The sequence below is a fragment of the Shinella sp. BE166 genome (assembly GCF_051201095.1).
GTDB lineage: Bacteria > Pseudomonadota > Alphaproteobacteria > Rhizobiales > Rhizobiaceae > Shinella > Shinella lacus.
Map to the genome: position 1 here is coordinate 1 of NZ_JBPEHL010000007.1, position 54815 is coordinate 54815.

At 65.2% G+C, this 54815-nt stretch carries 57 protein-coding genes (1 of these 57 running past the window's edge); 29 read left to right on the forward strand and 28 right to left on the reverse strand.

All coding sequences use genetic code 11. The features are described 5' to 3' along the window. Positions 1-515 precede the first annotated feature (515 nt). Positions 516-2042: an ABC-F family ATP-binding cassette domain-containing protein gene (locus J2Y63_RS18015; protein WP_435267213.1), complete on the forward strand. Its 1527-nt coding sequence runs from the start codon at positions 516-518 to the stop codon at positions 2040-2042. Here J2Y63_RS18015 and J2Y63_RS18020 read toward each other — a convergent pair. The 4 genes from J2Y63_RS18020 to J2Y63_RS18035 form a co-directional block, all read right to left on the reverse strand. Then, the gene (locus tag J2Y63_RS18020) at positions 2031-2789 is read right to left on the reverse strand and encodes an RES family NAD+ phosphorylase (RefSeq protein WP_435267214.1); all 759 of its coding nucleotides are present in this window, start codon (positions 2787-2789) and stop codon (positions 2031-2033) included. The two genes, J2Y63_RS18015 and J2Y63_RS18020, sit on opposite strands and share 12 nt — an antisense overlap. Next, on the reverse strand, positions 2749-3126 hold the full coding sequence (locus J2Y63_RS18025; RefSeq protein WP_435267215.1) for an antitoxin Xre/MbcA/ParS toxin-binding domain-containing protein: 378 nt from the start codon (positions 3124-3126) through the stop codon (positions 2749-2751). Before J2Y63_RS18025 ends, J2Y63_RS18020 begins: the two co-directional genes overlap by 41 nt. Positions 3127-3246: 120 nt before the next feature. Next, positions 3247-3423 carry a hypothetical protein gene (locus J2Y63_RS18030; protein ID WP_256121560.1) on the reverse strand — a complete coding sequence of 59 codons (177 nt, stop codon included), beginning with the start codon at positions 3421-3423 and terminating at the stop codon, positions 3247-3249. A gap of 191 nt (positions 3424-3614) precedes the next feature. Continuing rightward, a complete protein-coding gene (locus tag J2Y63_RS18035) occupies positions 3615-4037 on the reverse strand; it encodes an organic hydroperoxide resistance protein (protein WP_256118732.1) in 423 nt (140 codons plus the stop codon). Positions 4038-4152: 115 nt separating this feature from the next. Here J2Y63_RS18035 and J2Y63_RS18040 point away from each other — a divergent pair, with 115 nt between their 5' ends. The 6 genes from J2Y63_RS18040 to rnd all read left to right on the forward strand — a co-directional run bounded on the left by J2Y63_RS18040 (position 4153) and on the right by rnd (position 11424). Beyond that, positions 4153-4644, forward strand: coding sequence for a MarR family winged helix-turn-helix transcriptional regulator (locus tag J2Y63_RS18040; RefSeq protein WP_435267216.1), 492 nt, complete (start codon positions 4153-4155; stop codon positions 4642-4644). A 102-nt stretch (positions 4645-4746) separates the two neighbouring features. Continuing rightward, positions 4747-6699, forward strand: a complete 1953-nt coding sequence (locus J2Y63_RS18045) for a sensor histidine kinase (protein ID WP_435267217.1) — start codon at positions 4747-4749, stop codon at positions 6697-6699. Continuing rightward, positions 6668-7045, forward strand: a complete 378-nt coding sequence (locus J2Y63_RS18050; RefSeq protein ID WP_256118729.1) for a response regulator — start codon at positions 6668-6670, stop codon at positions 7043-7045. Before J2Y63_RS18045 ends, J2Y63_RS18050 begins: the two co-directional genes overlap by 32 nt. 297 nt (positions 7046-7342) lie before the next feature. Beyond that, complete coding sequence (locus J2Y63_RS18055; protein ID WP_435267218.1) at positions 7343-8578, forward strand: MFS transporter; 1236 nt, start codon at positions 7343-7345, stop codon at positions 8576-8578. 77 nt (positions 8579-8655) lie between these two features. Then, on the forward strand, positions 8656-10047 hold the full coding sequence (locus J2Y63_RS18060) for a multicopper oxidase family protein (RefSeq protein ID WP_435267488.1): 1392 nt from the start codon (positions 8656-8658) through the stop codon (positions 10045-10047). 231 nt (positions 10048-10278) lie between these two features. Then, a complete protein-coding gene (rnd, locus tag J2Y63_RS18065) occupies positions 10279-11424 on the forward strand; it encodes a ribonuclease D (RefSeq protein WP_256118751.1) in 1146 nt (381 codons plus the stop codon). Positions 11425-11429: 5 nt separating this feature from the next. Here rnd and J2Y63_RS18070 read toward each other — a convergent pair whose 3' ends face one another. Further along, the gene (locus tag J2Y63_RS18070) at positions 11430-11837 is read right to left on the reverse strand and encodes a DUF2000 family protein (protein WP_327510044.1); all 408 of its coding nucleotides are present in this window, start codon (positions 11835-11837) and stop codon (positions 11430-11432) included. Between J2Y63_RS18070 and J2Y63_RS18075 the strand changes: the two genes are divergently transcribed. Both J2Y63_RS18075 and J2Y63_RS18080 read left to right on the forward strand, forming a co-directional pair. Beyond that, a complete protein-coding gene (locus J2Y63_RS18075; RefSeq protein WP_435267219.1) occupies positions 11836-12729 on the forward strand; it encodes an AraC family transcriptional regulator in 894 nt (297 codons plus the stop codon). The two genes, J2Y63_RS18070 and J2Y63_RS18075, sit on opposite strands and share 2 nt — an antisense overlap. A 94-nt stretch (positions 12730-12823) precedes the next feature. Then, complete coding sequence (locus tag J2Y63_RS18080; RefSeq protein ID WP_435267220.1) at positions 12824-14182, forward strand: esterase-like activity of phytase family protein; 1359 nt, start codon at positions 12824-12826, stop codon at positions 14180-14182. A 216-nt stretch (positions 14183-14398) separates the two neighbouring features. Here the strand turns inward: J2Y63_RS18080 and J2Y63_RS18085 are convergent, their stop codons facing one another. From J2Y63_RS18085 to J2Y63_RS18110, 6 genes are all read right to left on the reverse strand, one after another. Next, a complete protein-coding gene (locus J2Y63_RS18085; RefSeq protein ID WP_435267221.1) occupies positions 14399-15223 on the reverse strand; it encodes a calcium-binding protein in 825 nt (274 codons plus the stop codon). 75 nt (positions 15224-15298) lie between these two features. Further along, positions 15299-15883, reverse strand: coding sequence for a DUF922 domain-containing Zn-dependent protease (locus J2Y63_RS18090; RefSeq protein WP_435267222.1), 585 nt, complete (start codon positions 15881-15883; stop codon positions 15299-15301). An 8-nt stretch (positions 15884-15891) separates the two neighbouring features. Next, on the reverse strand, positions 15892-17412 hold the full coding sequence (gene ppx, locus J2Y63_RS18095; protein ID WP_256118721.1) for an exopolyphosphatase: 1521 nt from the start codon (positions 17410-17412) through the stop codon (positions 15892-15894). 11 nt (positions 17413-17423) lie between these two features. Then, complete coding sequence (locus tag J2Y63_RS18100) at positions 17424-19586, reverse strand: RNA degradosome polyphosphate kinase (protein ID WP_435267489.1); 2163 nt, start codon at positions 19584-19586, stop codon at positions 17424-17426. Positions 19587-19801: 215 nt separating this feature from the next. Beyond that, complete coding sequence (gene hdaA, locus J2Y63_RS18105) at positions 19802-20497, reverse strand: DnaA regulatory inactivator HdaA (RefSeq protein ID WP_435267223.1); 696 nt, start codon at positions 20495-20497, stop codon at positions 19802-19804. Between the two features lie 15 nt (positions 20498-20512). After that, positions 20513-21670 carry an AI-2E family transporter gene (locus J2Y63_RS18110; RefSeq protein WP_435267490.1) on the reverse strand — a complete coding sequence of 386 codons (1158 nt, stop codon included), beginning with the start codon at positions 21668-21670 and terminating at the stop codon, positions 20513-20515. A gap of 196 nt (positions 21671-21866) precedes the next feature. Here J2Y63_RS18110 and purM point away from each other — a divergent pair, with 196 nt between their 5' ends. Together purM and purN are read left to right on the forward strand one after the other, a co-directional pair. Further along, positions 21867-22940 (forward strand): phosphoribosylformylglycinamidine cyclo-ligase, encoded by a 1074-nt coding sequence (gene purM / locus J2Y63_RS18115; RefSeq protein ID WP_435267224.1) that lies wholly within the window; start codon positions 21867-21869, stop codon positions 22938-22940. Further along, on the forward strand, positions 22937-23605 hold the full coding sequence (gene purN / locus J2Y63_RS18120; RefSeq protein ID WP_435267225.1) for a phosphoribosylglycinamide formyltransferase: 669 nt from the start codon (positions 22937-22939) through the stop codon (positions 23603-23605). The genes purM and purN overlap by 4 nt, the downstream gene beginning before the upstream one ends. A gap of 144 nt (positions 23606-23749) precedes the next feature. Here purN and J2Y63_RS18125 read toward each other — a convergent pair whose 3' ends face one another. Continuing rightward, on the reverse strand, positions 23750-24526 hold the full coding sequence (locus tag J2Y63_RS18125) for a L,D-transpeptidase (protein ID WP_256118717.1): 777 nt from the start codon (positions 24524-24526) through the stop codon (positions 23750-23752). Positions 24527-24864: 338 nt separating this feature from the next. On the opposite strand from J2Y63_RS18125, the gene J2Y63_RS18130 reads away from it, so the two are divergent. The 4 genes from J2Y63_RS18130 to J2Y63_RS18145 all read left to right on the forward strand — a co-directional run bounded on the left by J2Y63_RS18130 (position 24865) and on the right by J2Y63_RS18145 (position 29962). Then, positions 24865-26253, forward strand: coding sequence for a methylmalonyl-CoA mutase family protein (locus J2Y63_RS18130; protein WP_435267226.1), 1389 nt, complete (start codon positions 24865-24867; stop codon positions 26251-26253). Positions 26254-26482: 229 nt separating this feature from the next. After that, on the forward strand, positions 26483-28615 hold the full coding sequence (gene scpA, locus J2Y63_RS18135; protein ID WP_435267227.1) for a methylmalonyl-CoA mutase: 2133 nt from the start codon (positions 26483-26485) through the stop codon (positions 28613-28615). A 92-nt stretch (positions 28616-28707) separates the two neighbouring features. Next, positions 28708-29667, forward strand: a complete 960-nt coding sequence (locus J2Y63_RS18140) for a glutathione S-transferase family protein (protein ID WP_435267228.1) — start codon at positions 28708-28710, stop codon at positions 29665-29667. Between the two features lie 70 nt (positions 29668-29737). Further along, positions 29738-29962, forward strand: a complete 225-nt coding sequence (locus J2Y63_RS18145; protein ID WP_435267229.1) for a hypothetical protein — start codon at positions 29738-29740, stop codon at positions 29960-29962. Position 29963: 1 nt separating this feature from the next. On the opposite strand, the gene J2Y63_RS18150 is transcribed toward J2Y63_RS18145, so the two are convergent. Next, positions 29964-31589 (reverse strand): cisplatin damage response ATP-dependent DNA ligase, encoded by a 1626-nt coding sequence (locus tag J2Y63_RS18150; protein WP_435267230.1) that lies wholly within the window; start codon positions 31587-31589, stop codon positions 29964-29966. A gap of 50 nt (positions 31590-31639) precedes the next feature. On the opposite strand from J2Y63_RS18150, the gene J2Y63_RS18155 reads away from it, so the two are divergent. Continuing rightward, the gene (locus J2Y63_RS18155) at positions 31640-31816 is read left to right on the forward strand and encodes a hypothetical protein (RefSeq protein ID WP_435267231.1); all 177 of its coding nucleotides are present in this window, start codon (positions 31640-31642) and stop codon (positions 31814-31816) included. A gap of 26 nt (positions 31817-31842) precedes the next feature. Here J2Y63_RS18155 and J2Y63_RS18160 read toward each other — a convergent pair whose 3' ends face one another. The 3 genes from J2Y63_RS18160 to J2Y63_RS18170 all read right to left on the reverse strand — a co-directional run bounded on the left by J2Y63_RS18160 (position 31843) and on the right by J2Y63_RS18170 (position 35884). After that, positions 31843-32853: a ligase-associated DNA damage response exonuclease gene (locus J2Y63_RS18160; RefSeq protein WP_435267491.1), complete on the reverse strand. Its 1011-nt coding sequence runs from the start codon at positions 32851-32853 to the stop codon at positions 31843-31845. A gap of 220 nt (positions 32854-33073) precedes the next feature. Continuing rightward, entirely contained in the window at positions 33074-33520 is a 447-nt protein-coding gene (locus tag J2Y63_RS18165) for a MarR family winged helix-turn-helix transcriptional regulator (protein WP_435267232.1), read from the reverse strand. A 63-nt stretch (positions 33521-33583) separates the two neighbouring features. Then, complete coding sequence (locus J2Y63_RS18170) at positions 33584-35884, reverse strand: putative bifunctional diguanylate cyclase/phosphodiesterase (RefSeq protein WP_435267233.1); 2301 nt, start codon at positions 35882-35884, stop codon at positions 33584-33586. A 237-nt stretch (positions 35885-36121) separates the two neighbouring features. Here J2Y63_RS18170 and J2Y63_RS18175 point away from each other — a divergent pair, with 237 nt between their 5' ends. From J2Y63_RS18175 to J2Y63_RS18185, 3 genes are all read left to right on the forward strand, one after another. Then, positions 36122-37486 (forward strand): TIGR03808 family TAT-translocated repetitive protein, encoded by a 1365-nt coding sequence (locus J2Y63_RS18175; RefSeq protein ID WP_435267234.1) that lies wholly within the window; start codon positions 36122-36124, stop codon positions 37484-37486. 156 nt (positions 37487-37642) lie between these two features. Next, positions 37643-37897, forward strand: a complete 255-nt coding sequence (locus J2Y63_RS18180; protein ID WP_435267235.1) for a type II toxin-antitoxin system Phd/YefM family antitoxin — start codon at positions 37643-37645, stop codon at positions 37895-37897. Continuing rightward, positions 37897-38298, forward strand: coding sequence for a type II toxin-antitoxin system VapC family toxin (locus tag J2Y63_RS18185; RefSeq protein ID WP_435267236.1), 402 nt, complete (start codon positions 37897-37899; stop codon positions 38296-38298). The genes J2Y63_RS18180 and J2Y63_RS18185 overlap by 1 nt, the downstream gene beginning before the upstream one ends. A 5-nt stretch (positions 38299-38303) precedes the next feature. Here the strand turns inward: J2Y63_RS18185 and J2Y63_RS18190 are convergent, their stop codons facing one another. The 3 genes from J2Y63_RS18190 to J2Y63_RS18200 form a co-directional block, all read right to left on the reverse strand. Continuing rightward, positions 38304-38804 carry a copper chaperone PCu(A)C gene (locus J2Y63_RS18190; protein ID WP_256118706.1) on the reverse strand — a complete coding sequence of 167 codons (501 nt, stop codon included), beginning with the start codon at positions 38802-38804 and terminating at the stop codon, positions 38304-38306. Positions 38805-38922: 118 nt separating this feature from the next. Further along, complete coding sequence (locus J2Y63_RS18195) at positions 38923-40302, reverse strand: PepSY-associated TM helix domain-containing protein (RefSeq protein WP_435267492.1); 1380 nt, start codon at positions 40300-40302, stop codon at positions 38923-38925. 72 nt (positions 40303-40374) lie between these two features. Then, entirely contained in the window at positions 40375-40758 is a 384-nt protein-coding gene (locus J2Y63_RS18200; protein ID WP_435267237.1) for a hypothetical protein, read from the reverse strand. A 180-nt stretch (positions 40759-40938) separates the two neighbouring features. Here J2Y63_RS18200 and J2Y63_RS18205 point away from each other — a divergent pair, with 180 nt between their 5' ends. After that, positions 40939-41598, forward strand: coding sequence for a glutathione S-transferase family protein (locus tag J2Y63_RS18205; RefSeq protein ID WP_435267238.1), 660 nt, complete (start codon positions 40939-40941; stop codon positions 41596-41598). Here J2Y63_RS18205 and J2Y63_RS18210 read toward each other — a convergent pair. Beyond that, positions 41582-42502, reverse strand: coding sequence for a LysR substrate-binding domain-containing protein (locus J2Y63_RS18210; RefSeq protein ID WP_435267239.1), 921 nt, complete (start codon positions 42500-42502; stop codon positions 41582-41584). The genes J2Y63_RS18205 and J2Y63_RS18210 overlap by 17 nt on opposite strands. A gap of 103 nt (positions 42503-42605) precedes the next feature. Here J2Y63_RS18210 and J2Y63_RS18215 point away from each other — a divergent pair, with 103 nt between their 5' ends. The 3 genes from J2Y63_RS18215 (at position 42606) to J2Y63_RS18225 (ending at position 44035) form a co-directional block, all read left to right on the forward strand. Next, positions 42606-42785 (forward strand): hypothetical protein, encoded by a 180-nt coding sequence (locus tag J2Y63_RS18215; RefSeq protein ID WP_435267240.1) that lies wholly within the window; start codon positions 42606-42608, stop codon positions 42783-42785. A gap of 68 nt (positions 42786-42853) precedes the next feature. Further along, positions 42854-43201: an MmcQ/YjbR family DNA-binding protein gene (locus J2Y63_RS18220; protein ID WP_435267241.1), complete on the forward strand. Its 348-nt coding sequence runs from the start codon at positions 42854-42856 to the stop codon at positions 43199-43201. A 96-nt stretch (positions 43202-43297) separates the two neighbouring features. Beyond that, positions 43298-44035 carry a DUF4198 domain-containing protein gene (locus J2Y63_RS18225; RefSeq protein WP_435267242.1) on the forward strand — a complete coding sequence of 246 codons (738 nt, stop codon included), beginning with the start codon at positions 43298-43300 and terminating at the stop codon, positions 44033-44035. Between the two features lie 39 nt (positions 44036-44074). On the opposite strand, the gene J2Y63_RS18230 is transcribed toward J2Y63_RS18225, so the two are convergent. After that, entirely contained in the window at positions 44075-44482 is a 408-nt protein-coding gene (locus J2Y63_RS18230; RefSeq protein WP_256118697.1) for a VOC family protein, read from the reverse strand. A 109-nt stretch (positions 44483-44591) separates the two neighbouring features. Further along, positions 44592-44954, reverse strand: coding sequence for a DUF4406 domain-containing protein (locus tag J2Y63_RS18235; protein WP_435267243.1), 363 nt, complete (start codon positions 44952-44954; stop codon positions 44592-44594). A gap of 102 nt (positions 44955-45056) precedes the next feature. Between J2Y63_RS18235 and J2Y63_RS18240 the strand changes: the two genes are divergently transcribed. After that, complete coding sequence (locus J2Y63_RS18240) at positions 45057-45812, forward strand: DeoR/GlpR family DNA-binding transcription regulator (protein ID WP_435267244.1); 756 nt, start codon at positions 45057-45059, stop codon at positions 45810-45812. Here the strand turns inward: J2Y63_RS18240 and J2Y63_RS18245 are convergent, their stop codons facing one another. From J2Y63_RS18245 to J2Y63_RS18255, 3 genes are read right to left on the reverse strand one after another with little or no spacing between them, the layout of a single operon-like run. Continuing rightward, a complete protein-coding gene (locus tag J2Y63_RS18245; protein WP_435267245.1) occupies positions 45813-46133 on the reverse strand; it encodes a HigA family addiction module antitoxin in 321 nt (106 codons plus the stop codon). It abuts the gene before it with no gap. Continuing rightward, positions 46105-46389, reverse strand: a complete 285-nt coding sequence (locus J2Y63_RS18250) for a type II toxin-antitoxin system RelE/ParE family toxin (RefSeq protein ID WP_435267246.1) — start codon at positions 46387-46389, stop codon at positions 46105-46107. The genes J2Y63_RS18245 and J2Y63_RS18250 overlap by 29 nt, the downstream gene beginning before the upstream one ends. 37 nt (positions 46390-46426) lie before the next feature. Further along, entirely contained in the window at positions 46427-47434 is a 1008-nt protein-coding gene (locus J2Y63_RS18255; RefSeq protein ID WP_435267247.1) for an asparaginase, read from the reverse strand. Between the two features lie 83 nt (positions 47435-47517). Between J2Y63_RS18255 and J2Y63_RS18260 the strand changes: the two genes are divergently transcribed. After that, positions 47518-48255 carry a DUF3750 domain-containing protein gene (locus tag J2Y63_RS18260; protein ID WP_435267248.1) on the forward strand — a complete coding sequence of 246 codons (738 nt, stop codon included), beginning with the start codon at positions 47518-47520 and terminating at the stop codon, positions 48253-48255. 124 nt (positions 48256-48379) lie between these two features. Here J2Y63_RS18260 and J2Y63_RS18265 read toward each other — a convergent pair whose 3' ends face one another. Continuing rightward, entirely contained in the window at positions 48380-49246 is an 867-nt protein-coding gene (locus J2Y63_RS18265) for a sigma-70 family RNA polymerase sigma factor (RefSeq protein ID WP_435267249.1), read from the reverse strand. Between the two features lie 108 nt (positions 49247-49354). Here J2Y63_RS18265 and J2Y63_RS18270 point away from each other — a divergent pair, with 108 nt between their 5' ends. The 3 genes from J2Y63_RS18270 to J2Y63_RS18280 all read left to right on the forward strand — a co-directional run bounded on the left by J2Y63_RS18270 (position 49355) and on the right by J2Y63_RS18280 (position 52556). Then, positions 49355-49813 carry a carboxymuconolactone decarboxylase family protein gene (locus tag J2Y63_RS18270; RefSeq protein ID WP_435267250.1) on the forward strand — a complete coding sequence of 153 codons (459 nt, stop codon included), beginning with the start codon at positions 49355-49357 and terminating at the stop codon, positions 49811-49813. A 217-nt stretch (positions 49814-50030) separates the two neighbouring features. Beyond that, positions 50031-51467, forward strand: coding sequence for an MFS transporter (locus J2Y63_RS18275; protein WP_435267251.1), 1437 nt, complete (start codon positions 50031-50033; stop codon positions 51465-51467). A gap of 114 nt (positions 51468-51581) precedes the next feature. Continuing rightward, positions 51582-52556 (forward strand): diguanylate cyclase, encoded by a 975-nt coding sequence (locus J2Y63_RS18280; protein ID WP_435267252.1) that lies wholly within the window; start codon positions 51582-51584, stop codon positions 52554-52556. A 35-nt stretch (positions 52557-52591) separates the two neighbouring features. On the opposite strand, the gene J2Y63_RS18285 is transcribed toward J2Y63_RS18280, so the two are convergent. Next, positions 52592-53614 carry an NAD(P)H-quinone oxidoreductase gene (locus tag J2Y63_RS18285; RefSeq protein WP_435267253.1) on the reverse strand — a complete coding sequence of 341 codons (1023 nt, stop codon included), beginning with the start codon at positions 53612-53614 and terminating at the stop codon, positions 52592-52594. 329 nt (positions 53615-53943) lie between these two features. Here J2Y63_RS18285 and J2Y63_RS18290 point away from each other — a divergent pair, with 329 nt between their 5' ends. Further along, the gene (locus J2Y63_RS18290; RefSeq protein ID WP_256118685.1) at positions 53944-54201 is read left to right on the forward strand and encodes a DUF1344 domain-containing protein; all 258 of its coding nucleotides are present in this window, start codon (positions 53944-53946) and stop codon (positions 54199-54201) included. Between the two features lie 70 nt (positions 54202-54271). Here J2Y63_RS18290 and J2Y63_RS18295 read toward each other — a convergent pair whose 3' ends face one another. After that, positions 54272-54815 carry the end of an EAL domain-containing protein gene (locus J2Y63_RS18295; RefSeq protein ID WP_435267254.1) on the reverse strand. The gene runs 1271 nt beyond the window's last position, so 544 of the gene's 1815 nt are visible here — the last part of the coding sequence; the start codon falls outside the window, past its right edge; the stop codon is at positions 54272-54274.

The following is a 54815-nucleotide window of genomic DNA, read 5'->3' on the forward strand; positions in this document are numbered from 1 at the left end:
AAGCGCGCCTCAAAGACACTCGAAATGCTCCAGATCACACTCGACATCTTCCTCGCAAGAAAACGCCTCGCGAGTCCAACATGAACACTCCCCCCACAAGGGGGGGGGGAGATTGAATCGTGGCTGCGTCCGGCCTCTCGCTACCGTTGCAGATTGAGCGATGCCCGCGCCCCCAGCCGATCTCCCCCCTTGTCGGGGAGATGTCCGGCAGGACAGAGGGGGGTATCTCCACCCGCCCCCGTTGCCAATTCCCCCCTCTAATGCTACCCATAAAACCAGTTCGCAACACGTAAGAGAGGGGCTGCGCGTGAAGATCGACTTCCTGCCTAATCGCACGCATGGCCCTGGTCATGCCCTGCAGATGCGTTTGCAGGGCTGATCGGAACGAACACTTTTTCCTTCTGGTCTGCCTTTCCGGCGACGCGGTTTGCCGCGTCTTTTTCCCTTGAGCCTTTGTGCGTGACTGACGGCTGAATGCCGCGCCGCCCGAGGCCCTGAAAGACCAGAGAACTCCCATGTCGCTCATCACCATCCGTGCGCTCGGCGTCACGCTGTCCACCCCCCTCTTTGCCAACCTCACCCTCTCCGTCGCTGCGGGCGACCGTATCGGGCTCGTCGCCGCCAATGGGCGAGGCAAATCCACGCTTTTGAAATGCATCACCGGCGATTTCGAGCCGACGACGGGCGAGATTTTTCGCGCCCGCGGGCTGACGCTCGGCCATATGGAGCAGAACCTGCCCGCCGGGCTCGACGGTCTCACCTTTCGCGAGGCGGTGCTTGCCGCACTCGCCCCGGACCAGCAGGAAAACGAAAGCTGGCGGGCCGATGTGACGCTGGAAGAGCTGGAAGTGCCGGAAGAATTGCGGGACCGTCCGCTCGCAAAACTCAGCGGCGGCTGGCAGCGCATCGCGCTGATTGCCCGCGTGCGCGTCGGCGAGCCGGACGTGCTTCTACTCGACGAGCCGACCAACCATCTCGACCTCACGAAGATCGCCCGGCTGGAGGCGTGGCTGGCCGCGCTGCCGCGCGACATGCCGGTCATCATTTCCTGCCACGACCGCGCCTTCCTCGACGCCGTGACGAACCGCACGCTGTTCCTGCGTCCCGAGCGCTCGCAGCTCTTTGCGCTGCCCTATTCCCGCGCCCGGGCCGCGCTGGACGAGATGGATGCGGCGGAAGAGAAGCGCTTCGAGAAAGACATGAAGGCGGCGCAGCAGCTTCGCCAACAGGCGGCGAAACTCAACAATATCGGCATCAATTCCGGCAGCGACCTGCTGGTGGTGAAGACCAAGCAGCTCAAGGAGCGGGCGGGGCGCATCGAGGATGCCGCGAAACCCGCGCATCTGGAGCGTTCCGCAGGCGCGATCCGGCTCGCCAACCGCGGCACCCATGCCAAGGTGCTGGTAACGCTGGAGGATGCTTCGGTCGAGACGCCGGACGGCACGCCGCTCTTCCGCACCGGCCAGAAGTTCATCTGCCAGGGCGACCGAATCGTGCTGCTCGGCCCGAACGGCGCCGGCAAGACGCGGCTGGTGCGGCTCTTGCGCCAGGCGGTCGAGGCGGCAGGCGCCAACCATCACGGCATCAAGGCGACGCCGTCGCTGGTGCTCGGTTATGGCGACCAGGCGCTCTCCGATCTCTCGGACAGCGAGACGCCGCATGGCACGATCATCCACCGCTTCGATGTCGGCGACCAGAAGGCGCGGAGCCTGCTCGCCGGCGCCGGCCTTTCGATCGAGATGCAGGGGCGGCCGGTAGGCCTGCTTTCCGGCGGACAGAAGGCCCGGCTCGGCATGCTGGTGCTGCGGCTCACCAACCCGAACTTCTACCTGCTCGACGAGCCGACCAACCATCTCGACATCGAGGGGCAGGAAGCGCTGGAGCAGGAATTGACGGCGCGCGAGGCAAGCTGCCTGTTCGTCTCGCATGACCGCGCCTTCGTGCGGGCTGTGGCGAACCGCTTCTGGGTGATCGAGAAGCGGCGGCTGATCGAGGTGGAGGGGCCGGAGGACTTCTTCGCCGAGGCCGCTTTATCCGCGTGAGGCAATGCGCGGGTCGGCGCGAAAATCCTCGCGGGAAAAGCCGATGCGGCGCGGCGGGTGATCGCACAAAGCCTGCACGCCGAGCGCCGACAGCCGGATGCGCCAGGTCTGGCGCTCCACCGGTTTCGGCTGGGCGAAGGCGGTGGCGGTGAGCAGCGCCATGTTGATGCCGGCCGCGGGATCGCGCACCGAGCGGTAGAGAATGGCGGCCACGCCCGCCGCCCGTGCACCATCTGCCAGCGCTTGGCAGGCGGCGTAGTCGGTCGGGTGCGTCCACAGCGCCGCGTCGCGGTCGAGCGGCGGGGTGGTGAGGTCGATGGCCTGCTCGGTGCCGATCGCGGCGGAGAAGGCGGTGTAGTCGGCGGCGTTGGCCGGCAGAGGCGTCGTAGGCGATTCGGCGAAGAACAGCAGGCGGTAGAAGGCCATTTCGGAGAGCGCCGTCTCCACCGTCAGCGCCGCATAATAGACGCCGAGCGTGCGCCCTGCCCTGCGGAAGCGCGAGCCGTGCGGATAGACCGCGCCATAGCGGAAGGGCGTGGCGAGCAGGTAATCGAGGCCGGCGCATTCCGGCGGCAGCACCGGCTTGCTCTCCTCCAGGATGTCTTCGAGCAGCGCCTGCTCCTCCAGCGTATCGACGAGCTTCAGCGTCGAGACGCGGTGCTGCGCTTCAACGAAACGCCAGACGGAGCCCGAGAAGGGCCGCGCCTCAGACGAGAGCGCGGCGGGCGTCCAGATAGGCAAGGACATCGAAAAGACCGGAAACAGAGACGATACGATCGATGGGGCGAGCGCGAAGCGCCGTGTTTTCCGCCACCATCCAGGCGCGGGCGACACCCTCGTCGCCGCCGGTAATGGCATCGAGCGAGCGGAACAGGCGCACGAGCAACACGGCCAGCTCGAAGGGCTTCGTGCCGCGCTCCAGGAGCACGTCCTGCCGCTTCAGCCGCGACACCGTCGCCTCCGAAACGCCGATGACCGCCGAGAGGATGCGCGCCGTCAGCCCCAGCCGGTCCGCGGCACTGACGGCCGCCTTGGTGAGCACGGTGCCTTCTGCATTGGCCTGCGGTATGGGTTTGCGCTGCATGGGACCATCTCCTTTCATGAGAAAGAATATAGTCTTTATTTTTCCTATGACAAGGAAAAACGGCAGAAGGCCCGGAGGCTGGGGCTCCGGGCCTTCGCACAAGGTCTGTGCCTGGGACGCTTACTTGCAGACCTTGATCTTCTTGATGATGACGTTGCCGTAGTAGTCGTAGGACTTCACCTTCTTGATGAAGCAGTGCGGCTTGTAGCCGTAGCTGTAATAGCCGGCCTGGGACGGGGCGGCGAAGGAGATAGCGGCAACGGCTGCGATGGCAGCGGAAATGATGATCTTGCGCATGAAAGTTTCTCCTGATCTCTGAGGGATGAGCCTCTCTCATCCAGTGACCAGACTTTCCCACATCGCTCGGATGCGCGCTGTTCCGGATGGAACAGGCCTGCGGAAGGCATCCCGCACCCCTCGCCTACTTCCAAATAAAAAGCCGCCCGGATCGCTCCGGGCGGCTTTTTCATTTCTGGCTGCGGCGGCGATCAGACCACGGTGGTCTTGACGTCGAGGTTGTTGCGGGTGGCGTTGCTGTAGGGGCAGACGACGTGGGCCTTCTTGGCGAGGTCCTCGACCACGGCCTTGTCGACGCCGGGCACGGAGATTTCGAGCGAGGCTTCGAGGCCGAAGCCGCCGCCGTCCTCACGCGGGCCGATGCCGACGGTGGCGGTGACCTTGGCGTCGTCCGGGATCTTTACCTTTTCCTTGCCGGCGACGAACTTCAGCGCGCCGAGGAAGCAGGCGGAATAACCGACCGCGAAGAGCTTTTCCGGGTTGGCGCCGGTGGCGCCGTCGCCGCCGAGCTCCTTCGGCACGGTCAGCGTGACGTCGACAGTGCCGTCCTCGGTTGCGCCATGGCCGGCGCGGCCACCGGTTGCGGATGCTTTGGTCCTGTAGAGAATGGGCATTGGAATGTCTCCTTCCGGGTTTCGTTGATGATGGAAACTAGATAGCGTAAAATTAGATTGCGCGCAATATGATTTTGCACATTGCAAAAATTTTGTTTTCTGCGATACTGCCACCATGAGCGACAAACGTGACGAAGCTGAGACGGATGGCATTCCGGCAGGTACGCTGGCCCTCGACCAGCAGCTCTGCTTTGCCGTCTATTCCGCGGCCCATGCGCTGAACCGCACCTACAAGCCGCTGCTCGACCCCTACGGCCTCACCTATCCGCAATATATCGCGCTGATGACGCTGTGGGAGAAGGACGGCCGCACGGTGAAGGCGCTCGGCGCCAAGCTGGGCCTTGATTCCGGCACGCTTTCGCCGCTGCTCAAGCGGCTGGAGGCGGCCGGCTACATCCACCGGGCGCGCGACAAAAGCGACGAACGGCAGGTGCTCATCACGCTCACCGACAAGGGCCGCGCGATGAAGAAGGACGCCGTGGCGATCCGCATGGAGATCGGCAAGGCGACCGGCTGTTCGATCGAGGCGCTCCAGGCGCTGACCGTCGACCTGCAGGCGCTGGCCGGGCGGCTGGAGGCCGATCAGGCCCATGACGACGCCGCCTGAAAAACTCGGATTTTACCGGATGCTTTCCCTGCGGGACCTGTTCGCCATGCAACCTTCGCGCTAACGTGCGCGCGGCGGAACGGAACGCCGAAGGGGACAAGCTTGAACCTGACATGGTCCTGGCAGAAGGCGAACGTTGCGGCGAGCCTTTGGTGCATCGCCGTGGGCGTGGTGATGATGGCGCTCTGGCTGGCGGAACCCGCCGGCCTGGCGGCGCGTGCCCCCTGGCTCTTCGGCATGAAGTTCAATGCGGCGCTGGCCTTCGTCGTCGTCGGCGCGGCGCTGGCGCTTTCCGCGCGCGGCGTGCGCACCCTGCCCGCGGTTCTGATGGTGCCGGTCTTCGTCTACGGCACGCTGGCGCTCTCCCAGCACCTCTTCGGCATCGATGCCGGCATCGACACGCTGCTCGACACGCCCTTCGTGGATATCGGCACCAGCCTGCCGGGGCGGATCGCGCCCAATACGGCGCTGTGTTTCATGCTGGTCAGTGCTGCGCTGGCGCTGCGGGCGCTCAGGCAGAAGAACGACATCCTCCAGGTGGCGCTTGGCTTCGCCACCTTCATCACCGCCGCGGCCGCCCTCATCGGCTATGCGATCGCGCTCGATTTCGCCCATGACTGGATCCGCTTCACGCGCATGTCGTTCCAGAGTGCGAGCTGTTTCGTGGCGATCGGCATCGCGCTCATCTTCGTCGGCACGGAGGCGATCAGCTACCACCGGCTGACACTTGCCGGCGTGCTCGGGCTCGTCACCTACCTCATCCTGCTGACGATGGCCTATTACGAGCTGTCGCGCTACGAGGCGGCCTTCGGCATCACCTTCTCCTCCACCGGCCCCGATGCGCGCTCCACGCTTTCCTCGCTGGTGCTGATCTCCGGCACGCTCTACGGTGCGCTGGTCATCCATCTCTACTTCTCCTCCCGCCGCGCGCGGGACATGGCGGCCGATCTGGCCGAAAGCCGCGGCCGGCTCGGCGCCATCATCGACAATGCGGTGGACGGCATCATCACCATCGACGACCGCGGCTTCATCCTCTCCGCCAACCCCGCCTGCACCCGCATCTTCGGCTACGCGCCCGCGGAGATGGCCGGGCGCAACGTCAAAATGCTCATGCCGGAGCCCTATCACAGCGCCCATGACAGCTATCTCGGCAACTACAACCGCAGCGGCGAGGCCAAGATCATCGGCATCGGCCGCGAGGTGGAGGGCCGGCGCAAGGACGGCTCCGTCTTCCCGCTCGACCTCGCCGTCGCCAAGGTGGAGCTCAACGGCGCGACGATCTACAGCGGCATCGTGCGCGACATTTCCGAGCGCAAGGCCAACGAGCGGGCGCTGATCGAGGCCAATGCGGAGCTGGAGGAATTCGCCTACCGCACCTCGCACGACCTGCGCTCGCCGATCGCCTCCTCGATGGGCCTGCTCACCATTTCGCGCGAGATGCTTTCGGAAGGGGACCTGCCCGCGCTCGGTCAGACGCTGCAGCGCATGGAGCTGAATTTCCGCCGCCTCGACCACCTGATCCAGAACATCATCACCATCACCCGCACGCGGCTGATGGAGGAGGACGACCGGCCGATCGACCTTCGCGCGCTCGTTTCCGAAGCGATCGACGCGCTGTCGCATCTCGACGATACCAAGCGCATCCGCATTGAAAATCATGTGCCTGCGGAATTGACAATCGTCAGCAAGCCGTCGAAATTCCACGTCATTGTCGGCAACATGCTGTCCAACGCGGTCAAATATCATGATCCGAAGGAGGCCGAGCCGGCGATCGACGTCCGCGCCTTCCGCTATGCCGGCAAGATGCGGCTGTCGGTGGAGGACAACGGCCTGGGCGTTCCGCCCGCAAGCCGCCATTTGTTGTTCAAGATGTTCAAACGGCTGCACCCGAACCGGTCCTTCGGCAGCGGGCTCGGCCTCTACATATTGAGAAAGAGCGCGGAAGCCCTCGGTGGCGCCGCCCTTTATGAAGCAAGAGATAAGGGCAGCCGGTTCATCATCGAACTGCCCGATGGGGACCATCATGAAGATCAACTCGATCCTGGTCGTCGATGACGACGAGAACGACCAGTTCATCTGCGAATACACGATCCGCAAGTTCGACCCGTCGATCCTTATCCTGAAGGCATTCGACGGCTCGGAGGCGCTCGACATCCTGCACCGCGAGACGCCCAACGCCATCATCCTCGACATCAACATGCCCGTGATGAACGGCTTCGAGTTCCTCGACCGCTATGCGCAGGAATTCGAGGTCCACGCCCCCGTCGTCGCCATGCTCACGAGCTCCCATCTCGGCAAGGACCGCGAGCGCGCGATGCAGTACAGCTTCGTGAAGAGCTATTTCGAAAAGCCCTTGCAGGCCGACCACCTGCGCGTCATGGCGGATCTTTTGCGGGGATAGCGAAAGCGCCGGGGCGATACCCCCCTCTGCCCTGTCGGGCATCTCCCCCTCAAGGGGGGGAGATTGGATGGAGCACCCTCCCGCCCACCGCAAGCGGTGCAGCAAGACAAGGCCCTCGCCTCTTGCCGATCTCCCCCCTTGAGGGGGAGATGCCCGGCAGGGCAGAGGGGGGTGTAACCGCCGTATATGCGACTAGTTTGCCCGCCGACGGTCGCCGATCATGAGTGTATACAATTTCGGCGTTCCAGTGCGTTTTCCGGCCTGTCTTTCCGCAAATCCTTCGCCATAGTGGCGCGCATGTCCACGATTCGTCCGCTGATTCCCCTTCTCATCACCGCAGGCATCCTGATCGGAGGGAACGGGCTGCAGGGCACGTTCATCGCGCTGCGCGCCTCGCAGGAAGGTTTTTCCACCTCCGTCATCGGCTTCGTCGGCGCGGGCTATTCGATCGGCTTTGCCATTGGCTGTATCTATGTGACGCGCGTGCTGCGCGCCATCGGCCATATCCGCACCTTCTCCGCCATGGCGGCGATCGCGTCGGCGTCCGCGATCGCGATGGTTCTCATCATCGATCCGATCTTCTGGTTCGCCATGCGGCTTGTCGCCGGCATCTGTTTTGCGAGCCTGTTCGCCACCGTCGAGAGCTGGCTGAACGCGTCCGTCACCAATGCCAACCGGGCGCGCACGCTGTCCGTCTATCGCCTGGTCGACCTCGGATCGGTCACGGCCGCGCAATATCTCATTCCCGGCATCGGCATCGGCGGTTTCGAGCTGTTCGCCATCGTCGCCATGGCGCTGTCGCTGTCGCTCGTGCCGATTTCGCTTGCCGACCGTTCCAGCCCGACCGTGCCGGAGGCGATCCGCTTCGACGTCAAGAAGCTCTGGAATATCTCGCCGCTCGCGACCATCGGCTGCATCGTCGTCGGCCTCACCAATGCCGCCTTCCGCAACCTGGGACCGATCTACGCCCATGATATCGGCCTGTCGGTGACGGCGATCGCGAGCTTCATGAGTGCGGGCATCGTCGGCGGCGTGGTGCTGCAATATCCGCTCGGCATCTATTCCGACCGGCTCGACCGCCGCCTGATCATCCTCGTCGCGACCTTCGGCTCAGCGCTGGCCGCCCTCTACCTCGCCTTCTTCGCGGGCGGCGACGAGCTCAAGAACCTCATCGGCATCTTCGTCTTCGGCGCCTTCGCCATGCCGCTCTATTCGCTCTGCTCGGCGCATGCCAACGACCATGCGGGCGAAGGCGAACATGCGCTGGTGTCCGCCGGCATGCTGTTCTTCTGGTCCTGCGGCGCGATCATCGGCCCGCTCTTCGCCTCGGTGCTGCTGCAATTCTTCGGGCCGCAGGCGCTGTTCCTCTACACCGCCGTCATCCTCGTCGCCTTCATGGTCTACACGGCCGTGCGCATCAGCGCGCGCGCCGCGGTGCCGGCCGGCGCACGGCGCAGCCGCTTCCGCAACCTGCTGCGCACCTCCTTCTTCTTCAACAAGCTCGCCGACAAGGACCGCAACGGCGAACACTGATCTGCGGCAATCTGGTCGCGACGCGCTTATTGCTGAGCGCGCGCCTCAGGTTTAGAAGCGGGTGACGCACCGGAGGGATCGCCATGCTGACACGCCGCACGCTATTGAAGGGCGCACTCGTTGCCGGCGCCTATGTCGGCGGGATCGGCCTTGCGGGACGTTTTGGCGGACTGGCGAGCGCGCAGGCGGCGACGACGCTGGTGGCCCGCCCCGGCGAGGCGATGATCACCGACACGGGGCCGACCAGGGGCATCATGACCTATGGCGACGCCGAGGTGCCGCCGATCCTGCGCATGCGGCGCGGCGAGGCCTTTGCGCTGCGGCTCGACAATAGGCTCGACGAGCCGACCACCGTGCATTGGCACGGCCTGCGCATCGATAACAGGATGGACGGCGTGCCTTTCCTGACGCAGCCCTATGTCTATGGCGGCGACGGTTTTGACTATGCCTTCACCCCGCCCGATGCCGGCACCTTCTGGTATCATCCCCATTGCAACACGCTGGAGCAGATGGGCCGCGGCCTTGCTGGCGTCATCGTCGTGGAAGACCCCGCCGACCCCGTTTTCGACGCCGAGATCGTGCTCAACCTGCGCGACTGGCGGCTCGGCGGCGATGGCCAGTTCATCGCCCAGTTCAAGCCCCGCGACGCCGCCCGCGCCGGCACCTTCGGCACCGTGCGTACCGCCAACTGGCGGCAATCGCCGCAATATGACGCGCCCGCCGGCGGCCTCGTGCGGCTGCGGCTTGCCGCGACCGACGTGACCCGCATCCTGACGCTGCAGATCGAGGGCGCTGAGGCCGAGGTCATCGCCCTCGACGGCAATCCGGCGGCGACGCGCTTCGCGCTCGACCACCTGATGATCGGCCCCGGCCAGCGGCTCGATATCGCGTTGCGCATGCCGGACACGGAAGGCGCCGTCGCCACACTGAAAGACCTGCGCGGCACCAAACCCGCAACGCTTGCCACCTTCCGCGCCGTCGGCACCTCGCTGAAGCGCGCCATCGGCGACCTGCCGGCGCTGGCGGCAAATCCTCTGCCAGAGCCGGACCTTTCGGCGGCGACCGAAATCCCCTTCATCCTCAGCGCCTCGGCGGAAGAGCGCCCGAAGGACGGCATCTGCGGTTCGCTCGGCTATAATTTCTGGGCCATCAACCGGGTGCCGTGGGCCGACGACAGCGGTGATCCGACCGCACCGCTTGCCGAGATGAAGGCGGGCAAGACCTATATCTTCAACGTCAAGAACCCGACGCCGCAGGTCCACCCCCTCCACCTGCACGGTCTCGCCTTCCGGCCGATGAATTCCAGCAAGCAGGCGATCCGCCCGCATTTTTCCGACACCTACCTCATCCTGCCCGACGAGAAGGTGCAACTGGCCCTCGTCGCCGACAATCCGGGCGACTGGGTGTTCCACTGCCACATCATCGAACACCAGAAGACCGGCATGACGAGCTATGTGCGGGTAACGTAGGGCTTTTTCGGAGAGCGGGGTGCGGCCCCCCACCCTCTGCATCATCCTCGGGCCTGACCCGAGGATCCATCGGTCACCCGCGGCATGGATGCTCGGGTCAGGCCCGAGCATGACGGAGGAGAGGGAGTGCCGACCTCCAAGGTCAAGTTTTCGATTGTGGCAAAACCGTGGAACGTCTAAAGCTGCCCGATCAAAAATTTCAAGAAAAGCCCGCCCGAGTCCATTATGCAGATCATCGAGACCACCGCAGCCCTTCGCGACGCCTGTGAGACGCTTGCCCGTTCCGAGTATCTGACGATCGACACGGAGTTCCTGCGGGAGACGACCTTCTGGCCGGAACTCTGCCTGGTGCAGCTGGCGGGGCCGGAGCTGGAAGTTATCGTCGATCCGCTCGCCAAGGGCCTCGACCTCGCGCCCTTCTTCGAGCTGATGGCGAACACCGCAGTGCTCAAGGTCTTTCACGCCGCGCGGCAGGACATCGAAATCATTTTCAACCGCGGCAATCTCATTCCGCATCCGATCTTCGACACGCAGGTCGCCGCCATGGTCTGCGGCTTCGGCGACAGCGTCTCCTACGACCAGCTCGTGCAGAAGATCAAGGGCGTGCATATCGACAAGTCCTCGCGCTTCACCGACTGGAGCCGCCGTCCGCTGACCGAAAAGCAGCTCGAATATGCGCTGGCCGACGTGACGCATCTGCGCGACGTCTATCTCGCACTGAAGGAGAAGCTGGACGAGGCCGGCCGCTCGCTGTGGCTGACCGAGGAAATGGCGGTTCTCGAATCGCGCGAAACCTATGACCTGCACCCGGACGACGCCTGGAAGCGGCTCAAGATGCGCGTCAAGAAGCCGATCGAGCTGGCCGTGCTGCAAAAGGTCGCCGCCTGGCGCGAGCGGGAAGCGCGCAATCGCAACGTGCCGCGCTCGCGCATCCTGAAGGACGACACGATCTACGAAATTGCCCAGCAGCAGCCGGCCGACGCCGAAGCGCTGGCGCGGCTGCGCACCATCCCCAAGGGCTGGGAGCGTTCGCAATCGGGTGCCGCCCTGCTGGAAGCGATCGGCGAGGCGCTGGCGATCCCGAAGACCGACCTGCCGCGCCTGCCCCGCCAGAGCCATGTGCCGGAGGGGGCTGCCGCCGCCAGCGAAATGCTGAAGGTGCTGTTGAAGATCGTCTCCGAGCGCGAAGGCGTCGCGGCCAAGATCATCGCCAATACCGATGACCTCGAAAAGATCGCCGTCGATGGCGAGGCGGCCGAAGTCGCCGCCCTCCATGGCTGGCGCCGCGACCTCTTCGGCGACACCGCGCTCAACCTCATCGGCGGCAAGGTGGCGCTGCGCTTCGTCGACAAGAAGATCGAGGCGGTGGAGCTCTAGGCTTCTTAGGCGTGCAGCTTTGCGCCTTTCGTGATGCGGTCGACGGTTTTCTTGTCGGCGTGCAGCGCGATGCCGACGACCTTGGCATTGTCCGGGCCGAATTCGGCGAAGACGGCGCGGTTGGCGGCGTCGTGGCCGGTGGAAAACATTTCTTCAATATAGACGGAGGCCGCAACCTCGCGTTCCAGCGCGCGGGCATGGATCTTCGACAGCGTCGCGCCGTCGGTGGACAGCACGATGATCGGCTGGATGCTCAAGGCATTGTAGACATTGCCGGTGGCATCGCGGTAGGATTCGCCGATCAGCTCCGGTTTCTGGCCGATGATGCCGCTCGACAGGAATGCGGTGACATTCAGCTTCTGCCAGACCTCCAGATCCTCGCGCAGGACCACGGCGAACTTGGTATCGAACATGCAGGTATACTCCCGGGAAAAGGCTGCGGACCATTCCGCGGCCAATGCGATAGCAGGCGCGGTCGAGACACCGCTTGAACGTTCGTGCGCCGGGCAGGACCGCATCGTCGTGGCGCCGGAGCTTGCCGGCATCGAGCGCATCGAGGCGCGGTTCCGCGGCAAGGGCTTCGAGCCGCACCGGCACGATACCTATGCGCTCGGCGTCACCATGGCCGGCATCCAGACCTTCCGCTATCGCGGTGAGGCGCGCTTCAGCCCGCCCGGCAACGTCATCGTGCTGCATCCCGACGAGGTGCATGACGGCGGCGCCGCCACCGACGACGGGCTCACCTACCGCATGATGTATATCCCGCCGGAGCGCTTCCTGCCGGCAACGGCGGCGCGCGGGCGCACGCTGCCCTTCGTCGCCTCGCCGGTGGTCGACGATCCGCGGCTGGCGGGTTTGCTGCTCGAAGCCATCGGCAGCCTGGACGAGACGATCGAGCCGCTGAAATTCGACGAGCTGGTGGGCGAGATCGCCAGCGCCCTGCTCGACCATGCCGGCGCGCCGCAGGCCCGGGCGGGACGGCTCGCGCGGCCGGAAGTGCTGCGCGCCTGCGATTTCCTGCGCGAAAACCTCTGCCGGCAGGTGAGCGCGGGCGATCTCGAAGCCGTGACGGGCCTCGACCGTTTTGCGCTGGCGCGCCAGTTCCGCCAGCTGCTCGGCACCAGCCCGCACCGCTATCTCGTCATGCGCCGGCTGGAGCGGGCGAAGGGGCTTATCTCTGCCGGCGAAAGCATTGCGGAAGCGGCCTTTGCCAGCGGCTTTGCCGACCAGGCGCATCTCAACCGGCACTTCAAGAAGGCGCTCGGCATGACGCCCGGTCGCTTTGCCGCCCTTTCGGCCGCCTGAACCGGAGCGTCACGAAAGCTACAAGCAACTGTCAAGCGACGGTCATCTCCGCCGCCTATCAACTGGCATCGTTTTGCCAATTGAGGGGCCGATCATGACCAAACACCTTTTCACCACCGCAGCGCTCGCGCTGCTGATGACGACCGGCGCAATGGCGCAGGAGAAGGAATTTCCGGCGACACTGAAAGCCCATGCGATCCTCCCGGCCAACACGATCATCGCCGCCCCGGCGGATGCGGCCGACTACCTCAAGACCTCCGGCAAGTTCTCCACCGCCGACCGCAAGCGTGTCGAGGCGCTCGGCACCGTCATGGGCAAGGACGGCGTGCGCGAGACCGGCCTTGCGCTGCCCTTCGACGGCCAGCCGATGCAGGGTTTTTCCGGCATCAAGTCGATGGAGGACGGCACGTTCTGGTCGCTCTCCGACAACGGCTTCGGCGCCAAGCTGAACTCGACCGATGCCATGCTGATGATCCACAATGTGCGCTTCGACTGGGACAAGGGCACGCTGGAGCCGGTCAAGACCGTGTTCCTCTCCGACCCGGACAAGAAGGCGCCGTTCCCGATCGTCATGGAAGGGGCGGCCACGCGCTACCTCACCGGCGGTGACTTCGACGTCGAATCCATCCAGCCGGTGGCCGATGGTTTCTGGATCGGCGAGGAATTCGGCCCCTACATCCTGAAATTCGACCTCGACGGCAAGCTGACCGACGTGATCGCGACGGAGGTCGACGGCAAGCCGGTGACCTCGCCGGACAACCCGACGCTCGCCGTCCAGGCCGATCCGTCCAAGAAGATGCCGGTCTTCAACGTCAAGCGTTCCGGCGGCTATGAGGGCCTTGCGCTCTCGAAGGATGGTTCGAAGCTCTACGGCCTGCTGGAAGGCCCGCTCTGGGTGGACAACGAATCCGTCGAGCAGGCGGATGGCCGCCCGGCGCTGCGCATCATCGAGCTCGACGTCGCTTCCAAGGCGTGGACCGGCCGTAGCTGGCTCTACCCGCTGGCCGAAGGCGGCGAGGCGATCGGCGACTTCAACATGCTGGACGGAACGACCGCGCTGGTGATCGAGCGCGACAATGGCGTCGGCACCGCCGACAAGGCCTGCGCCGACCCCAAGGACCCGAAGCCGGATTGCTTCGCCGTCGCTTCCAAGGTCAAGCGTATCTACAAGATCGCCATGACCGACGAGAATGTCGGCAAGGCCGTGCGCAAGATCGGCTATATCGACCTCTTGAAGATCGCCGACCCGGACAACAAGAAGCGCCAGGGCGGCGGCGAAGGTTTTTACGACATGCCCTTCGTGACGATCGAAAACGTCGACCGCGTCGACGAGACGCACATCATCGTCGGCAACGACAACAACCTCCCCTTCTCCGCCGGCCGCGCGCTGGACAAGGCCGATGACAACGAGTTCGTCCTCATCGAAGCCGGCGACCTGCTGAAGGCCGAGTGATCTTTTGCAACGGGGGCGGCACAAGCCGCCCCTCCAGACGGCTCGAATAGGCGGCCACCTCTCCTCCGTCATGGTCGGGCCTGACCCGACGATCCATGCTCCGGGCACGCCAGTGGATCCTCGGCTCAAGGTCGAGGATGACGTCGGGGATGGGGTGAGGTTTTTCAAAAAGCTGAGGGGCGGCCTCGTGCCGCCCCTTTTGTTTGTCCGGCAATTTCAGAGGATGAAATCGCCCGCCTTGAACGTGATGCTCGCATCGACGAGGATCGAGAAATCGGCCTTGCCGTCGCCGTTCACGTCACCATGGATGAGCGTGTCGCCGCCCTTCTTTTCGAAGCGCAGTTCGCCGGCCTTGTTGTGGAAGGCGTCCGTGCCGATGAACTTGAAGGCCTGGTCCCCGCCGGCCTTCGTGCTGGCGTCGATGGCCGTGAGATCGATCTTGTCCTTTTGCGACCGGCTGAAATCGAGGATCGTGTCGCGGCCGCTTGCCGCGACCGTCGAATCCTTGATCGACTTGAAGATGAACGTATCCGCGCCGCTGCCGCCGGTGAGCCGGTCGCCGCCGGCCCCGCCGTAGAGTTTGTCGTTGCCCGCGTCACCCTTGAGAATGTCCTTGCCGCCGCCGCCGGACAGCCCGTCGTTACCCTTGCCGCCCATCAGGACATCGGCATATTTCGTGCCGGAAATCTTGTCGTTGCCGGCGAGGAAATAGGCGAGCGCGCCCTTCGAATCCCCGTTGATATAAAGGTCGAAGATCTTTTCGGCCGAGAGTTTCAGCCCGCTTGCGGCGAGCAGCTTGACGCCGTTGATCGCGATGTCGATCTTCGTGACGGTGCCCGCCGTGACGTCCTGCAAGGCCCCGCCCGGCGCGTCGTATCGAATGCCGCTGCCGGAGAAACTCGTATAGTTGCCGTCGTCGTTGTAGAGCCGGACGGAGGACCTGTCGGCGCGCCAGAATGAATAGTCGCCGAGTGCGGCAATATCGATTGCCGAGAGGTCCACACCGCCGCCGCCAATGGGTTGCGTCTTGAAAGTCGCCATGTCGAACTGTCTCCCCTAATGCGCGCAGACACTACCTGAGATTGCGCGGCAAATACATCCTCGCAAAGGGAACGTTCAGCGTGGATCGACCAGTTGCAGGATAAGCTGGTGCACGTTGCCGCCGTCGGTGAGCTCGACCTGGTCGAAATCGCGGCTGCGGGCGCGCTGGGCGTTCGAGAGTTCGCCGAGCTTCGTCTGGAGCTGGCTGCGGATCTGCTTGCAGTTCGGATCGTTCTCAACCGTGAGGCCGACACTCATCGTCTCGATATCGCGCACCATCTCCTTGATGAAATCGCCGTGCACCTTTTCATGCGCGGTCACGCCCGTGATGAAGGTGTCCCAGCGGCCTTTCAGCGGCTCGGCGAGCTTCGATTTCAGCTTGGGCAGCGTGTAGGTGATGATGAGCTTCGGCTTGTTGACGGTGATGACGCAGGCATCGCCCTGGCGCTCGTATTTGCGCGTCCAGGTGAGCTTGAAGCCCGTATGGGCGATGACGCGGCCAAGCCCGAGTTTCGGGCCGCGCGCGCCGATGGACTGGTAGATTTCGAGGCCGGTCGATCCCTGCACGGTGTAGGGCTCGACGCGCTCCACCGCCTGCCAGTCCTGCGCCGCGGCATTGCCCGCAAAAAGCAGGCCGGCGAGAAGGAATGCGGCTCTCACCCCGGGCCTCACAGGAACCGAAAGGCGAGTTTTTTGCCGGTCAGGCGGGCGAGCTGCTGGAGGCGGCCGTCGAGGCGCTCGCCGGCAAGCTCGGCATAGTCCTGCGGCACGGCCAGTTCGAGGTCAGTATCCGGCAGGGTGGACTTGCGGAAGGCGAGATGCGGCACGACGCCGGGCATGGAGGCCGAGAACGGATAGACGACGCGCAGCAGGGCGCCGACGAGTTTTGCCAGTTCCCGCAGGCGCGGGGTCGCGATGCTGGCAAGCGAGCTGCTCACCGCATCGTCGTTGAGACCTTCGAAACGGTAGTAGTTGGTGAGCGCGATGAAGGCGCGGCCGGGATGGGTGATGCCGATGAAGGTGCCGTGGGCAATCAGGTTCAGCGCCTGGAGGCCGCGGTAATCGGGATGCGCGCGCCAGCTGATATCGGCGAGCAGGCAGGCGGCCTCGCGATAGCGGCGCTCCTCTTCGGTCTCGGTGATGCCGAAGAGCGGCATCATGCGGCCGGTCCATTCGGCAAGCTCGCGGGCGTGCTCCGGCGAGCGGGCGCGCAGGATGGCGAGTTCGCTTGCGGCGGCCAGCAGCGGGTCGCGCGCCTTTTCCCGGTCGGCCAAAAGCGAATAGAGATAGCCTTCGCGCACGCCCTGGGCGGAGAAGAACACCCGCGACGGCTTCATGATGGCGATCGTCTCCTGCATGGCGACGGCGCCGAAGGGCAGCAGGTTGCGGCGGCCCTTGGAGATCGCGGAATAGGCCGGATCCTTCTGGTCCTTCGCCGTCACGATGTCGGTCAGGAAATCCATCGCGTCGGTGAAGCTGAGCTCATAGCCCTGGATCATGTGCAGCGGATAGTTCTGCATTTCCATGTGCAGGGCGCCGATGGAGCGCCAGGTGCCGCCGACGGCGTAGAAGGCGCGGCCGGTGCCGTTCTTCAACAGGTTGGCGGTGCGCAGGTATTTGCGGGCGACGATGCGGGCCTGGGCGGGCGAACCGCCGGAGGCTTCCGACAGGCGGATGCCGCCGAGCGGCAGCGTGATGCCCTTGCCGATCGTGCCGCCGACCACGTCGACCAGTTCCAGCGAGCCGCCGCCGAGATCGCCGACGATGCCGTCGGGATCATGGAAGCCACTGACGATGCCGAGCGCGGAGAAATAGGCTTCCTCCTCGCCGGTCAAAACGCGGACCTTCTGGCCGAGGATCATTTCCGCCTGGTGGATGAAATCGGGGCCGTTTTCCGCCTCGCGCGCGGCAGCCGTCGCCAGCGCGAACATGGTGGAGGCGCGGGCCTGCGCGGACAGCGCCTTGAAACGGTGGAGGGCTGCAAGCGCCCGCTCGACGCTCGCCTGGTCCATGCGCCCGGTCTTGGCAAGGCCCTTGCCGAGGCCGCACATCACCTTCTCGTTGAACAGCATGGCCGGCGAACGGCTCATGCCCTCGTAGATGACGAGGCGAATCGAGTTGGAACCGATATCCACGACTGACACCGGGGCAATTCCAGGCAACCGCCCCTGCGCTTCAGATTCGACCATGTATATCCGTTTTATTTCTTCCGGCGGCCTTGCCAGCCCGCGATCGCCTTCGGTGCGGAGGACTTCAGGGCTTCACCCCGGCCGGAGAGGCTGGGGTTGGTCATGAAGTAGTGCTGAGCGTTGAACGGCTCGGCTCCGGGCTGCACTTCCATGCGCCGGGACGTTCCATCCGGAAGGATTTCGTAGCTCTGCTGGTTATCGATGAGATTGCCCAACATGATCTGCGAAATGACCTGCTCATGCACCGTCCGGTTGATCAGAGGCACAAGTGTCTCGACCCGCCGGTCCAGGTTTCGCGGCATCATGTCCGCGGAGCCTATATAGACCAGCGCTTTATCGGAGGGAAGCCCGTGGCCGTTGCCGAAGCAGAAGATGCGGGAGTGTTCGAGGAAGCGGCCGACGATGGATTTGACGTGGATATTGTCCGAAAGGCCCGGAACCTGCGGGCGCAGGCAGCAGATGCCGCGCACCACGAGGTCGACTTCCACGCCCGCCTGGCTCGCGCGATAGAGCGCGTCGATAATGTCGGGATCGACCAGCGAATTCATCTTCATCCAGATCGCCGCCGGCGCGCCGTTCCTGGCATGCGCGATCTCCTCCTCGATGTGGCGGATGATTCGCGGGCGCATCGTATAGGGCGAGAAGGCGAGCTTCATGCCGGCTTCCGGTTCGCCGTAGCCGGTGATGAAGTTGAAGATGTTCGCCATGTCGCTGGCGATCGTCGGGTTGCAGGTGAAGAAGGACAGGTCCGTGTAGATCTTCGCGGTGATCGGGTGGTAGTTGCCGGTGCCGAGGTGGCAATAGGTGCGAAGCCTGCCCTCCTCGCGGCGCACCACCATCGACATCTTGGCGTGGGTCTTCAATTCGATGAAGCCGAAGACGACCTGCACGCCGGCGCGCTCCAGGTCGCGCGCCCAGCGGATGTTGGCCTCCTCGTCGAAACGGGCCTTGAGTTCCACCAGCGCCGTCACCGACTTGCCGGCCTCGGCCGCGTCGATCAGCGCGCGCACGATCGGGCTGTCGTTGGAGGTGCGGTAGAGCGTCTGCTTTATCGCCAGAACGTCAGGATCGCGCGCAGCCTGGAGAAGGAACTGGACCACCACGTCGAAGCTTTCGTAGGGGTGGTGGACGACCATGTCCTTTTCGCGGATGGCGGCGAAACAGTCTCCGGCATGCTCTCGGACGCGTTCGGGAAATCGGGCGTTATAGGGCTCGAACCTCAGGTCGTCGCGCGGCGCCTTGGCGATTTCCGACAGCGTGTTGAGCGCGAGCAGGCCCGGCAGGATGGCGACGCGATTGTCCGGCACGCCCAGTTCGCCGACGACGAAGCGGCGCAGCGATTCCGGCATTTCCGAATCGGTCTCGATGCGGATCACCGAGCCGCGGCGGCGGCGCTTCAGCGCGGTCTCGAAGAAGCGCACGAGGTCTTCGGCCTCTTCCTCCACTTCGATATCGCTGTCTCGAATGATGCGGAACGTGCCCGAGCCGCGCACGATGTAACCGGGGAAGAGCTTTCCGATGAAGAGGCCCACGGCATCTTCCAGCGTGATGTAACGGATCGCGCCCTTGGAATCCGGCAGGCGGACGAAGCGGTCGAGCGCCACCGGCAGGCGCAAGAGCGCCGTCATCGGCTCCTTGCCCGTCGTGCTGTCGAGCTGGAGGCCGATCGAGAAGCCGAGGTTCGGGATGAACGGGAAGGGATGCGCCGGGTCGATCGACAGCGGCGTCAGCACGGGGAAGATCGACTGGGTGAATTCCTGCTGCAGCCAGATCTTGTCGTCGCTGGAGAGCGCCGTCGGGCGGACGATGAGGATGTCTTCCTTGGCGAGATACTGCTGGAGCACGGCAAGCGAGGCCTGCTGCTCCATCTGGAGATTGTCGATCTCCTTCAGGATGTCATCGAGCTGCTCGGCCGAGGTCTTGCCGTCGGGGCTGCGCACGCCAACACCCTGGCGCACCTGGCCTTCGAGGCCGGCGACGCGCACCATGAAGAATTCGTCGAGGTTGCCGGCCGAGATCGACAGGAAGCGCACGCGCTCAAGCAGCGGATGGGCGGTGTTCAGCGTCTCTTCGAGGACGCGGCGGTTGAACTGGAGCCAGGAGAATTCGCGGTTGATGAAGCGCTCGGGGCTCGCCATCAGGGCCGTGACGTCAATGGTCGCGCCTTCCGGCAGCGCCGCATGCTCGACAGGCTTTTCCTGGGAGAGGCCCGTCTTTTCTGGGGAGAGGTCCGTGTTCGCAGTATCCATTGGAATGTCCCGCCCCCTTTGCCGTCAGACCGGCCGCATGTTCGGCGCGGTCTCGAACGGAAGAACAATTTTCACTTTAACGCGAAGCGCTTAGCGCAGTTTGACGACAGAACTGTGACAGTCAATCCTTGGGTTGAAAACTAGCCGGAAGTTTCCTCCCCGCCCACCATTTCGCCCAAGACCTCCTGCGCAAGCGCGCGCGTGATGCGGCTGCCGCGGGCGAGCGCCAGGCGATCGAGGCGTTCCACGAGCGTCTGTGCCGCCTCCAGCGAACGCTCCATGCGCGCCACCATGTAGGCCACCAGTTTCTCGTCGACGAAGAGCTGACGATCGGCGAACAGCTTAACGATGACCTGTGACAGCAGTTCGTCATCCGGCTCGCCGATCTCCACCACCGTCGCGGCCTTGAGGCGCGAGCGCAGGTCCGGAAGGTCGACCGCCCAGGACATCGGCCAGAGCCTGCTGGTGATAAGCAGCGTGTGGCCGTGCTGGCGCACATTGTTGATGATGTGGAAGAGCGTGCGCTCGTCGAAGCCGTTGCGGTCGGCATCCTCGATGAGCACGGGGCCGTGTTCGGCCGCTTCCTCGGCGCCCGTGCCGGCCTTCGCCTCGACGGCAACGGCGCCGGCCTTCTCGCGCCAGATGGCGGCAAGATGGGATTTTCCGGAGCCGACCGGCCCGGCGATGATGACCACGGGTGCGGGCCACTGCGGCCAGGCGTCGATCATCGCGACGGCGGCGTTGACGGGCTCGGCAACCAGCAGGTCGTCGCGGCCCGTCGCGGGGTCGTGCCTGAAGGCCAGCGGCAACTGTTCGGCGGTCTTGCGCGATGTCATTGGTCTACTCGGGTACTAACTCTTTGTTCTGACGCGCTTTCGGGCGGAAGGCGCGCCATCGTCCGGCATGCTCTCTTCCAGGAGAACCGGCTTGCTGGTGCCGTGATAAAGGTCGCTGTCAAGGTAGCGCTCCAGGCCGAAGCGGACAAGCACGCCGACGGCGGCGGCGGCCGGCACGGCGATCATCAGCCCGACGAAGCCGAACAGCGCGCCGAAGGCGACCAGCGCGAACATCAGCCAGACCGGATGCAGGCCGACGCGCGAGCCGACGAGCTTCGGCTGCAAAATATTGCCCTCGATGAACTGGCCGACGAAGAAGATGCCGGCGACGAGGATGACCATCCAGTAATCCGGCCAGAACTGCACCAGCGCCACGCCGACAGACAGCGTGAGGCCGACCAGCGAGCCGACATAGGGCACGAAGCTGATGAGGCCGGCGAAGAGGCCGATCAGCAGGCCGAAATTGAGCCCCGCAAAGGACAGGCCGATGCCGTAGAACAGGCCGAGGATGATACAGATGGAGCCCTGCCCGCGCACGAAGCCGGCGACGGAGGCGTTCATTTCCGAGGCGAGTCGGCGCACATTGGCGACATGGTCGCGCGGCACCCAACTATCCACCTTGGCGATCATGCGGTCCCAGTCGAGCAGCAGGTAGAAGGCGACGACCGGCGTGATGACGAAGAGCGAGGCGATGTTGACGAGCGCCATGCCCGAATTCCACACCTGCTTCATGACGGTGCCGAGCAGGCCCGCGCCTTCCGCGAGGATGGCGGAGAAGTTCGCCTTGATCGTGTCCATCTGGCTGCTGATCCAGGAGGGCAGCAGATCCGGGTTGAAGCCGGCGATCTGGGCTTGCAAGCTGGTGATGTAGCCCGGCAGCTTTTCAAAGAAATCCGCGGCCTGGGTGGCCAGCAGCGGAATGATGATCATCAGCGAGAGCGCAAGCAGGATGACGAAGACGATGAGGATGACCACCGTCGCCATCATGCGGCTCAGGCCCCAGCGTTCCAGCCGGTCGGCCACCGGATCGAGGAAATAGGCGAGCGCCATGCCGGCGATGAAGGGCAGCAGGATATCGCTGAACACCATGAGGAAGAGCACGAAGAAGCCGAGCGCGATGAGCCAGAAGACCACCTGCCGCTTCAATCCCGCGCCGCTGATATGGGCTGCCATAACGCTCATTCCCTTTATTCCTTCGGTGCAGAGGAGATAGGATGCCCGTGGGAGACAGGTCAAGGCTCGGCGGCCGCAAGCGCCGGCATCACGGGTAAATCGGTGAAAAAATCCCGGTTTTCCCGGCATTGCGCTTGCACTTGCCGGCCCATCATGCCAATCGGGCGCGAACAGCGAGAAGTCGGAGACGAGAGCCATGAGCCAGTCGGAAAAGAACGGTCTGACCTACAGCGATGCAGGCGTCGACATCGACGCGGGCAACCTGATGGTGGAAAAGATCAAGCCGGCCGTGCGCTCGACACGCCGCCCGGGTGCGGATGGCGAGATCGGCGGCTTCGGCGGCCTCTTCGACCTGAAGGCCGCAGGCTTTACCGATCCGGTGCTGGTCGCCGCAAACGACGGCGTCGGCACGAAGCTGAAGATCGCCATCGACGCCAACCGCCACGACACCGTCGGCATCGACCTCGTCGCCATGTGCGTCAACGATCTCGTGGTGCAGGGCGCCGAGCCGCTCTTTTTCCTCGACTACTTTGCCACCGGCAAGCTCGATCCCGACCAGGGCGCCGCGATCGTCGAAGGCATTGCCGAAGGCTGCCGCCAGGCCGGCTGTGCGCTGATCGGCGGCGAGACCGCCGAAATGCCCGGCATGTATTCGCACGGCGACTACGACCTCGCGGGCTTCGCCGTGGGTGCCGCCGAGCGCGGCAAGCTGCTGCCGGCCGGCGACATCGCGGAAGGCGACGTCATCCTCGGCCTCGCCTCCTCCGGCGTGCATTCCAACGGCTATTCGCTGGTGCGCAAGATCGTCTCGCTCTCCGGCCTCGCCTGGGACGCTGAGGCGCCGTTCGACGCGTCCAAGAGCCTCGGCGAGGCGTTGCTGACGCCCACCAAGATCTATGTGAAGCCGCTCTTGAAGGCGATCCGCGAGACCGGCTCGATCAAGGCGCTGGCGCATATTACCGGTGGCGGCTTTCCGGAAAACATTCCGCGCGTGCTGCCGAAGCACCTTGCCGCCGAAATCGACCTCGACGCCGTCAAGGCGCCGGCCGTGTTCTCCTGGCTTGCCCGCACCGGCGGCGTGGAAGCCAAGGAAATGCTGCGCACCTTCAACTGCGGCGTCGGCATGATCGCCGTGGTGCCGGCCGACAAGGCCGACGAGGTTGCCGCCGTGCTGGCCCGTGAAGGCGAGACCGCCTTCCGCCTCGGCCGCATGGTTGCCCGCGAGGAAGGTGCCGCCGGCACGATCTACAAGGGTACGCTCGCCCTATGAGCCAGACGGCACGCAAGCGCGTCGTCGCCTTCATCTCGGGCGGCGGCTCCAACATGCTGGCACTCGCGAAAGCCGCGGAAAGCCCGGACTTCCCGGCGCAGATCGTCGCGGTCTTCTCCGACAAGGCGGAGGCCGGCGGGCTACAGAAAGCCGAGGCGCTCGGCATCCCGGCCCGCGCCTTCCTGCGCAAGGATTTTTCGAGCAAGGAAGCCCACGAGGCGGCCATCCTGGAGGCGCTCGACGCGCTGTCGCCGGACCTCATCTGCCTCGCCGGCTACATGCGCCTGCTTTCCGGCACCTTCATCAACCGCTACGAAGGCCGCATCCTCAACATCCACCCCTCCCTGCTGCCGCTCTTCCCGGGCCTGCACACGCACCAGCGCGCCATCGACGCCGGCATGCGCATCGCCGGCTGCACGGTGCATTTCGTGACCGAGGGCATGGATGAGGGTCCAGTGGTGGTGCAGGCCGCCGTGCCGGTGCTGCCGGGCGATACGTCGGATACGCTGGCCGGACGCGTGCTGACCGTCGAGCACCGGAGCTATCCACTAGCGCTGCGGCTCGTCGCCGAGGGGAAGGTGCGCATGGAGGGCGGCAAGACCGTCTCCAGCGGAGACCTGCCACAGATCGACGGCGCACATCTGATCTCGCCGGCGGCGGTTTAACGCCCTCTTTCGGCCCAGACCTTTACCCACCCACCAACGTCATCCTCGGGTTTAACCCGAGGATCCATCCGCGCCCGGAACATGGATGGTCGGGTCAAGCCCGACCATGACGGAGGAGAGGTTGGCGGGAGACGGTGTCAGCGCTCAAATGACGAGGATCGGCGCCTTGCCCTTCACGCGGTCGTAGAGGTCCATGACGTCCTGGTTGAGCATGCGCACGCAACCCGATGAGACGGCTTTGCCGATCGATTTCCATTCCGGCGAGCCGTGCAGGCGGTAGAGCGTGTCCTCGCCGTTCTGGAAGATATAGAGGGCACGCGCGCCGAGCGGGTTGTTGAGGCCGCCGGGCATGCCGCCGTTGGCGCCGGAATATTTGACGAGTTCCGGCTGGCGCGCGACCATCTCGTCCGGCGGCGTCCATTTCGGCCAGGCCTGTTTCCACTGGATGACGCCGCGGCCCGACCAGGCAAAACCCTGCCGGCCGATGCCGACGCCGTAGCGCATGGCGCTGCCGTTCGACTGGATGAGATAGAGGAAGCGGTTGCCCGTATCGACGATGATCGTGCCCGGCTTTTCGGCAAACGGGCTCTCGACCTCCTGGCGGTAGAAGCGCGGGTCGATCTGCTGGTAGGGCACCGCCGGCACCTGGTAGCCGCCATCCGAAACCGAAGCGTAAATCGAGGCGTAGCGCGAGGATTCGGGCAGCAGGCCCGAGGGCGGCGTCTGGCCGTAAATGCTGATGGGCCCCCTGCCGTCGATATATTCCGGACGGCCTTCCAGCGCGGGATTACGGAAATAGGGCCGCGTCTCCTCGCGGAAACGGTCCGTATTCATGGAGGAGGTGCAGCCGGCGAGACCCGTCGCCATGGCAAGGCCGGAGAACTGCAGGAAGCGGCGGCGGGAAAGCGCGGTGTCGGTCATGGGGGGCGTCGATATCCGTTTTGCGGAAGCCGATAGTCTGTCAGGTTCACACTGAACCTGACAGACTATCGATTTCTTTGTTTTCGTTTGTCTTTCCGGGAAAACCGGATTCCACTTTTCCCTGACAAACTCTAGAATGGAGCGAGAGGCTGAATCACTAACTAACGAAATGCCAATTAGGTCCACAACCCTGCCCCAATTGTGGCAATTGCGGCTGACCTCAGGCTTACGCGCGTTGTTTTCTTGCCGACTGTGGCTTGCCGCCACTCTACCAAAGTGGCGCTTTACGCTGTATCCCCGATGGATAGGAATGCCGGGACAGGGGAGTGCGCGACGGGATGGACTCGAGCATCTTGAAGGAAGCGGGCTTTGCGCCCACCGACGAGGCGGCCTGGCGCAAGCTTGCGGAAAAGGCGCTGAAGGGTGCCGATTTCGAGGCGACGCTCGTCTCCCGCACCGACGAGGGCCTCGAAATCCGGCCGATCCATGCCCGCCGGCAAGGCGCTCTGCCGCTCGCCCACAACCACGCCGCCACCCCGCATGCCGGCGATGCCTGGACCGTCAACCAGCGCCGTGACGACGCGGACCTAACCCGCGCCCGCGCGCAGATGGCCGACGATCTCGAAAACGGCGCGACCGGCATTTCGCTGGTCTTCGCCGGCAGCGCCGCCGCGCACGGCACGGGCATCCGCGCCGACAGCGAAACCGCCTTCCGCAAGACTGCCGCCTCTCGTGCCGCGGCACCCTTTTCGCTGCGCCTCGAAGCCGGCTTCGCCAACCGTGCGCTTGCCGCAACCCTTGCCCGCGCGCTCGACGATGCGGGGGCGCGTGGTGCGCCGGTGCATTTCGGGCTCGATCCGTTCAGCTCTTCCTCACCTGAAACAGGAGATTCCGCCGCTGCCGCCAAGGCCTTGATCGACTTCGGCTTTTCCGGAACGGTCTTGAATGCCGACGGCCGGCTGGCGCACAATGCCGGGGCAGGAGAAGCGCTGGAACTCGCCATCGTCGCGGCGGCGCTCGCGGAAAATCTCCGCCTGCTTGACGCCGCGGGCATCGCGCCCGAAACGACCTTCGCCGCGACCTCGCTGTCGCTTGCCGCCGATCAGGACCAGTTCCTCACCACCGCGAAATTCCGTGCCGCGCGGCTGATCCACGCGAAGATGCAGGAAGCCTGCGGCATCTCTGCACCGAGGCCCGCACACATCCATGCCGAGACGAGCTGGCGCATGCTGACACGGCGCGATCCGGAGACCAACATCCTGCGCAACACCATCGCGGTCTTTGCCGCCGGCACCGCGGGTGCGGACGAAATCACCGTGCTGCCGCACACGCTGACGCTCGGCGTGCCGGACCCCTTCGCCCGGCGCATCGCGCGCAACACGCAGGTGGTGCTGATCACCGAAAGCAACCTCGCCCACGTCGCCGACCCGGCTGCGGGGGCTGGCGGGATTGAGGCTTTGACGGATGGGTTGGCGGAGAAGGCGTGGGAGCTGTTTGCGGATATCGAGAGGCGGGGCGGGCTTTCGGCTGCGGTTGCGTCGGGGGTGGTGAAGGGGCTGGTAGAGGCTTCCAAGGCTGCACGCGTGGCGAAGCCGATTGTCGGGACGACACTATTTCCACTGAAGCAGGAGCGGGTGTTCACGGTGCTGGGAGCGCTGAGCGCGCCGGCATCATCGGGCGGGCTTTCGCCGGTGCTGCTGGCCGATCTGGCGGAGGTGGTGGTGTGATGCGCGTGGCTTACCCCCCTCTGCCCTGCCGGGCATCTCCCCCTCAAGGGGGGAGATCAGCTAGACGTGACGGCATCGCTCTTACCGAAGCGTTGTGTGTGGGCGGAACGCTGCCCCATCCAATCTCCCCCCTTGAGGGGGAGATGCCCGGCAGGGCAGAGGGGGGTGCAGCGACAACACGTGCCTTCTCCATGGCGCACCCGCAAAGCCGCACCGCAGGAGCCGCCGCATGAGCCGGATCCCCGATTTCTCCGCCATCGCCTGGTCGAAGCCGACCGCCCCCACCGCCCCCACCGGCGAGGCCGCCTGGCACACCCCGGAGGGCATCACCGTCGCGGGTGCCTATGGCGAGGCGGACCTGGCCGGCCTTTCCTATCTCGACACCTGGCCGGGCGCGGCACCCTATCTGCGCGGCCCCTACCCCACCATGTATGTCCAGCAGCCCTGGACGATCCGGCAATATGCCGGCTTCTCGACGGCGGAGGAATCGAACGCCTTCTACCGGCGCAACCTCGCGTCCGGCCAGAAGGGCCTCTCCGTCGCCTTCGACCTCGCCACCCATCGCGGTTATGACAGCGACCATCCGCGCGTCGCCGGCGATGTCGGCATGGCGGGGGTGGCGATCGATTCCATTTTTGACATGCGGCAGCTCTTCGACGGCATTCCGCTCGATCAGATGAGTGTCTCCATGACCATGAACGGCGCGGTGCTGCCGATCATGGCGCTGTTCATCGTTGCAGCGGAGGAGCAGGGCGTTTCGGAGGACAAGCTGTCCGGGACCATCCAGAACGACATTTTGAAGGAGTTCATGGTCCGCAACACCTATATCTACCCGCCGCAGCCCTCGATGCGGATCATCTCCGACATTTTCAGCTATACCAGCCGGCGCATGCCGAAGTTCAACTCCATCTCGATTTCCGGCTACCACATGCAGGAGGCGGGAGCCACGGCGGACCTGGAGCTCGCCTACACCATCGCCGACGGCATCGAATATGCCCGGGCCGGTGTCGCCGCCGGGCTCGACATCGACACCTTCGCGCCCCGCCTCTCCTTCTTCTGGGCGATCGGCATGAATTTCTTCATGGAAGTCGCTAAGATGCGCGCCGCGCGCCTGATCTGGGCGGCGCTGATGAAGACGAATTTCGCGCCGAAGGATACCCGGTCGCTGGCGCTGCGCACCCATTGCCAGACCTCCGGATGGTCGCTGACCGCGCAGGACCCGATGAACAATGTGATGCGCACCATGGTGGAGGCGATGGCGGCGACGCAGGGGCATACGCAATCGCTGCACACCAATTCCTTCGACGAGGCGCTGGCGCTGCCGACCGACCATTCCGCCCGCATCGCCCGCAACACGCAGATCCTGCTGCAGAAGGAAAGCGGCACGACGCGCATCATCGATCCCTGGGGCGGCTCGGCCTATGTGGAGCGGCTGACGCACGACCTCGCCGCGCGCGCTCTCTCCCATATCGAGGAGGTGGAGGCGTTCGGCGGCATGGCGAAGGCGATCGAGAAGGGCATTCCGAAGCTGCGCATCGAGGAGGCCGCCGCCCGCACGCAGGCGCGCATCGACTCGGGCCAGCAGACCGTCGTCGGCGTCAATTTCTCGCGGCCCGAGCGCGACATCGAGGTGGACGTGCTGAAGGTTGATAATTCCGAGGTGCGCGCCCGCCAGCTCTCCAAACTCCAGCAATTGAAGGGCACGCGCGACACCGCCGCCGCCGAAAGCGCGCTCGATGCCCTGACCGACGTGGCGAAAAGCGGCGACGGCAACCTGCTGGAATTCGCCGTGAAGGCGGCCCGCGCCCGGGCGACGGTCGGCGAGATCGCCTATGCGCTGGAAAAGGCGTTCGGCCGCCACGTCGCGGAGGTGCGCACGATTTCCGGCGTCTACCGCAAGGAGATGGGCGCCAACGACCGGGCCTTCAACACCGCCGTCGACAAGGTCGCGGCCTTCGAGACGCTGCGGCGCGAAAAACCCTCCATCCTCGTCGCCAAGATGGGACAGGACGGGCACGATCGCGGCCAGAAGGTCATCGCCACCGCCTTTGCCGATCTCGGCTTCAATGTCATCGTCGGGGCGATGTTCCAGACGCCGGAAGAGGTGGCGGAACTCGCCATCCGCGAGGGCGCGCATATCGTCGGCGCCTCGTCGCTCGCCGCCGGGCACCTGACGCTGGTGCCGGAACTGAAGGCCGCCCTCGTCAAGCGCGGCGCGTGCGACATGCTGATTGCGGTCGGCGGCGTCATCCCGCCGCAGGATTTTCCCGCACTGGAACAGGCCGGCGCCGATGCGATCTTCCCGCCTGGAACAGTGATTGCGGATGCCGCTTCGGCATTGATCGACCGGCTGCTCGCGTGAGTTTGTGAACGCTGTGTCAATCGGCGGCGGAATTGCCGTTTTCGTGCGCGGGCGATAGGTCGGGTCAACTTGAACCGGAACGAGGTGACGCGATGCTGGTCAACGGCAAATGGGCGGAAGATTGGCAGCCCGTGCAGGCGACGGACGCCAAGGGCGGCTTCGTGCGGCAGGTTTCGAGCTTTCGCAACTGGGTGACACCGGACGGCAGCGCCGGGCCGAGCGGCGAAGGCGGTTTCGAGGCCGCAAGCGGGCGCTACCACCTCTATGTCGCCCTGATCTGCCCCTGGGCCTCGCGCACGCTGATCACGCGAAAACTGAAGAAGCTGGAGGACGTCATCTCCGTCTCCATCGTCGAGCCCGCGCTTTCCGAGCAGGGCTGGCGCTTCGGCGACTATCCCGGCGCCAACCGCGACGACCTGAACGGCGCGACCTACATGCACGAGATCTACACGAGTGCCGACGCCAGCTTTACCGGCCGTGCCACGGTTCCGGTACTCTGGGATAAGCAACGCAAGACCATCGTCAACAACGAATCCGCCGACATCGTGCGCATGCTGAACAGCGGTTTTGGCGCCCTGGCGGACGAGAGCGTTGACCTCTACCCGGAAGCGTTGCGCAGCGAGATAGACGCGCTGAACGAGCGCATCTACCCGGCGCTCAACAACGGCGTCTACCGCGCCGGCTTCGCCACCACGCAGGTCGCCTACGAGGAAGCCTTCCAAGGCGTCTTCGCCATGCTGGACGAGTTGGAAGCGCGGCTTTCCGCCGGCGGGCCGTTCCTCGCGGGCGCGACCTTCACCGAAGCGGATATCCGCCTCTTCGTCACCCTCATCCGCTTCGACGCCGCCTATTACGGCCTGTTCAAATGCAACCGCCAGCGCATCGTGGACTATCCGGCGCTCTCGGCCTATACGAAGCGGGTGCTGGACCTGCCGGGCGTGCGTGTGACGGTCAGCATCGACCATATCAAACACGGCTATTATTCGATCAAGTCGCTGAACCCGAACCGCATCGTGCCGGTCGGGCCGGACCTCTCGGCGCTGGGGTTTTAACCCCGCCACGCCTTGACGACGGGGGCGGGTTACGGAATGGTCGGCGCCGATGAGAGCACGGCCATTCCCCTTGGCAAGCCTTTTGGCGGCAGTCGTCTCGGCTGTCGTTCTCGCGCTGTCCAGCATGCTCTCCGAGCGTCATTGCGCCTTCGGCTTCGGTGGTTTCCAGTGTAACGACCCTGTGGCCGGCTATGGCAGCGTCTTGTTGACAGCCACCCTTGCCTCCTTCGCCATCCTCATCGTCTCGGCGCTGATCGCGACGTGGAAACTGGTCGCCTGGTTCCGCGCGCGATAGGTCAGGCCTCCTTCGCCTCCACCATCGCCATCAGTGTTTCCAACCGGTCGGCATCCGCCGGCAGCTTGTCCTGCCTTAGCCGTGCGATGCGAGGGAAACGCATGGCGACGCCGGATTTGTGGCGGGTGGAGCGGTTGATGCCCTCGAAGGCGACTTCCAGCACGAAGCCGTAGGCGGGTTCGGCGCGCACGGCGCGCACCGGGCCGAAACGGTCGGTCGTGTTGTTGCGCACGAAGCGGTCGAGCACTTCCAGCTCGGCATCGGTGAAGCCGAAATAGGCTTTTCCGACGGGCACCAGCATGTCGCCCTCCGGGCCGGCGGTCCACACACCGAAGGTGAAATCGGAATAGTAGCTTGACCGTTTGCCGTGGCCGCGCTGGGCATACATCATCACCGCGTCGACATTGTAGGGGTCGCGCTTCCACTTGAACCACGGCCCTTTCATGCGGCCGGCCTGATAGGGGCTGTCGAGGCGCTTGATCATCACGCCTTCTATGACCGGATCGGGCGGCTCGCGGCGGATGGTTTCCAGCTCCTCCCAGGTGGCGAAGGGCACGAGCGGCGACAGGTCGAAGCGGTCGTGCGGCGCCTTTTCGATGAGGTGGCCGAGGCGGGCGCGACGGGCGGTGAAGGGTTCAGGGCGCACATCCGCCTCGCCGTCGAACAGCACGTCGTAGGCGCGCACGAAGGCGGGGAAGTCGTCCAGCATCTTGGTGTTGACGGTCTTGCGGTTCAGGCGCTGCTGGAGATCGGAGAAGGTGCGCGTCGGGCTGTTCATGCGCGCGGTGCCGCCGACCAGCAGTTCGCCATCGACCACACCCTCGAAGTTGATTGCGTCCAGCACGTCCGGGAAGGCCACGGAAATATCGTCGCCGGAGCGGGAATAGAGGCGGCGCGTCGTGCCTGCGGAGGACATCTGCACACGAATGCCGTCCCATTTCCATTCGGCGGCGAAATCGGCGGGGTCGAGATTGTCGAGATCGCCCTCGCCCACCGGATTGGCAAGCATGACGGAATGGAAGATCGCCGGCGTCGCCAGCACCGGGCGGTCGGCGCGACCCTCCAGCCAGGCGAAGAGCGGCTCGTAGGGCGGCGAGATGCCGTGCCACAGCGTCTCGATCTCAGTGATGTCCTTGCCGGAGAAATCGGCGAGCGCCTGCTTGGCGAGCCGCGCGGAGACGCCGATGCGAAGGCCGCCGGTCGCGAGTTTGAGGAAGGCGAAGCGGGCGGAGGGATCGAGTTGTTCCAGCAGATCGCGCACGGCACCGCGCACCTCCGTATGGCCGAGTGCGTTCATGCGGGTGACGACGGCGCTCAGCCGCGGCTGCGCCTCGTCCGGCACGCGCTCCTTGCGCTCCTGGTCCCAGACGAGCGCGATGGTTTCCGCGAGATCGCCGACATAGTCGTAGGAATAGCGGAACAGCACCTCATCCATGCGCTCCAGCACGAGTTCACGCAGCAGCGCCGGCTTGACGCTCTTCAGGTCCAGCGTGCCGGCGATTGCCGCAAGGCCGTAGCCCCTGTCGGGGTCCGGCGTGTCCCGAAAATAGTCGGCGAGGAGTTTGAGCTTGCCGTTGCGCGAGGGGGTGAGGACCAGGCGGTCGAGGAGGGTTGCGAAGGCTCTCACGAAACCCCTCCCCCTTGTTGCGCGAGCCCCGGCTTCCCACGTCTTTCATCATGGGCAAGTTGCACAACATCATCAACACCATCCTCAGCACAGCCGGTCTCATCCTGGGCATCTGGGGTGGCTACGAACTGGCGGGTATATTGGGCGCGATCCTGTTCGCGCCGGTCGGCGCGTTCGCCGGCCTCGCGGTGGGCGCGCTGCATATCCGGCTTTTGATGTTCCATTGACATCGGGGCGTGCAAATCCTCGCGCATCAATCCCCCTCATCCTCATAGCCCACCAGATGCAACGGCCGCGCCGGTACGCCGGCGAGTTCGCACCAGCGCACCAGCGCCTCCTCGCGACCGTGCGTTACCCAGACCTCGCTTGGCGCCAGTTCGCGGATCGTTTCGGTGAGTTCCGGCCAGTCGCAATGGTCGGAGATGACGAGCGGCAGTTCGACGCCGCCCTGCTTGGCGCGCTGGCGCACCATCATCCAGCCGGAGGCAAAGGCGATGAGCGGTTCGTTGAAGCGGCGCGCCCAGCGGTCGGCGAAGGCGGAGGGCGGGCCGACGATGACGGCGCCGCGGAAATCGGTCGGGTCGCCCTTTTCCAGCGTGGCCGGCCGCAGGTCGCCGAGATCGATGCCGCGGCTGACATAATAGTCGCAGAGCCGCGCCAGCGAGCCGTGGATGTAGATTGGCGCATCATAGCCGCAATCGCGCAGGAGCCGGATGACGCGCTGCGACTTGCCCAGCGAATAGGCGCCGACGAGGTGGCTGCGCTCAGGGAATTGTTTGAGCGAAGTCAGCAGCTTGCCCATCTCGGCCTTGGGCTCCGGGTGGTGGAAGACCGGCAGGCCGAAGGTCGCCTCGGTGATGAACACGTCGCAGGGCACCGGCTCGTAGGCCGCGCAGGTCGGGTCGGCGCCGCGCTTGTAATCTCCCGACGCGACGATGCGCAGGCCGTCCTTCTCCACCGCGATCTGCGCCGAGCCGAGCACATGGCCGGCGGGGTGGAAGGAGACGGTGACGCCGTTGAGATCGATGCGCTCGCCGAAGGCGGCGGCCTGCGAGGAGCCGCAGAAATCCTCGCCATAGCGGATTTCCATGATGTCGAGCGTCTCGCGCGTCGCCAGCACCGCGCCGTGGCCGGCGCGGGCATGGTCGGAATGGCCATGGGTGATGAGCGCCCTCGCCACGGGGCGGACGGGATCGATGTAGAAATCGCCGGCGGGGCAATAGAGGCCGGCGGGCGCCGGTTTGAGCAGTTGGTCGGGCTTCATGTCAGGGAAGATAGTGGCTTTCACGCGCTCTGCCAGTGGGGGCGAGGCGATGCCGGGCGGGCGTGCCGTGCCGGTGGATCCTCGGGTCGAGCCCGAGGATGACGGTGGGGAGGAGAAGCCGCAGGACCATCGACCGACGCGGCATGCTGCAAAGGTGCTCTCGTCAACCGATCAGCTCTTCTCTTCCGTCATCCTCGGGCTCGACCCGAGGACACATCGCTCAGGCGAGCGCCAGCATGCCGGCGCGCAATGCGGTCATGTCGACGGCGGAGAGTTGCTGGTCGACCTTGGCATGCGTTTCCTTCCAGGTCGGAAAGGCCTGGGTCAGCAGGCGGCGGCCTTCCACCGTCAGCCGCAGCAGCCGGCCGCGGCGGTCGCGCGGGTCGGCCTCGACCTTCACGAGGCCACGGCGTTCGAGCGGCTTCAGCGCGGCGGTAAGTGTGGTGCGGTCCATGGCGAGCAGTGACGCGACCGGCCCCATCGGTGGCGGCTCGGGGCGATTCAGCGCCATCAGCAGCGAGAACTGGCCGTTGGTGAGGCCATGCGGGCGCAGCGCATCGTCGAAACGCCGCGCAAGGGCGCGCGCGGCGCGCTGCACATGCAGGCACAGGCAGTTGTCACGCACGAAAAGCGTCGTCTCGTAGGGAATCAGCACGTCATCAAGCATGATTCTTACTGTTGATATCAACGTAACAATGTCAAGACCTGACCGCCCGCACCGCGGTGAATATCAGAGATTCGGGATGCACAGAATCGCTTGAAGCGCGCGGGCGTCGATGGGACGGCTGAGGTAATAGCCCTGGATCTCGTCGCAGCCGGCCTCGCGCAAAAATTCCATCTGCTCGCGGGTTTCCACGCCTTCGGCGATGACGCGCAGTTGCAGCGAATGGGCGAGCGAGATGACGGCGCGGGCGATTGCCGCATCGTCGCCGTCGTCCGGCAGGTCCTGCACGAAGGAGCGGTCGATCTTCAGACGGCCGACCGGGAAGCGCTTCAGCGAGGCGAGGCTCGAATAGCCGGTGCCGAAATCGTCGATGGCCAGCGTCACGCCAAGCTGTTCCAGCCGAAGCATGGTGGCGACCGCCTGCTGCACGTCCTCCATGATCAGGCTTTCGGTGAGTTCCAGTTCCAGGTAGCGCGCTTCCAGCCCGCTTTCCTCAAGGGCCGCGGCCACGCGCTCGACCCAGTCCTTTTCCTGGAACTGGCGGGCCGAGACGTTGACGCTGACGACGATGGGCGGCAGGCCGGAAACCTGCCAGGCCTTGTTCTGCCGGCAGGCGGCGCGCAGCGTCCAGTCACCGATCGGGCCAATCAGGCCGGTTTCTTCCGCCAGCGGAATGAAATCGCCAGGCCCCACGAGGCCGCGGTCCGGGTGTCGCCAGCGGATCAACGCCTCGACGGCGAAGATGCGGCCGGTCTTGAGATCCATCTGCGGCTGGTATTGCAGGAAAAGCTCCTGCTGGGCGAGCGCGCGGCGCAGTTCCTCCTGCCGTTCCAGCTTTTCATGCGCCCGGTTGGCAAGTTCGGCGGTGAAGACCTGCATGGCATCGCGGCCGATTTCCTTGGCGCGGTACATGGCGGCGTCGGCGCGGGCGAGCAGTTCGGTGGCGTTGCGGCCATGCTCCGGATAGGCGGCGACGCCCATGCTGCAGGTGACCTGGAACGAGCGGCCCTCGATCTCGACCGGCTCGGCAACCGCCTCGCGCACGGCGCGCAGCCGGTCTTCCACCGTCTCGCCCTTGCGCGGTGCGCCGTTGATCAGCACGACGAATTCATCACCGCCAAGGCGCACGATACTGTCGCTGGCACGCACGCAAGCCAGCATGCGCGCGGCGACGATCTTCAGCAGCGCGTCGCCGGCATGATGGCCGAGACTGTCATTGACCAGCTTGAAATTGTCGAGGTCGAGGAAAGCGAGCGTCATGGTGCCGCCGCGCTCATCCGCCGCCTCGATGGCCGAGGCGACGCGCTCGTCGAGCATGCTGCGGTTCGGCAGGCCGGTCAGCGTGTCGTGATGCGCCATGAACTGGATGCTGTCTTCGGCCTCCTTGCGCTCGATGGCGATGCCGGCAATGTGGGTCGCCATGCCGACGAGCTTCATGCACTCGGCGGAAGGCTCGCCCGGCGTGCGGGAATAGAGCGCGAAGGATCCGAGCACCTTGCCTTGATAAGAGCGGATCGGCGCGGACCAACAGGCGCGAAAACCATAGGGTGCGACAAGCGCGCGATAATCGTCCCACAGCGGATCGGCCGCGATATCGGACACGATGACGGGTTCGCCGCGCCACATGGCGGTGCCGCAAGAGCCCATGGCCGGGCCGATCTCGGCGCCCTCGATCAGCCGGCAATAGGCGGGGTCAAGATTGGGCGCAGCACCATTGACGATGTGCTTGCCGTCGGGCGCCAGCATCAGGATCGAGCCGGTGACCTCGGAGACATGCGCCTCGATCAGCAGGATCAGCGAGGAAAACACCTCGACCAGTGGCGCGCCGAGCGCGATCATCTTGAGGAGATGCGCCTGGCCGACATGCAGGCTCTCGGAGCGCTTGCGCTCGGTGATGTCGCGCGCGATGCCGACGATGCCGATCACCTCGCCCGCGCCGTTGCGTACCGGAAGCTTGGAGGTCAAAAGCCATTTGAGATTGCCGCGGGAATCGCGGATCAGCTCTTCCATGTCGAGCATCGGCCGGCCGGAACGGATGATCTCTTGCTCCGTCTCGAAGAAGCCGCGGGCGACATGTTCGGGGTGGATATCGAAATCGGACATGCCTTCGAGGCTTTCCAGCCCTTCGCGGTAATTGTCCTTGACGATCGCCCGGTTGGCGACGACGAAGCGGCAGTTGCTGTCCTTGAAGTAGAGATAGTCCGGCACCTCGTCGATCATGGCCTCCAGCCAGATCGTGCGCTCGTTCTGCGCGGCGGCAAGCGGGAACAGCCGTGCTGCCTCGCTCATCAGGCGCTCGCTGGCGGACATCAATCGCGCCGTCGCGTCGGCGTCGTCGTTGCCAAGGTGGGACAGTTTCGTCGACATGAACCCCTGCAATTTTCAAACGCAAGGAAGGACACTGCCGGCCGCCGCCTCTTCCCGGTAACACCCAAAGGTACATGCCAAGTCGTTATCCAACCCTAAAGGAAACCAGCGAAATGCTGCCAATGCGGGCTTTCCGTCACATCTTTCGGCAACTTGGGCGGGCATCACCCCGATTGTTCCGTTTCGGCACAAAACCACTTGGCACGGTTCCTGCTCCTTGACCGGCAAGGAGCTATCATGGTTACCAGACGGTTATTCCTTTCAGGCCTGGGTGCGGCCGGTCTCGCCACCGCGGCGGCAGCCCAAGGCGAGCCGGTGCCGATCCTCGACGTGGACCTGCGCGGCAGCATCGACGCCTCCGCGCATGGCATCCGCCCGGGGGCGGGCGACCGCAAGAGCAAGGCCTTCGCCAAGCTCCTGAAGGAGGCGGCGGGCAAGAACATGCCGGTCTTCCTGCCGCCCGGCGACTATACGATCTCCAACGTCACGCTTCCCGACAACACGCGCATCACCGGCGTGGCGGGCGCCACCCGCATTCTCTATGGCGGCGACGGCCATCTGTTCGCCGCCGACGGGCTTTCCCGCGTCGAGCTTGCCAATCTCGTCATAGACGGGGCGAACCGCTGGCTGGACGATACGGTCGAGGGCCTGGTGCACCTCAGCAACGTCGCCCAGGTGACGATCGAGAATTGCGAGATCCAGGGCTCGTCCAAGACGGCTCTCAGCCTGCAACGCTGCGGCGGGCGCATCGAGCGCAACCGGCTTTCGGGGGCCGCCGACTACGCGCTCTATGCCGTGGAGAGCCACGACCTCTCCGTCACCGGCAACCATGTCTTCGATTGCGGCAATGGCGGCATCCTCATCCATCGCTGGCAGAAGGGCCGCGACGGCACGATCGTTTCCGGCAACCGCATCGCCCGCATGGCGGCGACACGCGGCGGCACCGGCGAATATGGCAACGGCATCAACATCTTCCGCGCCGACGACGTGATGGTGACGAACAACCACCTCTCCGGCTGCGCCTTCTCCGCCATCCGCGCCAATGCCGGCTCGAACGTGCAGATATCGGGCAATACCTGCCTCGACAGCGGCGAGACGGCGATCTATTCCGAATTCGGCTTCGAAGGCGCGATCGTCAACGGCAACCTGATCGATGGCGCCGCCAACGGCATCCTCATCGTCAATTTCAACGAGGGCGGCCGGCTTGCCACCGTCACCGGCAATGTCGTGCGCAACCTCAAGCTCGAAGGCCCCTACGTCCACGACGGCGCGGGCTTCGGCTTCGGTATCGCGGTGGAGGCCGACACGGTCGTCTCCGGCAACACGATCGAGAATGCGCCGAAATGGGGCCTCGCGCTCGGCTGGGGGCCTTTCATGCGCGGCCTCGTCGTCAGCGGCAACCTGGTGCGAAAAAGCCCGGTCGGCTGCGCCGTCACCGTGGTGGAGGAGGCAGGCTCGGCGCTGATCTCCGGCAATATCTTCGAGGACACCCCTGACGGCGCGATCGCCGGCTACCGCTGGAACGAACGCACCACCGGCGACCTCGCGACGGAAGGCGCAACCTACGCGCACCTGACGATCGAACGCAACCGGACGGGCTGAGCCCGTCCCGAAACGCGTCTCTCCTTCCTGCCCGAACGGAGAGGCGCCATGGTGGATGAGGGGGCGGGCTGTCCAGGTACCGCTTCCTCATCCGCTGTCTTGCAACGAGACGCCGAAAGCCTTATTCTAGCTAGACAGTCTAGCCAGGAGGCGTCGATGGAATGGCAGTTGCAGGATGCAAAGAACCAGTTCTCCAAGGTCGTCGACAAGGCCCGCACGGAAGGCCCGCAGGTCGTGACGCGGCGCGGCCAGCAGACGGCGGTGGTTCTTTCGATCGAGGACTACAACGCGCTGAAGTCTGGCCGGCCGAGCTTCGTCGACGACCTTCTTGCCGGCCCCGTCTGGGATGACGCGCTTGTCGACGCCATCGATGCCCGGCCGGAATGGCCCCGGCGCGACGTCACGCTCTGATGTACCTGCTCGATACGAACGTGCTGTCCGAGGCGCGGCGCGGCACGCCCCAGGCGCTCGACTGGCTGCGCTCCGCGGACCCCGACCGGCTTTATCTGAGCGTCATCACGCTCGGCGAGATCACGCGCGGCATCGCGCTCAAGGAACGCTCCGATCCGCAAACCGCCGCGCATCTCTCCGCATGGCTCGCCCGCCTCCGGCAGGACCATGCAGCACGCATCCTGCCGGTCACCGACCGGATCGCCGTTGAATGGGGCCGCATTTCGGCGCTGCGCCCCCGCGGCGGGGCGGACGGCCTGATCGCCGCCACTGCCCTTGTGCACGACCTGATCGTGGTCACACGCAACATCGCCGATTTTGCCGATACCGGCGCTGCCTGCCTCAACCCCTGGGAGCTCTAGCGGCCTCAGCCGCCATGGCCCTCATGGTTGCCGGATGCGGCGTCGCCCTGTTTTGCGCCGGGCTTGGCGGCTTCGATCTTGAAGTCGACGTCGATCGTGCCGGCTTTTTCGAAGGTCAGCGTCGCTTTGAAGCTTTCGCCTTCCTTGAAGGGCTGCTTGATGCTCATGAACATGACGTGCTGGGCGCCGGATTTCAGTTCCACTGTCGCGCCGGCGGGGATTTCGATGCCGTCGGGCAGCTGGCGCATCTTCATGATGTCGTTCTCGATGGCCATTTCGTGAAGCTGAACGTCGTCGGAAACCGTCGGCGCGGTGATGGAAACGAGGCGGTCGGCCTCGCTGCCCTTGTTGGTGATGGTGAGGAAGCCGCCGCCGACCGGCTGGCCGGGCAGCGTCGCCTTGGAGGCCGGGTGGTGGATTTCGAGGTTGCCGAGGGTGAACTCGTGGGCGAAGACGGCCGAGGCCGAGAGTGCTAGCGCGAGAACCGTTGCGAGCATGCGTTTCATGGAAATTCCTTTCTAGAGCATTTCCAGCCGAAGCGACTTCGTTTCGGCGTCGGATAATGCGGCAAAACAAAAACCAGGAGCATGTCCGGTGAACCGGAGTTCACCGGACATGCTCTGGTCACGAGAAGATGCGCCGGAGCGGCGGCACGAAGCGGATGACGAGCTGGTCGAGAAGGATCATGGCGAGAATGGTGATGCCTGTCAGCGGAAAGAGCACGCCGAAGACGGCGGCGATGGCCCAGAGGCCGAGATAGATGCGCTTTTCGCGCGGGGCCGGTGGCACGCCGATGCGGCCCTTCGGCCGGCGCTTCCACCACATGACGACGGCCGACACACTCATCGCGATGACGATAAAGGAAGTCGACAGCATGAGGAGCTGGTTGAACAGCCCCCATTCCTGACCCTTGTGCACGTTGATACTCCACTCGATCGCCTTGCCGGTCGCGGGATAATCGGCAAAGGCGGTATCGACGAGGCGTTCGCCGGAATATTGGTCGATATGGATCGTGCGCTCGTATTCCAGCTCGGCCGGGTAGATCGCGGCGGTGTAGACGCCCGTCTGGTCTGATGGCGGCGACAGCTCGTAGCCGGGCAGCATGCCGGCGGCGTTGGCGATCGTCACGGCATTGTCGAGGCCGATCGGCGGCAGGGCCCTTTGGCCATCAGCGGGAACGGTCGATTGCGGCACGGGCGCGTTTTCCATCAGCCAGGAGGCTTTCGGCAGCACGTCGGTGGTGATGAGCATGGAATGCGGCACGCGGTCCCACAGTTCGACCGGATAGCCCATGCCGTTTGCCGTCAGCGTCGCATTGACCTTGGCGCCCCAGAAGCCGGACCAGAGCAGGCCGGAAAAGGCCATGAACAGGATGACGACGCTTGCAAAGACGCCGGTGACGGCGTGCACGTCGCGCCAGAAGACGCGCCGGGCCGGCGTGCCGCGCACGCTGACGACGCCGCCCGTGGCATTGCGCGGCCACCAGAGATAGAGGCCCGTCAGCACGAGCACGATGGCAAAACCCGCGACGACCTCGATGATGCGCTCCCAGGAGGTGCCGAAATAATCGAGGCTGTGCAGGTCCTCGACGACCTGGTTGAACTCCTGGTTCGCTGGAAGGGTATCGAGCACGGCGCCGTCGTAGGGATCGACGAAGACGAGCATTCTGCCGGCATCGCTGGCGAGCGTCACGCGGGCGGAACGGTCCGTGCCGGCGGGCGTGCGGTAGGAGGCGAGCGTGCTGCCCGGTACAGTGGCGAGCGCCTTTTCGACGATTGCGGAGGGTGGCAGTTCCGTGGTGCCGACCGCGACATAGTTGCGGTAGCGGAAGAGGCTGGCGTCGATCTCGTCGTTGAAGAGATAGAGCCCGCCGGTGATGGCGAGGCTGATCATGAAGGGCACGGCCAGCAGGCCGGCGAAGAAATGCCAGCGCCAGATGGCGCGGTAGAGGCGCTGGGCGAGCGTGGAGGGTTCGGCGGCGGCAAGGGCCGGCGCATCGGAAATAACGGACATGCAAGGGGTCCTGTCAGGCTGGATTTCGGGCGCGCGGCGGCAGGCGGCGCGGATCACGGAAAATCAGGCGGACAGGAAGGGTGGTGCGCGCGGCGGGGCGCCGGGACGGTCGCGCTTGGAATGAAGCGCCTCTTCGACGAGCGGCAGGGCGGCGACCAAACGGAAAGCCAGGTTGGCACCGGCAAGATCGGCCGGCTCCGGCATCAGCATGGCGCCGCCGATGCGGCAGGCCTCGCACTTGATGGGGGTGGCATGCCGGGTCTTGCCGTCGACGCTGCCATTGAGACAGAGGTCCGGCACGGTACCGTCCGGCAGGGTATATTGCACGAGTTCGAGCGCGGTCGGCTCCAGGGCCGAGGCCGGCTGGTGGGCGAAACCGACGAACAGCAGGGCGGCTGCGCAAAGCATGCGCAGGCAGGCAGCCCAGCTTGTCGTGCCTCGTGTCATCGGTCGCCCTTTCCGCAATCGCGCGGATATATCGGCCTTAATCCGATGGCGGCGCGACGTCAATGCGACAAAGCGGGCTCCCCTTCCCGGCCATCACGACAATTCATCGATCGATCAGGCAAGCGCTCTACCGTTCCGCAAGAACGCCCCATAAAGTGCCGCCGCAATCAGGAGGATTCCATGCTTACCATCTACGGCGTCTACCGTTCCCGTGCCTCGCGCAACTATTGGCTGGCCGGCGAGCTCGGCCTGCCCTTCACCTCCGTGCCGATCGTGCAGGCCTACCGGCTCGACGACGTGCAGGCGGCGGATGCGCCGATGAACACGCAGTCGCCGGAGTTTCTGGCCGTCAACCCGACCGGCCTCATCCCCTGCATCGACGACGGCGGCTTCGTGATGACGGAATCGCTGGCGATCAACCTCTACCTCGCCCGCAAGCACGGCGGCCCCCTCTCCGGCCAGACGGTGACGGAAGAGGCCGAGATGCTGCAATGGACCATGTGGGCGGCGACCGAGGTGGAGCCGCATGCGGTGAAGATCATCATGCTGCGCGATGTCCAGGCCGCCGAAAGCGAACAGGGGCGGCTGACGATCCGCGCTGCGAACAAGGCGCTGAAAAAGTGTTTCGCGCGGCTCGACCAGCACCTGGCCGCCACCGGCCATGTCGTCGGCGACCGCTTTACCGTGGCCGACCTCAACCTCGCGGAGGTGTTTCGCTATGCGATGAGCCAGACGGCGCTTTTCGAGGCTGCGCCGAACGTCAAGGCCTGGCTGGAACAGTGCCAGTCGCGCGCCGCCTTCAAGGCCATGATGGAGACGCGGTCTAACGAGCCGGAATGATCGCGCCGGCAAAACCGTCCTCGCCGTCTTCGGCGATGGCGTTGCGCAGCCAGCGCTTGAACAGCGAGACCTTGCGCGGCTCCGGCAGACCCGGGGCCGTTACGAAATAATAGCCCATGCCGGTATCCACCCGGATGGGGAACGGCGCCACCAGCCGCCCCTCCTTCAGCGCCCAGGAGGCGAGCACCGGCCAGGCGAGCAGCACCCCCTGCCCGGCCAGCGCCGCATCGAGGCACAGCGAGGCATCGGAAAAGATGTGGCGGGCCTTTGGCGCGGGCACGTCGAAACCGGCGGCCTTCAGCCAGCGCTGCCAGGTGAAGGCATCGTTGCCATCGACCACCGCCGGCTGCGCCGACAGGTCCTGCGGCGTCCTGATGCCATCCGCCAGCGCCGGCGCGCAAACCGGGAACATCACCTGCGGCATCAGGAACTCCGCCGTCACATCCGGCCAGGTGCCGGGGCCGACGCGGATGCCGAGATCGACATCCGAGCGCGCGAGGTCGACCAGCGTCGTCGTCGCCTCGATGCGCAGGCTGATATCCGGATGGGCGGCGGCGAAGCGATCGATGCGGTGGATGAGCCAGCGCGAGGCGAAGATCGGTGCCACGGAGATCGTCAGGATCGCATCGTCGCGGCGCTGGGTCGTCGCCACCGCCTCGGAAAGCTGGCGGAAGGCCGCGGAAAGGCGCGCGAGGAAGGGCGTGCCAGAGGCCGTCTCGCGCAGGCCCCGCGCGGTGCGCTCGAAGATCGCCCGGCCGAGCTGCTCCTCCGCCTTGATGACCTGCTGGCTGACGGCGCCGACCGTCACGCCGAGCTCGTCGGCCGCCGCCTGCAGCGAGCCGAGCCGCCCCACCGCTTCCAGCGCACGAAGGCCGTTCAGATGAACGCGATTGAGGTTCTTCATATAGGTTTTCTATAACCTCTTCCTGATCTGCTCGATTGCCCGGAGAGCGTTTCGGCGCGATTATCAGCCATCAACAATGGTAACGAACCGCAAGGAGAAGGCAATGTTCAAGATTTTCTCCAGAGTGGCCGCGGCGCTGAAAGCCGAGGCGGACCCTGCGGACACGCCCGTCTGGATGCGCGATCCGCTCTCCCACCCCGATATCGAGACGATGGATTCGCGCGCGCTCGGCGACCTGCCCTTCGGCCTCTTCCGTCCGCGGGTCTGCGTCGAGGAAAGCTGAAACACCCGGCCTGATCCTCCCTCGAAGTCCTCCCCGCGCCGGTGTATCCTGCCCGGGGAGGATTTTGCATGCCGGATGACGAGAACGACGCGCTGCTGGCACGGCTCCAGCGCCTCTCGCAACCCCTTCCGGGCGTCGAGACGGGCACGTCCTATGGCACGCCGGCGCTCAAGGTGGCGGGAAAGCTGTTTCTGCGCATCAAGGGTGCCGAGACGCTGGTGCTGATGGCGCCGCTCGACGAGAAGGAGCGCCTGATCGAAATGGCGCCCGACATCTATTACGAGACCGACCATTACCGCGGCTGGCCGGCGCTGCTCATCCGAGCGGCGGCGGTCGACGACGCGGAATTGCGGCACCGGATCACCGAAGCCTGGCGCTACAAGGCGCCGGCAAAGCTGCGCAAGACGTTCGGCTGAACGCCCTCCTTCCTTTTTCGAGACGCTTGACACCCTTCCCGCCGCACGGTTAAACCGGATTTGTAACGTAATAACATTACCAATTCGGAGACCAAAATGCTGAGACGGATCATCGCTGTTTCGGGCGCGCTGTCGTTCGCCCTCCTCCTTCCCGCAACGGCCGGCGCGCATGGCGCCTGGGTGGCGGAGCGCTGGGGCGAACTCGGCGTCATCTACGGCCACGGCGCCGGCGACGATGCCTATGACCCGGCCCGCATCACGCAGGCGATCGCCATTGCCGAGGACGGCACGGCCGCGCCTGTCACCATCGACAAGCGCGACAAGCACGCGATCCTGAAGCCGGAGGGCGAGCCGGCCGCCATCGCGCTAACCTTCGACAACGGCTACTGGAGCGAAAAGGCGGACGGGACCTGGGTGAACGAGCCGAAGGACAAGGTGGCGGATGCCAAGGCGACCGGCCACTACATCAAGAACAGCCTCTCGCTGCTGCATGCGCATAACGCGCTGCCCGCCTTCCCGAAGCAGGACCTGCAGATCGTTCCGCTCGACAATCCGATCGGCCGCAAGGCCGGCGACCCGATCCGGCTGCGCGTGCTCCATGACGGCAAGCCGCTTGCCGGCGCGGTCGTGACGCTCGACTATATCAATCAGGCCGCGCTCAAGAGCGAGCCGACGGATGCGGATGGCGAGGTCGTGGTGGCGATCCGCAATGACGGGCTGAACGTGCTGTCGGTCGACCATGGCGTGCCGCTGGAAAACGATCCGAAGGCCGACAAGATCGGCTATACGGCGACGCTGAGTTTCGTCGCCGAAGCGCACAAACACGACGATTGATGCGAAAAGGCCCGCGCCGTGGGGCGCGGGCCTGACTCGTCAGCCGATCGACTGGCCGCCGGACTGGTCCATGAACATGAACTCCCAGACATTGCCGTTGATGTCCTGGAAGGAGCAGCCGTACATGGGGCCGAATTCGATGTTCGGCTGCCATTCGCGCGCACCGGCGGCGAGCGCCTTGGCCTTGATGTCGTCGATCTCCTGACGGCTGGCGGCCGAAAGGCAGGTCAGCACCTGCGTCTGCTTTTCCGGATCGCCCACCTCGCCCTTCACGAACTGGGCGAATTTTTCCTCCGTCAGGTGCATGACGAAGATGTTTTCGTCCACCACCATGCAGGCGGCGGTGTCGTCGCTGAAGGCCTCGTTGAAGCCGTAGCCGAGCGCGCCGAAGAAGCGGCGGGTAGCGGCCAGGTCCTTGACGGGCAGGTTGACGAAGATCATGCGCATGGAAATCCTCCTTTTTGCTTGCTGTGCGGGGGTCCGCCACCGGCGGATCGCCCCGTCATGCCACAAGGACGTAAAGCGACGTCCGGTGCCGACAAGCCCATGCAGATTTTTATGCCGCCGCGCAGCCCGGCACGTCCTCCAGCCGGTGCCAGACCGGAATGCCGCGCTCGCGGGCAATGCGCACGTCATTGTCCGCCCCCTTTGACGCGCCCGGCAGCCGCAGCACGCCCTCGCACAGTTCAAGCAGGCGGTGCGCGACGGGATAGAAGATCTCCTCGTGCAGCGCATCGCCGATCGTCTCGCCGCCCGCCGCATGCCAGACGGGCAGCGCCACCCATTCGCCGATCATCGGCACATGGCCGGCCTTGAACAGCGCATAGGACGGCGCCTCCAGCCGCTGCAAATTCTCCGCCATCTTTTGCGGGTCGTCCCCGGTGCCCGAGCGATAGGGGCCGGCGATCAGGATCAGCATGATTTACTCCTTACTGTTTATTGCACGAAATATCCGGAATTTTCTGGATATTTCACGAATATTCGTGTAATTTCGTGCATAGTCAAGATGGAGTGCGAAGACATGCTGACCAGCCAGCGAAAGGCCCTGATCGCCGAACGGCTGAACCGCGACGGCGAGATCGTCGCGAAGACGCTCGCGGCGGAACTGGATCTGTCGGAAGACACGATCCGGCGGGATCTCAGGGAAATGGCGGCGGAGGGCTTGTTGAAGCGGGTGCATGGCGGCGCGCTGCCGCTCTCCCCGCCGCTGCCGGATTTTGCCGCGCGCCAGTCGCTCGCGACGGATCAGAAGGCCGCGCTTGGTGCGCGCGCGGCGGCAATGATCGCGCCAGGACAGGTGATCTTCCTCGATGGCGGCACGACCACGGCGGCGCTTGCCCGCGCGCTGCCGCGCAGCTGTCCCTTCACGGTCGTCACACACAGCCCAACGATCGCCTGCGAACTCGAACGCCACCCGACCGCCGAGGTCGTGCTGATCGGCGGCAGGCTCTACAAACATTCGATGGTGACGGTGGGCGCCATGGCGTTCGATGCGATCCGCGGCCTGAAGGCGGACATCTATTTCATGGGCGTCACCGCCGCCCACCCGACCCACGGCCTCACCACCGGCGACATGGAGGAAGCCGCAACCAAGCGCACCATCGCCGAAAACGCCGCCGCGACCTGGGTCCTGCTCACGCAAGAAAAACTCGGCCGCGCCTCCCCCTGGAAGATCATGCCCCTCCCCACCGCCACCGGCCTCATCGTGCCGGCCGGGCTTGCGCCGGAGGCGCTGGCACCCTACCGGGAGACGGGTGTCGAGATCGTCGAGGCCTGATCAGGCGGCGTCGCGGGGGACGATGCGGTCGAGATCCCGGCCGATCTCGCGGCGCTTCTGCATCAGGTCGAATTCGGCCTGAAGACGCAGGAAGTAGCCGTCCGACAGGCCGAAATAGCGCGTGAGCCGGAGGTCCGTGTCGGCCGTGACCTGGCGCTTGCCGAGCACGATCTCGTTGATGCGGCGCGGCGGGACGTGCACGGCGCGCGCCAGCGCGTTCTGGCTGATCTCCATCGGCTGAAGGAACTCTTCCAGCAGGATATCGCCGGGATGGGGGTTGGCGAGCAGGTCGTCAGTCATGATAGTCGATGATGCGGACATTCACGGCATCCCCTTCCGACCAGCCGAAGCAGATGCGCCACTGGTCATTGATCCGGATCGAATAGAGCCCCGCCAGATTTCCCTTCAGGAGTTCCAGCCGGTTGCCCGGCGGCACGCGCAGGTCCGTCACGGTCTGCGCGGCGTGCAACATGCGCAGCTTGCGCAGCGCTATGGTCTGCATGTCGGCCGGCAGCCGCCGGCTTCGGCGGCCGGACCAGATCAGCTCGGTCTCGCGGTCGGCGAAGCTCTTGATCATGCATAACCATAACGCATAACGTCATAGGGTGTCAATTTTACGCGGCAAACGCTTCCGTCACGCGGACGTCGCCGACGTGAATGCCGTTCCAGTTGGACATGGAGCGGTTGGCCTGGGCCATGAGGGCGGCGTGGAGGTCGGGTTCTTCGGTGAAGAAGCGGGCGAGCGTGGCGGCGACCATGCTTTCGGCGGCGCGGGTGGTGCCGTCCTCGCATTTCAGCGCGATGGCGATGCCTTTTTCGGGGATGGCGGCGCAGAAGACGCCTTCGGCGCCGGTTTTCGCGAAGATGCGACCGGGGGCGGTTTCCATGAGGCGGGTGCAGGCGCGTTTCGTGCCGGCGACGTAGAAGGGTTCGGCCATGCAGGCGGCGATCAGGCGCCGCGAGGCCTTGGCGCGCTCGGGAGCGAGGCCCGTGCCGGTTGCCATCTTGGCGAAGCCGTGGGCGAGGTTTTTCAGCGGCACGGCATAGGTCGGGATCGAGCAGCCGTCGGTGCCGCAATTGTCGGTGGCAAGCGCCGATCCGGTCAGGTTTTCCATGATGCCGCGGATTTCCGCCTGGACGGGGTGTTCGTAGCGCACATAGCCCTCAAGGTCCTTGCCGGTGTGGCAGGCGGCGCAGATGAAGCCGGCATGTTTGCCCGAGCAATTGTTGTGAAGGGCGGTCGGGTGTTCGAGCTGGCGGGCCTGGCCGATCAGCACGGGCTGTTCGAAGGACCAGTGGGCGCCGCATTCCAGCACGCTCTCATCGACGCCGGCGGCGGCGAGCATGGTGGCGGCAAGGCGCGCATGGGCGGGTTCGCCATTGTGCGAGGAACAGGCAAGCGCCAGTTCGCGGTTGCCGAAGCCGTGAGCATCGGCGGCACCGCTTTCGACGAGCGGCAGGCCCTGCATGGCCTTGCAGGCCGAGCGCGGAAAGACGACGGCGTCGATTTCGCCTTGCGAAAACACCACCTTGCCATCACCATCGACCGCCACGACCATGCCGCGATGGCGGCTTTCGACGAGATCGCCGCGGGTGACTTCGACAAGGACGGGGTTTGCCATATTCGTGCCCTCAAATTTCCGGTTTCGAATGCGGTATTATCCGAAATCCATGGATGTGGACACTCGGTTTGGAGAGACCCCGCATGAAATTCCTGAGGAACGTGTTCGTCCTCTTTCTCGTGATCTATCTCATGCCGGCGCTGGCCTCGGCGGGCTACTGGTACATCAAGGACCGGCCGCAGAACTGGCGGGAGGCGAACTGGAAATCCGCCGGTATCCTGCCCAGCGCCGAAGACACGCCGCGGGCGACGATCCACATCTTTTCGGCCGCGACCGGCGGGCTGAAGGGCGCGGTGGCAAGCCATGCCTGGATCGTCACCAAGGAGGCCAACGCCAAAAGCTACAACCGCTATGACAAGGTCGGCTGGGGCACGCCGGTGCGCAAGAACGGTTATGCGCCGGATGCCTTCTGGTATTCCAACACGCCGCACGTGGTCGTCAGCGTCAGCGGCGACGAGGCGGCGCGGCTGATCCCGAAGATCGAGCAGGCGATCGCCAGTTACCCCTATTCCAAGCCCGGCGGCTACCGCATCTGGCCGGGGCCGAACTCCAACACCTTCGTCGCCCATGTGCTGCGCAACGTGCCGGAACTCGGCGTCGTGCTGCCGCCGGATGCGGTGGGGCGCGATTACCTGCCGGAGGGCAAGCTCTTCGCCATCGATGCGGATGGCAAGGACGTGCATGCGACGCTCTACGGCCTGCTCGGCATCTCGGCCGGGCTGCGCTCCGGGCTCGAACTGCACATCATGGGCCTTGTCGCCGGCGTGGATTTCTATCGGCCGGCGATCAAGATACCCGCCATCGGGCGCATCGGGGTCTAGCGGTTTGCTGACAAGGCATGCCCCACTCCTCCGTCACCCTCGGGCTTGACCCGAGCATCCATGCAGCACGCGCGGCATGGATGCTCGGGTCAAGCCCGAGGGTGACGGAGGAGTGGGTAGCCTCCTAAAGATACTCCACCTCGAAGGCGGCGATGCGGGCCGGGTCGGCGATCGAGTCGATGGCGGTGATCTGGTCGCCTGCAACCTCCATGCGCACGACGATCTTGAGTTCGCCGCCGAGGATGACGGCGAGGCCGAAATGGCCGTCGATGAGGGCGAGCCTTGCGGCGGTCGCCTTGCCCTTGAAGGTGGTCGCCACCGCCTGCGCGCCGTGGATTTCGGCAAGCGAGCCGAGCCGCACCGCATCTTCATCCGCGTGGAAGACGACTTCCGGATCGAGCACGGCGAGCAGGCCTGAAAAATCGCCATCGCGCGAGGCGGCGAGGAAGGCCGCGACGACGCGCTTGCGGCGGTCGTAATCCGCAGCCGGCGTCTCCGGCAGGCCCTGCACGCGGCGACGGGCGCGGCTTGCGAGCTGGCGGGCGGCGACCGGCGTCTTGTCGACGATGCGGCCGATCTCCTCGAAGGGCACGTCGAACATGTCATGGAGCACGAAGGCGAGGCGCTCGGCGGGCGCCAGGCGCTCCAGCACGACCAGCAGCGCGAGGCCGACGGAATCGGCGAGAGCCGCCTGCTCATCGGCCGCGGCGCTCGGGTCGGCGTGCTGTACCTCGCCGTCGTCATCGTCGATCGGGTCTTCGCGGCGCTTCGTGCGGGCGCGCAGCATGTCGAGGCAGATGCGGCCGACGACGGTCGTCAGCCAGCCGCCGAGATTGTCGATGCCGTCGCCGCCCGCCCGCTCCAGCCGGAGCCAGGCCTCTTGCACCGCATCCTCCGCCTCGGCGCGCGAGCCCAGCATGCGGAAGGCGACGGTGCCGAGGCGCCCGCGTTCGGCCTCGAAATGTTCGGCCCAGAATTTTTTCTCGCTCATCTGTCACACTCCCTCGCTCAGCGGCGTCATGGCCATGACGAACGAAGCAGGCCCGGTGTGACAGGGTTCGCATTCGTCGAACGCGAAAACATTGCAAGGAGCGAAAAAATGCAATCCCGTATGAACAATATCGTCGCCGTTCTCCCCGAAGTCATGGGCGCATTGCAGGCATTGCAGGGGGCCGCGCAGAAAACCGGCCTGCCGGAAAAGACCGCAAACCTCGTGCATCTGAGGGCAAGCCAGATCAACGGCTGCGGCTTCTGCGTCGACCTGCATCCGCGCATGATGAAGAAGGCGGGCGAGAGCGACCGGCGCATCTTCTCCGTCGCCGCCTGGCGCGAGGCGCCGTTCTACACCGATGCGGAGCGGGCCGCCCTGGCGCTGACCGAAGCGCTGACGCGCATCGCCGATCGCGAGGAACCGGTGTCGGACGCGGTCTGGAACGAAGCCGCCCGTCACTACGACGAAAAGACGCTGGCCGCCCTGGTCGTGGAGATCGCAGCGATCAATGTGTGGAACCGGTTCAACGTGGCGACGCGTCAGATTGCTGGTGAATGGAATCCGTAACCTCGCCCACCCTCCGTCATCCTCGGGCTCGACCCGAGGATCCACATGGCGCTCGCGGCATGGATGGTCGGGTCAAGCCCGACCATGACGGAGTAGAGGCTGGCGCGGCTCTCCGCCCGTCAGACCCGCATTTTCAGTGAAAAGTCACGGCTTGCAGTCGGTTTGAAGCCGTGCGACGTCTGAAATCCATTCTTTTCGCATGCCAAGGCTCAATTTCATGTCCGATAGCGTCATCACACCGAAGGAGGCCGCGCCGCGGCTTTCCAGCCTGTTTTCCCGCGCCTATCTGTTCGGGACGCTGATGCTGGGCGGCGGGATCATGCTGCATGCGGTGGAGACCTATATCACCGCGACGCTGATGCCCTCGATCGTGCGCGATATCGGCGGGCTGCCGCTGTTTGCCTGGGCGACGACGATCTATGTCGCGGCCTCGGTGCTCGGCTCGACCTTCGTGGCGGTGCGGCCGAAGAGCGTGACGCTCAACCGCTGTTACGTCTTCGGCGCGGTGCTGTTCGGCATCGGCAGCCTCGTCTGCGCCATTGCGCCGACCATGGAGACGGTGCTGGTCGGCCGGGCGATCCAGGGGCTCGGTGCCGGCTTCCTGGTGGCGCTCGGTTATGCCTTCATCCGCTTCGTCTATCCGGAGCCGCTGTGGAGCACCGCCTCGACGCTCTATGCCGCCGTCTGGGGCATCGCGACCTTCCTCGGCCCGACGATCGGCGGTATCTTCGCGGCCGGCAGCGCCTGGCGCGAGGCGTTCGCGCTGCTCATTCCGCTTTCTATCCTGATGGCGGTCTCCGCGCCAAAACTGCTGCCCTCCGGCGAGGCCGAGCGGGTGACGACGAAGACGCCGTTCCTGCAGATCGTGCTGCTGGTCGCCGCCGTGGTGGTGCTGTCCTTCGCAAGTTCGGTGGATGCGCCGGCGCTGCGCAGCCTCTTTGCGGCCTCGGCCGTGGTCGCGGTCATCGCCGCCATTACCATCGAGCGGCACACCGAAGCGCGGCTGCTGCCGGCCGGCACGATGAACCTCACCTCGCCGCTTGCCCGCGTCTATCTCATCATGCTGATGCTGCTCGTCACCATCTGCTCGGATATCTACATCCCCTATTTCCTCCAGGTGCTGCACGGGGTGACGCCGCTCGTCTCCGGCTATCTCGTGGCGCTTTTGGCGCTCGGCTGGACGGCCGCGGCCTTTGCCACCGCAAACATCCGGGGGCGGCGCGCCAACCGGGTGATCGTCGGCGGCGCGCTGGTCGAGGCGGTTGCCACCGCGCTGCTCGTCGTCACGCTTGCCCGGCACAATCCCGCAGGCAGCCTGCCGCTGCTGGCGATCGCCACCGTCTTCATCTTCCTCATGGGTTTCGGCATCGGCCTCGGCTGGGCGCATCTCGTCACCCATGTGCTGCACCTGGCGCCGGCCGGCGAGACGGACAAGGCATCCGCGGCGATCACCACCATGCAGGCGCTCGGCGCGGCCTTCGGGGCGGCGATTGCCGGCATCATCGTCAACACGACCGGCCTCGTCGATCCCGGCGGCACGGAAGGTGCTGTGACGGCGGCGCGCTGGCTCTACCTGCTGCTCGCCATCCCGGCGGCGCTCGGCATGCTGCTTGCGACCACCCTTCCGGCGGGAAAGGCCACCAGCGCGGATTGAGGATTTGTTAACGGCATCCGGCAGTCCTCGTTGCGACACTGCCTCCTTCTGCCACAAAAGGCCCCTATCGTCCGGCGCAACGCCCTGACGATTCGGCCTTGGAAGGAAAAACGGGTGAGACGCAGCAACGGGCACAGCGTGCCGGGCGAGAGCAGCAGGGCGCATGCCGATGCTATCCTGCCGCTTGCCGCCATCCGCGACCGGGCGACGACCGACCTCGTGCTCTCGGGGCTCGACGCCTCCGGCGTCGCCTTCGCGCTGTTTTCGCCGGACGACGAACTTTCCTACGGCTCCGCGGCCTTCGCCGCCCTCTTCGACGTGCAGCCAGGCGCGCGCACCTTCGGCGACATCCTGCGCCATTGCCATGCCAAGGGCGTCGGCCCGAAGATGAACGGGCCGATCGACGCCTTTCTCGCGATGGCGGCCGAAAAACGGCGCAGCAGCCCGCACCGCAGTTTCGAGATCGACATCAGCGACGACCGCTGGTTCCTGGTCAACGAGACGCTGCTGGCCGACGGCTGGCTGTGGAGCGTCTTCACCGACATCACCATGCTGAAATCAACCGAGCGCGTGTTGCAGCTCGCCCGCGATGCCGCGCAGCTTGCCGCCGATACGGACCCGCTGACCGGGCTTGTCAACCGCCGCGCGGCGATGGAGCGGCTGGATGCGGAAATGCGCGCGGCCTTCCGCGACTGCACGCAGCTCTCGCTGGTGCTGATCGACCTCGATCATTTCAAGACGATCAACGACCGCTACGGCCATGCCAAGGGCGACGACGTGCTCCGGCATTTCGCCGCCGCCGGCCGCCAGCAATTGCGCGGCGGCGATGTTTTCGCGCGCATCGGCGGCGAGGAATTCATGGTGCTGATGCCGGGCACCAGCATCCGGCAGGCGACGCAGGCCGTGGAGCGGCTGCGCAGCCATGTGCGCGAGGAGGAGAACCGCGCAGGGCTCTGCTGCACCTACACCATGTCGGCCGGCGTCGCGGAATATTGCGGCAATGCGGCCGAAGACCTGTTCGAGCGGGCCGACCGGGCGCTCTACAGCGCAAAGCACCTCGGCCGCGACCGCATCGAGCAGGCGCAGTAACGTCTAGCTTTTACGCAATTCCGGACGCAAAACCGCTACACACTTTTGCTGGAATTGCTTTCGACGGTCAGCATGATCTTTCCGATATGATCGCCGTGCTCCATCATGCGGTGGCCGGCAGCGGCATCGGCAAAGGGCAGGACGGCGTGCACCACCGGAGCGATGCGCCCCTCCTCCAAAAGCGGCCAGACCTTTTGCAGCAGTTCGTCGCGGATCGCCTGTTTTTCCGCCGCGGTGCGCGGGCGCATGGCGGAGCCCATCAGGTGCAGGCGCTTTTGCAGGATGGGCGCGAGGCTGACCTTTTCGGCGAAGGTGCCGCCGAGGAAGGCGATGATCGACAGGCGGCCGTCGCGGGCGAGCGACTTCAGGTTCCGCTCGAAATAGGCGGCACCGATCATGTCGAGGATGACGTCGACACCGGCTTTGCCGGTCTCTTCCGCAATGACGGTGCAGAAATCCTCGCTGCGGTAGTTGATTGCGCGGGAGGCACCAAGGTCGAGGCAAGCCTCGCATTTCTCCGCCGTGCCGGCCGTCGTGAAGACGCGTGAGCCGAGGGCTGCGGCAAGCTGAATGGCCGTCGTGCCGATGCCGCTCGACCCGCCATGGATGAGCACGCTTTCGCCGGGCTTCAAGCCTGCCATCATGAAGAGGTTCGCCCAGACGGTGAAGAAGGTTTCCGGCAGCGCCGCCGCCTTCACCGCGTCATAGCCCTTGGGGAAGGGCAGCGCCTGGGTCGCCGGCACGGCGCAATAACGCGCGTATCCGCCGCCATTCGCCAGCGCGCAGACCTGGTCGCCGAGTTCGTAGCCGGTCACGTCGTCGCCGATCGCCACCACTTCGCCGGCGATCTCCAGGCCGAGGATGGGGCTTGCATCCGGCGGCGGCGGATAATCGCCCTTGCGCTGGAGCACGTCCGGCCGGTTGATGCCGGCGGCCGCGACCCGCACCAGGATTTCGCCGCTTCGAAGCTGCGGCGTGCGGCCCTCCATCATTACCAGATTGTCCGGGCCGCCATGTTCGGTAAGCCCGATATAGGACATGGATGATGGAATGGACATGGGCTTCTGCCTCCCCGGGCGCTTTGGCGACGCGCAATCTGTAACGCTGATTCTAGCCTAAAGCGCGAACCATTTGAATCGTTTCCGGCCTCGCCTGCGACATTTGCGATGGCGCGCCGGCCGCCCACTTTCAGCCGCAAACCGCTGAGATTCCGGCCGTTTCGGGACGCGCAGAATTAAATCTTGTTAATTTGAAAACGGATTTTTCCGGGCCTAGCTTCTGTTGCGAAGCCGGGGAGCGCCGGCGGCTCACCCCCCAAGGGCCGCGACGCGACGTCTCCCGGACGGCTTCTCAGTGCCCCGCCCGGGGCCACTATAGGACGACACAGATGCGTGTTCTTCTTTCCAATCTCGCCATCGTCACTGTTCTCACCACACCGGCTCTTGCCCTCGCCGCCCAGACGGCGACCGGTACGGTCAAGGATTACAACAAGGCGTCGATGTCTCTGACGCTCAGCGACGGCACCACCTACCAGCTTCCAAAGGGTTTCCACGATCCCGGGCTGAAGACGGGCGAGAAGGTGTCCGTCTCCTTCGACATGTCCGGCAAGAACCACGAAGCGAAGACCGTGAAGCTCATTCGCTGACGTGGCGGGAAGCGGGCTCCGAGGAGCCCGCTTCCAAGTTTTTTGTTTTGCCGCTTCGGCTGGAAATGCTCTAGTGCGCAGCCGAAAGCTGCGCTGCGGCGGATGTCGAGGACAGCACGAGCCCCCCGTCGCTGCCCTTGGCATCCGCCTTCAAGGCGGCGATCCGGCTGCTGATCAGCCCCGCCTCGCCGATCACCTCGCCCTCCGGCACGATGACCACGGCAGCCGAGCAGCGCATCAGCGGAAACGTCGTCTGGTTGCCGGCGCGATCATGCCCGCGGATCTGGCCGGCGAGCTGGTCTTCCGCCGCATAGAGCAGGCGCACCTCGCGGCTGAAATCGACCAAAAGCCGCTCCAGAATGACCTGCACAGCCTCCACCGGACGGCCGGAAATGCCCGCGAAGAAGTCGTCCCCGCCGACATGGCCGATGAAGACGTCGTCACCGATGAATTCGCGGCGCATCAGCGAGGCGAAGAGCGACAGCGCGAGATCACCCTTCTGGAAGCCGTAGTGATCGTTGAACGGCTTGAAATTATCGAAATCGAAGTAACATAGGCAGCGCAGCTGGTCGCCGTCGAGCGCCTTGTCCTGAAGGTAGTCGCGGATCGAGCGG

Excerpts from the sequence above, each read along its gene's own strand:
- ppx (WP_256118721.1), bottom strand. The coding sequence starts at position 17,412 with ATGGTCGAATCTGAAGCGCAGGGGCGGTTGCCTGGAATTGCCCCGGTG.
- J2Y63_RS18020 (WP_435267214.1), bottom strand. The coding sequence starts at position 2,789 with ATGTCCTTGCCTATCTGGACGCCCGCCGCGCTCTCGTCTGAGGCGCGG.
- purM (WP_435267224.1), top strand. The coding sequence starts at position 21,867 with ATGAGCCAGTCGGAAAAGAACGGTCTGACCTACAGCGATGCAGGCGTC.
- J2Y63_RS18160 (WP_435267491.1), bottom strand. The coding sequence starts at position 32,853 with ATGAAGCCCGACCAACTGCTCAAACCGGCGCCCGCCGGCCTCTATTGC.
- J2Y63_RS18210 (WP_435267239.1), bottom strand. The coding sequence starts at position 42,502 with ATGAAGAACCTCAATCGCGTTCATCTGAACGGCCTTCGTGCGCTGGAA.
- J2Y63_RS18110 (WP_435267490.1), bottom strand. The coding sequence starts at position 21,670 with ATGGCAGCCCATATCAGCGGCGCGGGATTGAAGCGGCAGGTGGTCTTC.
- J2Y63_RS18220 (WP_435267241.1), top strand. The coding sequence starts at position 42,854 with ATGCCGGATGACGAGAACGACGCGCTGCTGGCACGGCTCCAGCGCCTC.
- scpA (WP_435267227.1), top strand. The coding sequence starts at position 26,483 with ATGAGCCGGATCCCCGATTTCTCCGCCATCGCCTGGTCGAAGCCGACC.
- J2Y63_RS18140 (WP_435267228.1), top strand. The coding sequence starts at position 28,708 with ATGCTGGTCAACGGCAAATGGGCGGAAGATTGGCAGCCCGTGCAGGCG.
- J2Y63_RS18200 (WP_435267237.1), bottom strand. The coding sequence starts at position 40,758 with ATGACACGAGGCACGACAAGCTGGGCTGCCTGCCTGCGCATGCTTTGC.
- J2Y63_RS18225 (WP_435267242.1), top strand. The coding sequence starts at position 43,298 with ATGCTGAGACGGATCATCGCTGTTTCGGGCGCGCTGTCGTTCGCCCTC.
- J2Y63_RS18075 (WP_435267219.1), top strand. The coding sequence starts at position 11,836 with ATGCAGGTATACTCCCGGGAAAAGGCTGCGGACCATTCCGCGGCCAAT.
- J2Y63_RS18040 (WP_435267216.1), top strand. The coding sequence starts at position 4,153 with ATGAGCGACAAACGTGACGAAGCTGAGACGGATGGCATTCCGGCAGGT.
- J2Y63_RS18080 (WP_435267220.1), top strand. The coding sequence starts at position 12,824 with ATGACCAAACACCTTTTCACCACCGCAGCGCTCGCGCTGCTGATGACG.
- J2Y63_RS18170 (WP_435267233.1), bottom strand. The coding sequence starts at position 35,884 with ATGTCGACGAAACTGTCCCACCTTGGCAACGACGACGCCGACGCGACG.
- J2Y63_RS18265 (WP_435267249.1), bottom strand. The coding sequence starts at position 49,246 with ATGAGCGAGAAAAAATTCTGGGCCGAACATTTCGAGGCCGAACGCGGG.
- J2Y63_RS18245 (WP_435267245.1), bottom strand. The coding sequence starts at position 46,133 with ATGTCCGCATCATCGACTATCATGACTGACGACCTGCTCGCCAACCCC.
- J2Y63_RS18030 (WP_256121560.1), bottom strand. The coding sequence starts at position 3,423 with ATGCGCAAGATCATCATTTCCGCTGCCATCGCAGCCGTTGCCGCTATC.
- J2Y63_RS18175 (WP_435267234.1), top strand. The coding sequence starts at position 36,122 with ATGGTTACCAGACGGTTATTCCTTTCAGGCCTGGGTGCGGCCGGTCTC.
- J2Y63_RS18130 (WP_435267226.1), top strand. The coding sequence starts at position 24,865 with ATGGACTCGAGCATCTTGAAGGAAGCGGGCTTTGCGCCCACCGACGAG.
- J2Y63_RS18035 (WP_256118732.1), bottom strand. The coding sequence starts at position 4,037 with ATGCCCATTCTCTACAGGACCAAAGCATCCGCAACCGGTGGCCGCGCC.
- J2Y63_RS18155 (WP_435267231.1), top strand. The coding sequence starts at position 31,640 with ATGGGCAAGTTGCACAACATCATCAACACCATCCTCAGCACAGCCGGT.
- J2Y63_RS18070 (WP_327510044.1), bottom strand. The coding sequence starts at position 11,837 with ATGTTCGATACCAAGTTCGCCGTGGTCCTGCGCGAGGATCTGGAGGTC.
- J2Y63_RS18015 (WP_435267213.1), top strand. The coding sequence starts at position 516 with ATGTCGCTCATCACCATCCGTGCGCTCGGCGTCACGCTGTCCACCCCC.
- J2Y63_RS18125 (WP_256118717.1), bottom strand. The coding sequence starts at position 24,526 with ATGACCGACACCGCGCTTTCCCGCCGCCGCTTCCTGCAGTTCTCCGGC.
- J2Y63_RS18205 (WP_435267238.1), top strand. The coding sequence starts at position 40,939 with ATGCTTACCATCTACGGCGTCTACCGTTCCCGTGCCTCGCGCAACTAT.
- J2Y63_RS18215 (WP_435267240.1), top strand. The coding sequence starts at position 42,606 with ATGTTCAAGATTTTCTCCAGAGTGGCCGCGGCGCTGAAAGCCGAGGCG.
- hdaA (WP_435267223.1), bottom strand. The coding sequence starts at position 20,497 with ATGACATCGCGCAAGACCGCCGAACAGTTGCCGCTGGCCTTCAGGCAC.
- J2Y63_RS18025 (WP_435267215.1), bottom strand. The coding sequence starts at position 3,126 with ATGCAGCGCAAACCCATACCGCAGGCCAATGCAGAAGGCACCGTGCTC.
- J2Y63_RS18260 (WP_435267248.1), top strand. The coding sequence starts at position 47,518 with ATGAAATTCCTGAGGAACGTGTTCGTCCTCTTTCTCGTGATCTATCTC.
- J2Y63_RS18235 (WP_435267243.1), bottom strand. The coding sequence starts at position 44,954 with ATGCTGATCCTGATCGCCGGCCCCTATCGCTCGGGCACCGGGGACGAC.
- J2Y63_RS18255 (WP_435267247.1), bottom strand. The coding sequence starts at position 47,434 with ATGGCAAACCCCGTCCTTGTCGAAGTCACCCGCGGCGATCTCGTCGAA.
- J2Y63_RS18285 (WP_435267253.1), bottom strand. The coding sequence starts at position 53,614 with ATGTCCATTCCATCATCCATGTCCTATATCGGGCTTACCGAACATGGC.
- J2Y63_RS18290 (WP_256118685.1), top strand. The coding sequence starts at position 53,944 with ATGCGTGTTCTTCTTTCCAATCTCGCCATCGTCACTGTTCTCACCACA.
- J2Y63_RS18240 (WP_435267244.1), top strand. The coding sequence starts at position 45,057 with ATGCTGACCAGCCAGCGAAAGGCCCTGATCGCCGAACGGCTGAACCGC.
- J2Y63_RS18165 (WP_435267232.1), bottom strand. The coding sequence starts at position 33,520 with ATGCTTGATGACGTGCTGATTCCCTACGAGACGACGCTTTTCGTGCGT.
- J2Y63_RS18185 (WP_435267236.1), top strand. The coding sequence starts at position 37,897 with ATGTACCTGCTCGATACGAACGTGCTGTCCGAGGCGCGGCGCGGCACG.
- J2Y63_RS18190 (WP_256118706.1), bottom strand. The coding sequence starts at position 38,804 with ATGAAACGCATGCTCGCAACGGTTCTCGCGCTAGCACTCTCGGCCTCG.
- J2Y63_RS18230 (WP_256118697.1), bottom strand. The coding sequence starts at position 44,482 with ATGCGCATGATCTTCGTCAACCTGCCCGTCAAGGACCTGGCCGCTACC.
- J2Y63_RS18250 (WP_435267246.1), bottom strand. The coding sequence starts at position 46,389 with ATGATCAAGAGCTTCGCCGACCGCGAGACCGAGCTGATCTGGTCCGGC.
- purN (WP_435267225.1), top strand. The coding sequence starts at position 22,937 with ATGAGCCAGACGGCACGCAAGCGCGTCGTCGCCTTCATCTCGGGCGGC.
- J2Y63_RS18055 (WP_435267218.1), top strand. The coding sequence starts at position 7,343 with ATGTCCACGATTCGTCCGCTGATTCCCCTTCTCATCACCGCAGGCATC.
- J2Y63_RS18050 (WP_256118729.1), top strand. The coding sequence starts at position 6,668 with ATGAAGATCAACTCGATCCTGGTCGTCGATGACGACGAGAACGACCAG.
- J2Y63_RS18180 (WP_435267235.1), top strand. The coding sequence starts at position 37,643 with ATGGAATGGCAGTTGCAGGATGCAAAGAACCAGTTCTCCAAGGTCGTC.
- J2Y63_RS18275 (WP_435267251.1), top strand. The coding sequence starts at position 50,031 with ATGTCCGATAGCGTCATCACACCGAAGGAGGCCGCGCCGCGGCTTTCC.
- J2Y63_RS18270 (WP_435267250.1), top strand. The coding sequence starts at position 49,355 with ATGCAATCCCGTATGAACAATATCGTCGCCGTTCTCCCCGAAGTCATG.
- J2Y63_RS18085 (WP_435267221.1), bottom strand. The coding sequence starts at position 15,223 with ATGGCGACTTTCAAGACGCAACCCATTGGCGGCGGCGGTGTGGACCTC.